Annotated in this window: 37 protein-coding genes (1 of these 37 running past the window's edge); 22 read left to right on the forward strand and 15 right to left on the reverse strand. The window is 63.4% G+C overall.

The window, feature by feature from the left end; genetic code table 11:
- The 6 genes from NKI21_RS17470 to NKI21_RS17495 all read right to left on the reverse strand — a co-directional run.
- Positions 1–301: the 5' portion of a DUF1254 domain-containing protein gene (locus tag NKI21_RS17470; protein ID WP_128302988.1), read on the reverse strand. Its footprint begins 269 nt before the window's first position; only the first 301 of its 570 coding nucleotides appear in the window; it begins with the start codon at positions 299–301; its stop codon lies beyond the left edge, outside the window.
- Entirely contained in the window at positions 294–878 is a 585-nt protein-coding gene (locus NKI21_RS17475; protein ID WP_128302989.1) for a DUF1214 domain-containing protein, read from the reverse strand. Before NKI21_RS17475 ends, NKI21_RS17470 begins: the two co-directional genes overlap by 8 nt.
- Positions 879–997: 119 nt before the next feature.
- Positions 998–3,151 carry a transglycosylase domain-containing protein gene (locus NKI21_RS17480; RefSeq protein WP_023812797.1) on the reverse strand — a complete coding sequence of 718 codons (2,154 nt, stop codon included), beginning with the start codon at positions 3,149–3,151 and terminating at the stop codon, positions 998–1,000.
- Positions 3,152–3,381: 230 nt separating this feature from the next.
- Entirely contained in the window at positions 3,382–4,821 is a 1,440-nt protein-coding gene (locus NKI21_RS17485; protein ID WP_352441303.1) for an FAD-binding oxidoreductase, read from the reverse strand.
- 238 nt (positions 4,822–5,059) lie between these two features.
- Entirely contained in the window at positions 5,060–5,992 is a 933-nt protein-coding gene (locus NKI21_RS17490; protein WP_128302992.1) for a dimethylarginine dimethylaminohydrolase family protein, read from the reverse strand.
- A 22-nt stretch (positions 5,993–6,014) separates the two neighbouring features.
- Complete coding sequence (locus NKI21_RS17495; protein ID WP_352441302.1) at positions 6,015–7,598, reverse strand: zinc-binding metallopeptidase family protein; 1,584 nt, start codon at positions 7,596–7,598, stop codon at positions 6,015–6,017.
- An 84-nt stretch (positions 7,599–7,682) separates the two neighbouring features.
- Between NKI21_RS17495 and NKI21_RS17500 the strand changes: the two genes are divergently transcribed.
- The 5 genes from NKI21_RS17500 (at position 7,683) to NKI21_RS17520 (ending at position 12,641) form a co-directional block, all read left to right on the forward strand.
- Complete coding sequence (locus NKI21_RS17500; RefSeq protein WP_023812801.1) at positions 7,683–8,579, forward strand: LysR substrate-binding domain-containing protein; 897 nt, start codon at positions 7,683–7,685, stop codon at positions 8,577–8,579.
- 119 nt (positions 8,580–8,698) lie between these two features.
- On the forward strand, positions 8,699–9,793 hold the full coding sequence (locus NKI21_RS17505; protein WP_128302994.1) for an ABC transporter ATP-binding protein: 1,095 nt from the start codon (positions 8,699–8,701) through the stop codon (positions 9,791–9,793).
- A 67-nt stretch (positions 9,794–9,860) separates the two neighbouring features.
- The gene (locus tag NKI21_RS17510; protein ID WP_128302995.1) at positions 9,861–10,976 is read left to right on the forward strand and encodes an ABC transporter substrate-binding protein; all 1,116 of its coding nucleotides are present in this window, start codon (positions 9,861–9,863) and stop codon (positions 10,974–10,976) included.
- 25 nt (positions 10,977–11,001) lie between these two features.
- The gene (locus NKI21_RS17515) at positions 11,002–11,835 is read left to right on the forward strand and encodes an ABC transporter permease (protein WP_128302996.1); all 834 of its coding nucleotides are present in this window, start codon (positions 11,002–11,004) and stop codon (positions 11,833–11,835) included.
- On the forward strand, positions 11,835–12,641 hold the full coding sequence (locus tag NKI21_RS17520; RefSeq protein ID WP_023812805.1) for an ABC transporter permease: 807 nt from the start codon (positions 11,835–11,837) through the stop codon (positions 12,639–12,641). Before NKI21_RS17515 ends, NKI21_RS17520 begins: the two co-directional genes overlap by 1 nt.
- Here the strand turns inward: NKI21_RS17520 and NKI21_RS17525 are convergent.
- Positions 12,638–13,423, reverse strand: a complete 786-nt coding sequence (locus NKI21_RS17525) for a 2-keto-4-pentenoate hydratase (RefSeq protein ID WP_128302998.1) — start codon at positions 13,421–13,423, stop codon at positions 12,638–12,640. The two genes, NKI21_RS17520 and NKI21_RS17525, sit on opposite strands and share 4 nt — an antisense overlap.
- Positions 13,424–13,713: 290 nt before the next feature.
- Here NKI21_RS17525 and NKI21_RS17530 point away from each other — a divergent pair, with 290 nt between their 5' ends.
- The 9 genes from NKI21_RS17530 (at position 13,714) to NKI21_RS17570 (ending at position 21,594) form a co-directional block, all read left to right on the forward strand.
- A complete protein-coding gene (locus tag NKI21_RS17530; protein WP_128302999.1) occupies positions 13,714–14,121 on the forward strand; it encodes a DUF3168 domain-containing protein in 408 nt (135 codons plus the stop codon).
- A 175-nt stretch (positions 14,122–14,296) separates the two neighbouring features.
- Positions 14,297–14,599 (forward strand): hypothetical protein, encoded by a 303-nt coding sequence (locus tag NKI21_RS17535; protein ID WP_127257297.1) that lies wholly within the window; start codon positions 14,297–14,299, stop codon positions 14,597–14,599.
- A 118-nt stretch (positions 14,600–14,717) separates the two neighbouring features.
- Complete coding sequence (locus tag NKI21_RS17540) at positions 14,718–15,383, forward strand: response regulator transcription factor (RefSeq protein ID WP_023812809.1); 666 nt, start codon at positions 14,718–14,720, stop codon at positions 15,381–15,383.
- On the forward strand, positions 15,367–16,800 hold the full coding sequence (locus tag NKI21_RS17545; RefSeq protein WP_352866506.1) for an ATP-binding protein: 1,434 nt from the start codon (positions 15,367–15,369) through the stop codon (positions 16,798–16,800). Before NKI21_RS17540 ends, NKI21_RS17545 begins: the two co-directional genes overlap by 17 nt.
- A 186-nt stretch (positions 16,801–16,986) precedes the next feature.
- Complete coding sequence (locus NKI21_RS17550; protein ID WP_023812810.1) at positions 16,987–17,424, forward strand: RT0821/Lpp0805 family surface protein; 438 nt, start codon at positions 16,987–16,989, stop codon at positions 17,422–17,424.
- A gap of 93 nt (positions 17,425–17,517) precedes the next feature.
- On the forward strand, positions 17,518–18,657 hold the full coding sequence (ccmI, locus tag NKI21_RS17555) for a c-type cytochrome biogenesis protein CcmI (RefSeq protein ID WP_352441300.1): 1,140 nt from the start codon (positions 17,518–17,520) through the stop codon (positions 18,655–18,657).
- An 8-nt stretch (positions 18,658–18,665) separates the two neighbouring features.
- Complete coding sequence (gene ccmE, locus NKI21_RS17560; RefSeq protein WP_023812812.1) at positions 18,666–19,109, forward strand: cytochrome c maturation protein CcmE; 444 nt, start codon at positions 18,666–18,668, stop codon at positions 19,107–19,109.
- 32 nt (positions 19,110–19,141) lie between these two features.
- The gene (locus NKI21_RS17565; protein ID WP_023812813.1) at positions 19,142–21,133 is read left to right on the forward strand and encodes a heme lyase CcmF/NrfE family subunit; all 1,992 of its coding nucleotides are present in this window, start codon (positions 19,142–19,144) and stop codon (positions 21,131–21,133) included.
- Positions 21,130–21,594, forward strand: a complete 465-nt coding sequence (locus tag NKI21_RS17570; protein WP_352441299.1) for a cytochrome c-type biogenesis protein — start codon at positions 21,130–21,132, stop codon at positions 21,592–21,594. The genes NKI21_RS17565 and NKI21_RS17570 overlap by 4 nt, the downstream gene beginning before the upstream one ends.
- Here the strand turns inward: NKI21_RS17570 and NKI21_RS17575 are convergent.
- Together NKI21_RS17575 and NKI21_RS17580 are read right to left on the reverse strand one after the other, a co-directional pair.
- The gene (locus tag NKI21_RS17575; protein ID WP_352441298.1) at positions 21,591–21,899 is read right to left on the reverse strand and encodes a type II toxin-antitoxin system RelE/ParE family toxin; all 309 of its coding nucleotides are present in this window, start codon (positions 21,897–21,899) and stop codon (positions 21,591–21,593) included. The genes NKI21_RS17570 and NKI21_RS17575 overlap by 4 nt on opposite strands.
- Complete coding sequence (locus NKI21_RS17580) at positions 21,896–22,147, reverse strand: CopG family ribbon-helix-helix protein (protein WP_352441297.1); 252 nt, start codon at positions 22,145–22,147, stop codon at positions 21,896–21,898. The genes NKI21_RS17575 and NKI21_RS17580 overlap by 4 nt, the downstream gene beginning before the upstream one ends.
- Before the next feature lie 214 nt (positions 22,148–22,361).
- Here NKI21_RS17580 and NKI21_RS17585 point away from each other — a divergent pair, with 214 nt between their 5' ends.
- The 4 genes from NKI21_RS17585 to NKI21_RS17600 all read left to right on the forward strand — a co-directional run bounded on the left by NKI21_RS17585 (position 22,362) and on the right by NKI21_RS17600 (position 29,385).
- Positions 22,362–23,915: a Do family serine endopeptidase gene (locus NKI21_RS17585; protein WP_352441296.1), complete on the forward strand. Its 1,554-nt coding sequence runs from the start codon at positions 22,362–22,364 to the stop codon at positions 23,913–23,915.
- Between the two features lie 349 nt (positions 23,916–24,264).
- The gene (locus NKI21_RS17590) at positions 24,265–24,939 is read left to right on the forward strand and encodes a response regulator transcription factor (protein ID WP_023812818.1); all 675 of its coding nucleotides are present in this window, start codon (positions 24,265–24,267) and stop codon (positions 24,937–24,939) included.
- Between the two features lie 7 nt (positions 24,940–24,946).
- Positions 24,947–26,425 (forward strand): sensor histidine kinase, encoded by a 1,479-nt coding sequence (locus tag NKI21_RS17595; RefSeq protein ID WP_023812819.1) that lies wholly within the window; start codon positions 24,947–24,949, stop codon positions 26,423–26,425.
- Positions 26,425–29,385, forward strand: a complete 2,961-nt coding sequence (locus NKI21_RS17600) for a bifunctional [glutamine synthetase] adenylyltransferase/[glutamine synthetase]-adenylyl-L-tyrosine phosphorylase (protein ID WP_352866514.1) — start codon at positions 26,425–26,427, stop codon at positions 29,383–29,385. Before NKI21_RS17595 ends, NKI21_RS17600 begins: the two co-directional genes overlap by 1 nt.
- Before the next feature lie 484 nt (positions 29,386–29,869).
- Here the strand turns inward: NKI21_RS17600 and NKI21_RS17605 are convergent, their stop codons facing one another.
- From NKI21_RS17605 to pepN, 3 genes are all read right to left on the reverse strand, one after another.
- Positions 29,870–30,130, reverse strand: coding sequence for a type II toxin-antitoxin system prevent-host-death family antitoxin (locus tag NKI21_RS17605; protein ID WP_023812822.1), 261 nt, complete (start codon positions 30,128–30,130; stop codon positions 29,870–29,872).
- A 108-nt stretch (positions 30,131–30,238) separates the two neighbouring features.
- Positions 30,239–32,560, reverse strand: a complete 2,322-nt coding sequence (locus tag NKI21_RS17610; protein ID WP_352866517.1) for a PAS domain-containing sensor histidine kinase — start codon at positions 32,558–32,560, stop codon at positions 30,239–30,241.
- A gap of 182 nt (positions 32,561–32,742) precedes the next feature.
- Positions 32,743–35,388: an aminopeptidase N gene (gene pepN, locus NKI21_RS17615; protein WP_352866520.1), complete on the reverse strand. Its 2,646-nt coding sequence runs from the start codon at positions 35,386–35,388 to the stop codon at positions 32,743–32,745.
- A gap of 156 nt (positions 35,389–35,544) precedes the next feature.
- Here pepN and NKI21_RS17620 point away from each other — a divergent pair, with 156 nt between their 5' ends.
- Positions 35,545–37,851 (forward strand): xanthine dehydrogenase family protein molybdopterin-binding subunit, encoded by a 2,307-nt coding sequence (locus tag NKI21_RS17620; protein ID WP_352866523.1) that lies wholly within the window; start codon positions 35,545–35,547, stop codon positions 37,849–37,851.
- On the forward strand, positions 37,848–38,825 hold the full coding sequence (locus NKI21_RS17625) for a DMT family transporter (RefSeq protein WP_128303009.1): 978 nt from the start codon (positions 37,848–37,850) through the stop codon (positions 38,823–38,825). Before NKI21_RS17620 ends, NKI21_RS17625 begins: the two co-directional genes overlap by 4 nt.
- Here NKI21_RS17625 and NKI21_RS17630 read toward each other — a convergent pair whose 3' ends face one another.
- From NKI21_RS17630 to NKI21_RS17640, 3 genes are all read right to left on the reverse strand, one after another.
- On the reverse strand, positions 38,826–39,638 hold the full coding sequence (locus NKI21_RS17630) for a helix-turn-helix domain-containing protein (protein ID WP_023812827.1): 813 nt from the start codon (positions 39,636–39,638) through the stop codon (positions 38,826–38,828).
- Positions 39,639–39,730: 92 nt separating this feature from the next.
- Positions 39,731–40,612 carry a uracil-DNA glycosylase gene (locus NKI21_RS17635; protein WP_352866527.1) on the reverse strand — a complete coding sequence of 294 codons (882 nt, stop codon included), beginning with the start codon at positions 40,610–40,612 and terminating at the stop codon, positions 39,731–39,733.
- A gap of 226 nt (positions 40,613–40,838) precedes the next feature.
- Positions 40,839–41,483, reverse strand: coding sequence for a hypothetical protein (locus NKI21_RS17640; RefSeq protein WP_352866530.1), 645 nt, complete (start codon positions 41,481–41,483; stop codon positions 40,839–40,841).
- Positions 41,484–41,493: 10 nt separating this feature from the next.
- Between NKI21_RS17640 and NKI21_RS17645 the strand changes: the two genes are divergently transcribed.
- Both NKI21_RS17645 and NKI21_RS17650 read left to right on the forward strand, forming a co-directional pair.
- Complete coding sequence (locus tag NKI21_RS17645) at positions 41,494–41,640, forward strand: hypothetical protein (protein ID WP_155930595.1); 147 nt, start codon at positions 41,494–41,496, stop codon at positions 41,638–41,640.
- 63 nt (positions 41,641–41,703) lie between these two features.
- A complete protein-coding gene (locus NKI21_RS17650; protein WP_023812833.1) occupies positions 41,704–43,383 on the forward strand; it encodes an electron transfer flavoprotein-ubiquinone oxidoreductase in 1,680 nt (559 codons plus the stop codon).
- The last annotated feature ends 124 nt before the right edge of the window (positions 43,384–43,507 follow it).

Below are 43,507 nucleotides of genomic sequence, written 5' to 3' on the forward strand. Positions count from 1 at the left end.
CCGACCAGAACGGGACATGTCCAGGTGCCTTGACGCGGACCATGCCTTCGCCCAGATCGAACCGGCAGGCCGTCGCGTAAAACAGCGGGTCGACGGATTTCACCACGGGCGCGCCACCGGCCTCGGCATCGAGCCGCGTCATCTTGTATAGGTCCGACGCCATGGACAGCCGCGACCAGGCATCGCGTTCGGAAAACTCGGGCACCAGCAGCAGCACGGCGATGTGCACGATGCCGGCGCCGAGCAGGCCGAGCAGGACGGCATGCAGAAGTCCGCGCATCGCAGCGTAAAAACTACGCATTGCAGCCGACCTTGACGATTTGCGGCAGCGAGACGTCCGACAGGCCGGTGCTGCTGGCGATCGGCGTGTCGTAGAAGGTCAGCACGAAATACATCCTGCCGGAGCCGTCTGTCAGCAGCCAGTTGCCCGGCATCGGGTGATGGCCGGCGGAAATGATCACCGAATTGTCGGGCTGGCGCACCACCCCATAGGATTGCAGCGCCGCCAGCCGGGGTTTGCCGGTTTCGACCACGCCGAGCGACTGGTCGGCGGCATAAAGCGTCCAGAACCGTGCCGTCGGAAAACCACCCTCGATTGTGTAGGTGCATTCGCGCTTGAGCTCGGCGCCGCCCGTGTCGCGCTCGGCGACGAAGGACAGCCCTTCGGCGCGGCCGAGCGCAAGTACGCCCTCGCGCGCCACACGGGCCTTGGAATAGGGATCGGCGGCCGGCGTGCCGATATCGGGAAAGGCCGTCCATTGGCCGATCCGGATGGCGCCGACACCATCCTGGACTTTCAGCGCATACCAGACGCTGCTGCCACCGCCGACGATGGCTATGGCAAGCGAAAGCAGCGTCAGGAAGGCATTCTTGAGCATGAGGGGCCGGGAACACGAAGAGTTGCCGCTCGGGGATATCGCGGCGCGGGGCCTCGTGGCAAGCGGGCCGATGGATTTGCCGCCCCGGACCAGTTGAAAGACCTGCCCAGTCGGAAAGATCACAGCGCCGACAGCGTCTCCGGCGGTTGCGGCGTACTGAGGACGGGGGCCGACTGGAACAGCGTGGTCATGTCCCGCAGCGTCTGGGTCGTGCGGCTGGACAGCACCGGCGGCCGCTCGGCCGCCGCATTGGCCGCCGCCTGTTCGTCGCTCTTCTTCAGCGCTTCCTCGGCCTTGGCCGCTATCTCCTCGTCGACGAAAGGTTTGTCGATGCCGGGGATCGGCTTGAGGTCGATATTCTGGTGCGCGTAGACCATCAGTCGCTGCCACACCATCGCCGGCAGCGAGCCGCCGGTCATGTTCTTGGTCGGCGTGAAGTCGTCATTGCCCATCCACACCGCCGCCGTGTAGTTGCCGGTGAAGCCGACAAACCAGGCGTCGCGGTAGGATTGCGTCGTGCCCGTCTTGCCGGCGACGACGATGTTGGGAAGTTGAGCCCGCCGCGCGGTGCCCATCACCGGCACTGCCGCCAGCATGGTGTTCATCGATTTCAGTGCCTGCTCCGACAGCACCCGGTGCGGCGGCGGCGCATCCTTGGCGAAATCATAGACCACCTCGCCGGTGCGGGTGACGAGCTGGCTGACGCCGTGCCGGGAGCCGACGAAGCCATTGTCGGCGAACACGCTGTAGCCCGTCGCCTGGTCCATCACGGTCATGCCCGAGGTGCCGAGAACCATCGTCTTGTGTGCTTCGATCGGCGATTCCACACCCATCGCCTCGGCCATGGCCTTGATCGGGCCAATGCCGAGATGATCCTTGGCCAGCCGCACCGGCACGGTGTTGATCGATTTCGCCATTGCCATGATCAGGGTGACGTTGCCCGCCGATCCGCCGTTGTAATTGTGCGGTGACCAGCTGCCCCAACTGATCGGGCCGCCGGAAATAATGGAGTTGGGAGTGAAGCCGTGTTCCATCGCCGTTGCGTAGACATAGGGCTTGAATGACGAGCCGGTCTGGCGCAGCGCCTTGGTGGCGCGGTTGAACTGGCTGGCGCCGTAGTCGCGGCCGCCGACGATGGCGCGCACGGCGCCGTTGGTCTCGATGACCACGACCGCGCCCTCGGTGACGTTATACTCCTTGCCGAACTGGCGCAGGTGGAACTCCACCGATTCTTCCGCCGCCTTCTGGATGTTGGCGTCGAAGGTGGTGTGGGCGACGAGCGAGTGCTGGCCCGGCTTGGCGATCTTCTTGACCTCGTCGAATGCCCAGTCGAGGTAATAGTCAGGGCTTTTCTGTTCGCCGCGGTCGACGACATCGGCCGGATGCAGCCTGGCCTGCAGGACCTGGCCTTCGGTCATGAAGCCGGCATCGACAAGGTTGGACAGCACCACGTTGGCGCGCGCGCGCGCCGCCGGCAGGTTGATGTGCGGCGCATATTTGGTCGGCGCCTTGAACAGGCCGGCCAGCATCGCCGCCTCGGCGAGGTTCAGGTCCTTGACGCTCTTGCCGAAATAGAAGTCGGCGGCCGCCTCGATGCCGAACGTGCCGCCGCCCATATAGGCGCGGTCGAGATAGAGCTGCAGGATCTCCTTCTTCGACAGATTGGCCTCGAGCCACAGCGACAGGAAGGCTTCCTTGATCTTGCGCTCCAGCGTGCGCTCATTGGTGAGGAACAGGTTCTTGGCCAATTGCTGGGTGATGCTCGAGCCGCCCTGGACGACGGAGTTCGCCCGCACATTCTCGAAGATGGCGCGCGAAAGGCCGAGCACATCGATGCCGTAGTGATCGAAGAAGCGACGGTCCTCGGTGGCAAGCACCGCCTTGATGACGTGATCGGGCATCTCGTCGACCGGCACGGAATCGCGCTGGATGATGCCGCGCTGGCCGATCTCGTTGCCATAGCGGTCGAGGAACGTGACGGCGAAGTCGCCCTGGGCGCGCCAGTCGCCGGCAGTGTCCTGGAAAGCCGGAATGGCCAGCGCCAGCATCACCACGATGCCGACGGCGCCGAGCGTGAAACCTTCGCTCAGCAGTTCGATGATGCCACGGCGCCAGCCGTTGACGCGGAAGCGCCGCGAGAAGATCGTCGCCGATTCCCAGAACTGGCGCGCCTTGAAGCCGATCTCGTAGAGCGAGGAATCGATCCACGCGTCGAGCGCCAGCAGCCGGGCGGCGATCGGACCTCTTCTCTTGCGCGGTTCGGGACTGGCCATTCGATATCCGGCTAGCAATTGCACGACCTGAGAACCGCAAACCGGCAATTTCAGGGCGATGCATTCCGGGAGACTATTCCTCCATTTTTCCAGCACTCACAAGGGCGGCGAAGACACAGTATTGGGTTTGTTGCTGACGGGCCGGCCCGAGAATACAGCCCGGCGCCTACAGCATGTGCCCGCGCCTCCAGCGGAGGCGTGAGCTTTTTATCACTGCAGCACGGCGCGCCTCATGCGGCTCGCAAGCTTTCTTTCGGGCGCAAATTCTGGTTCATGCGGAACAGGTTCAATGGGTCGTAGCGCTGCTTGATTTCCAGAAGCCGTCGATGGTTGCCACCATAGGCCGCTTCGACCCGGTCGACCTCGTCCTCCGGCATGAAGTTCACATAGGCGGTGCCGGCGGCATAAGGCTTGGCCGCCTCGTAGATTGAACGAGCCCAGTCGGTGCAAGCCTTGTCCATCGTCGGTTCGCGCCAGCGGGCGTGAACGTTCATGACGAAATGCGAACTGCGCTGTGGGAACGCCGTTGCGTCCGCCTTGACGCGACCTGCCGCGCCGCCGACATGGCCGATAAATATCTCGCATTCGGGTCCCGGCAGCCTGGCTATTGCCCCCCTGACGACCGCAGCCGCCTCCTCGGAAAACTCGGTGAAGTCATGGCTCTTCCAGTAGTTGCGGGCGCCGGGCGTGAGCAGTGGGTCGAATGCCTGCTGCCAGCCGGTGAACGGGCTGGGGCCCACGACATCGGCAATCGGCGTGCCGATGGCTCGAAGTTTTTGCGTCGCCTTTTCGCCTGCCTCGATGTCGCCGCAATAGCACATGGCCAGCACCAGAACCTCCTTGCCATGCCACTCCGCGGGCAGGAAGGGCAGCGGCGGCGCCTGCCGCATGACCACCCAGCAGGTCAACTCGTCAGGTGCGGTCTCGAGCGCCTTGCGATACTCCCGCAGCACCTTTTCGGCATCGGCGAAGGGATGGACGACAAGCCCCGCCAGCACTTGCGGTCCAAACTCATGGAGTTCGAACTCGAATGCCGTGACGACGCCGAAATTGCCGCCGCCGCCGCGCAGCGCCCAGAACAAGTCCGGATTTTCGGCATGGCTGGCCCGGAGCAGTTTGCCATCGGCGGTGACCACATCGACGGAGGCAAGATTGTCGATGGTCAGGCCGAATTTGCGGGTGATCCAGCCGAAGCCGCCACCCAGCGTCAGGCCGGATATGCCGGTGGTCGAGTTGATGCCGGTCGGTACCACCAGCCCGAAGGCCTGCGTTTCCTTGTCGACATCGGCAAGCGTCGCGCCAGGCCCGACCCATGCCCGCCGCGCAGCGACATCGACCCGCACCGATTTCATCAATGACAGATCAATCATCAGGCCACCATCGCAGACCGCACTTCCGGCAATGTTGTGGCCGCCGCCGCGCACCGAGACGAGAAGCCTGTTCTCCCTGGCGAAATTCACGGCACTGATGACATCGGAAGCTCCGACGCAGCACACGATCAGCCCGGGCAGCCGGTCGACCGTGGCATTCCAGACGGTCCGTGCTTCGTCATACGCGGCATCGCCTTCGCTCAGCATTTTGCCGCGCAATTGTGCCGAAAACGCTTCCAGGGCTGCGGCGTCGACTGTCGTTTTGCCGCGTTCAAGCGTGGTGAGGCTCATGGTGTTCATGGTTTCCTCCCGATTTGCAGATGAGCTGTCCTCTCCCAAAAGACGTTTTTTACTGTGCGCTTATATTAGTTATCGCGCAAGTTTCGCATCGGGCAGCGTTGCGACTCGCAAGCGGGGCACACGGTGCCGCCAGCCGGCGATCTCAGCCGTTTTGCGCGCGCGACCTTGCACCCTCGGCCGCCCGGATGCCGATCATGCTGACGAATGTGAGCGAAGCAGCGTAGCGCTATCCCACTCCTCAGGCCGGTTCGCGCTTCAGCGCCTGCGCCATGCAGTGGATGCCGCCGCCGGTCTTCGAGATCTCGCTCATGTCGACGGCCGCGACCTCGAAGCCGCGCGCCTTGAGCTGACCGATCAGCGCCTGGCTGGAGGTCGGCGCGATCACCCGGTCCCTGCCCAGCGACATGAAGTTGCAGCCGAGGGCCATCGTATCCTGGAACGGCACGTCGATGATCTCGTGGCCCTTGCCCTTCAACCAGTCGACAATGCCGGGTTCGGTGCAGGCGAGGCAGACAGCGGTCAGTTTTTCGGCGATCGGCACCACCATCAGGTCGATATGAACATAATACTCGTCGATGAAGGCGATGCGGGTTTCCCAACCTTCCCTATCGAACCAGGCCTGCACCTGGCGAGCACCTTCCTCCTGCGTACGCGCGCCGCCGCAGCCGATCAGCACGACGCCATCCTCGATGACGTTGAAGTCACCGCCCTCGAACGTGCCTGCGGTGACCATGTCGTAGATCGGGATGCCGAGCTTTTCGTAGGTGCGGATCGCGGCATAGTTCTCGCCGCGCCGCCACCAGTTGGCCATGGCGGTGATGAAGGCGCCGTAGGGCGTCATGACGCTGGAATCGCGGGAATAGACCTGCATCGGCAGCTCAGGCGTCGGCTCGTGCCAGTGGATGTTGACGCCGAAATGCTCGTAGGCGGCGACCAGGTCCTTGTGCTGCGCCTGGGCGATCTGGACGTTGCAGGGTGCCTCGCGCAGATGCTTTCGCGACAGCGAGCTGGTCGACAGATGGCGCAGGAAATTGGGCGAACCGAGCAGGACGTCGGTCAGCACGTCGGTCTCGTTGGCGAAGCCCCAGGCGGTCAGCGGCTTGGTGCCGCCGGCCGGGTTGCGGCGCTGCAGCGAAAACGGCTCGGCGACAATGCGGTCATGAACGGTCATGGGGTGCTCCTCGTGAGGGTGTCTAATTGCTCGGTATCCACCAGTCGCGTCCGCGTGGGGTGGTGACATATTCAGGCCAACGAAATCCAATCGGCGGCTCGTAGTCGCAGAGCGGCGCGATCCAGTTCGAGCCGCCTATGCCGCCGCCGGTGCGGGCGACGAATTCATTCATCGCCGCATCGCGGGCAGTTTTGTCCTCGAGCAGGCGAAGGGCGGCGAGCGCGATCGTGCGGGAGGCGCAGGCCACCATCGGGTCGATGGTGGCGGGAATACCGCCCAACGCATTCATCACCCATGACGGATAGGGATAGCCGGTCTCCGAACGCAGCGCCGGGCGGGCGACATAGAAGCGCGCCGTCGGCGCATGCCACGACATGTCGGTGTAATCGTCGGAGGTCGAGTTGACTTGCGAGGGCGGCAGGTCGCGGCGCAGGATCGCTTCCGCCGCCTGCGGCTCGATCAAGCGCTCCAACTCTTCGATGAACGGCTCGTCGCTCGCCATGCGCCCGGCATTGACCTGTATTTCGCGCGCGACTGCCTTGGCGTCCTCGTCCCAGCGCGGCGGCCCGACCGTCGACAGTGCTTCATAGGCGATTTCGGCCATTACATGATTGGTAAGTCCCGGCCGTGACTTCGACACCCAATGCCGCTCGGTGCGGCAACCACTCATCGCTGCCGCCGCCTCGGCATTGCGGTCGAGCACCGCGGTGACCTGCTCGGCCATGGCAAGCGTCGGCACGCGGATCATGTACTGGATCTCGGCCAGCCCCGCCGGCAAATTGTCGGCGGTTGCTTGTCCCGCCGTCAGGATCGCTTCGCTGATCGACCAGCCGCCCTGATGCGGCAGCATGGAATCGCGCAGAGCCTTGGAGGCCATGTACATCATCAACAATGCGTCGTTGGCGCCGGGGGCGCGCGCCGCCGAATGTGCTTGCGGAATGGGTGCAGCACCCGCAGCCAGCGCCCAGCGCTCCGGTTGGTCGCAGATGAAGCGATAGACCATCGCGTAGGCCGCGCCGCAATGTGTGTCCCAGCGCGCCGTGTTGCAGAGCGGCAGCATGTAGAACGGGTGAAAGGAGATCATGCCGGCAAGGCCGTCATAATAGCCCTTGGCGGCATGGATCGGCTTTGACCCGCGCACCTTTTCCGCCGGCTCGCCGGTGAAGCGCAGCGTGCCTGATATGCCGTGGCGCTGCATCGCCGCCTTGGTCGCCAGCAGCCCGCCGAGGCTCGAAATGCCCAGCCCGGAATGCGGGTCGGTGTGGCCGCCGGCCTGGTTGCCAAGTCCCCGGCGCGGACGCTCGACCGTAGCGGCATCCTGGCAATTGCCCGGCACCGCGTCGTATTCGGCGTACATGCCGATGGTCGGGCCGGGGCCGTTGGTCCAATGCGCGCAGAAGGCGGTCGGCATGCCGCCGGAACTTTCTTCGACGGAAAAGCCTTCGAGTTTCAGTCGCTCGACATACCAGGCGGCGGATTGATACTCCCGCCACGCGGTCTCGCCGTAATCGAAGATGGTGCGTGTCCACGCGGACAACAACGGCTGGATGCCGTCGAGACAGGCAAGGGCGGTTGCTTGCGCCGAGGTGGCCACCGGTTTCTCCATGGCATGAGAAGAAAGCAGTGAAGCGGTTCGCTAAAAAGTGATATGTTTTCCCGGTTCGTGCAAATTCGGTTCACCTGAGGCTCCTTGCGTATACCATCGACACAAGCGCTGCGCGCGCTCGACAGCTTCGCCCGCCACGGCAGCGTCTGGCGCGCCGCCGACGAGTTGCACCTGACCCGCAGCGCTGTTAGCCATCAGCTTCGCCTGCTGGAGCGCGACCTCGGCTTCGACCTGCTCGAACGCATCGGCAAGGGCGTGGCGCTGACGCCGCGCGGCCAGCGCTATGCCAGCGACGTGCGCAAGGCGCTGACCGTTCTGGGCGATGCGGTGACGCGTGATGCCGGCACCGGCGTCGGCGGCTCGTTCGCCGTCAGTTGCACGCCCGGCTTCGCCTCGCTGTTCTTGTGCACCCATATCGGCGAGTTCCGGCAGATGTATCCCGACGTGGCGCTGCGCATCCTGACGCCGCGCCGGCTCGACGATGTCAGCAACGCCGACGCCGATGCCTTCATTGCGTTCGGTGTCGGCAATTGGCCGAACCGGGCGGTCGAACCGCTCTGCGAAATCTCGTTCACGCCGCTCTGCAGCCCGACGCTGCTCAACAAGATCGGCGGCTTTTCCCGGCCGTCGGACGTGCTGCGCGCCAACCTGCTGCATCTCGATGACACCGAGGATTGGGCGCGCTGGCTGGCGTTGTCCAAGGTGGAAAACCCCGACATTGAGGGCGGCATCTTCTTTTCGGACATGAACCTCGTCTTCTCGGCGGCGATTGCCGGGCAGGGCATCGCCATGGGCGACGAACTGACCAGCCGGCGGGCGCTGAGCGAGGGCCGGCTGGTCAGGCCGTTCGACATCGCGATCAAGTCGCCGCGTTCCTATTTCCTGGTCTCCGAACACGCCAAGGCTTCGCATCCGGTGCTGGAAGCGTTCGCAGGATGGCTGCGGTCGAAACTCCAGGAGAACCGCATCCTGCCGTATTGAGTGCAGGTGGCGACATCTCGCCATAGATGAATGGAATTTGCCGATCAGGCGAAAACTATTCGGTTGCGGTGAGCCGGCACCCTGCCTACGATTTCGAAAAGCGTTAGGGAAAGGGCAGTATGCAGCAACCCGGCCGTGCCGCAGAGATCAAGGCAATCGGGATCGGCAAGAGCTTCGGCTCGTTCCGTGCGCTGGACAATCTGTCGCTCGATATCGGCCGTGGCGAGTTCCTGACCCTGCTCGGGCCGTCCGGTTCGGGCAAGACCACCTTCCTGATGATCCTTGCCGGCTTCGTGCAGCCGACCGAGGGCAAGCTGCTCAGCGACGGCGTCGACATCACCGACCGGCCGGCAGAGCAACGCGCCGCCGGCATGGTGTTCCAGGGCTACGCGCTGTTCCCGCATATGAGCGTAGAAGCCAACATCGCCTTCCCACTCAAGGTCCGCAAGAAATCGGCCGCCGACATCAAGCGCCGTGTCGGCGAGATGATCGAGCGCGTCGGCCTCAAGGGCCACGAGAAGAAACTGCCGGCGCAACTGTCGGGCGGCCAGCAGCAGCGCGTGGCGCTGGCCCGTGCGCTGGTGTTCGAACCGGGCGTGCTGTTGCTCGATGAGCCGTTTTCCGCGCTCGACAAGGGCCTGCGCGGCCAGATGCAGGCCGAAATGAAGCGGCTGCACCAGGAGACCGGCACCACCTTCGTCTTCGTCACCCACGACCAGAGCGAGGCGCTGGCGCTGTCGTCGCGCGTCGCCATCTTCAATCATGGCAAGCTGCTGCAGGTCGGAGCGCCCGACGAGGTCTACGACCGGCCGGACAACCGCTTCGTCGCCGAGTTCCTTGGCGAGATCAACATGCTGCCGCTAAAGGGGGTCAAGCCCGCCGGCAATGGCTCGACCGGCCTGTGCGAAGACCGCGCGGTCAGCATGGGCTGCAAGGCCGAACTCGTGCGCGGCGACGCCATCCTGGCGATCCGGCCCGAATACATGTCGATATCGGGCGAGGCGGCAGATGGTGAGAATGGGATCGCCGCTACCGCCACCAACTCCACCTACCTAGGTGCTGCAACGCGGCTCGACCTGACAACGCGGCAAGGCGCCAAGGTCACGGTCTCGGTGCCGAACGAGGTGGCTGCCGCGGCGTTGAGCAAGGGTAACTCCGTCTGGCTCACCTGGCCGGCGGAAAAGGGTTTCCTTCTTCCGCATGGAGGACAATGACAAGCGGTGTGGCGAGACATCGCAGACCGCTTTCCGGCACTATCAACAACAAAAAAGGGGAACTGACATGACACATGATACCAAGAAACAAGCCATCGATAGCCTGTCCGCCAGGGCAGGTCGCGGCGAGATCTCGCGCCGGCAGTTCACACAGTTGGCGGCACTCGTGCTGGCCGGCACGCCGATGCTGCTGCGCTCGACAGGTGCCTTTGCGCAGGCCAAGGAACTTGTGCTGGTCAACTGGGGTGGCGATGCCATCACCGCCTACGATGCCGCCTATGGCCAGGCCTTCACCAAGGACACCGGCATCACCGTCAAGATGGACGGTTCGGGTCCGACCGAAGGCGCCATCGCCGCACAGTTCAAGAGCGGCGCGCCGACCTGGGATCTCGTCGACGTAGACCCGTTCTCGGCCATCACGCTCGGCGCCCAAGGGGCTCTCGAGCCGATCGATTACAACATCGTCGACAAGAAGAAGATGCGGCCCGGCTTTGGTTGGGAATACGCCGCCTCGACCTATTTCTTCTCCTATGTCATCGCCTATGATTCCGAGAAGTACGGCAAGGACGCGCCGACCGGCATGGCCGATTTCTTCGATGTGAAGAAATTCCCCGGCAAGCGCTCGCTCTACAAATGGGGCGTGTCGAGCTGGGAAGCGGCGCTGCTCGCCGACGGTATCGCGCCTGCGTCGCTCTACCCGCTCGACCTCAAGCGCGCCCATGACAAGATCGCCGCCTTCAAGGAAAACGTCGTTGCCTATTGGGGCGGCGGCGCCGAAAGCCAGAGCGTGCTACTCAATGGCGAGGCCTCGATGGCGATCGTCTGGTCGACCCGTGCCTCGCTGATCGAGCAGGATTCGGGCGGCAAGATCAAGTTCATCTGGGACCAGGGCCTGATCTCGCCCGGCGCGCTGGCCGTGCTCAAGGGCAACCCCGGCGGCAAGGACGCTGCGATGAAGTTCATCGCCAGTGCCCAGGACCCTGAAAAGCAGCTGGTCATGTTCGACAAGCTCGGCCAAGGTCCTGCAAACCCGGCGGCAGACGCGCTGATCCCCGCCGACAAGAAGCGCATCAATCCGGTCGATCCCGAGAACATGAAGAAGCAGATCGCGCTCGACATGGACTGGTACGCCAAGAATTATGGGCCGGCGCTCGACGAATACACCAAGATCATCTCGGCCTGATCAGGGGCGGGGTAATCGGGTCGAAATGAGATCCTATCTCTCCGACAGGATGGGCGCGGCGCTGTTGATGGCGCCGCTGCTCCTGTTTCTTGTCCTGACCTATGCCTGGCCGTTTCTCGGCGTCGTCAAATGGAGCTTTACACTGCCGACGCCCGGCCTCGGCCAGTATGAGGCGCTGCTCACCGACGATCTCGTGCAGTCGGTGTTCATCCGCACGCTGCGCATCGCGGCGGTCGTCACTGTCGTTTCGGTGGCAGCTGCCTACGCCATCACCGTCGTCTGGGTGCGTGGAACCCCGGCACAGCGCCTGATCGCCGAGTTCTGCATTCTCGTCCCCTTCTGGATTTCCGTGCTGACCCGTGCTTTCGGCTGGGTGGCGCTGCTCTCCAATCGCGGCCTGATCAACACCTGGTTGCAGGCGATCGGCTTCATTTCCGAACCGTTGGCGTTGGTGCGCAACGAATTCGGCGTCATCGTCGGCATGACGCACTTCCTCATTCCTTTCGCCGTTTTCCCGCTGGCATCTTCCATGCGCAGCCTCGACGACCGCGTGCTTTTAGCTGCGCGTGGCCTCGGTTCCAGCCGCATGCGCACCTTCTGGACGGTGTTCGTGCCGATGACGCGCTCCGGCATCATCGGCGCGGCGATGATCGTGTTCGTCTTCTCGCTCGGCTTCTTCGTCACGCCGGCGATCCTCGGCGGCGGCCGCAGCGTCATGATCGCCGAGCTGATCTATCTCAGGATCTTCCAGAGCCCGGACTGGGGTCTGGGTGCAGCGATCAGCGTCGTGCTGGTGCTGTTCGTCGGCGCGCTGATGGCGCTTTTGTTCCGCTATGTCAGACCGAAGCAGTTGATCTGATGCCGACCTACCGCCCCGGTCCTGTCTCGCTGATCATCGCCGCCTTCGTGGCGCTGTTCCTGCTGATGCCGCTGCTCGCCGTCATCCCGGTGTCGCTGACGCCGAGCCGCATGCTGGCTATGCCGTCGGGCGAACTGTCGCTGCGCCACTACCGGGCGCTGGTCGAGGACCCGCGCTGGCTCCAATCGATCCTGCTCTCGATCCGTATCGGTGTCGTCAGCAGCGCCTTTTCAACCGTGCTCGCGCTGTGCTTCAGCCTTGGCGTCTGGATGTTCCAGCCGCGCTTTACCGCAGCCCTGGTCGGCTTCGTCCTGCTGCCGATGGTGGTGCCGCCGGTGGTCTCGGCGATCACGCTCTACTTCCTGCTGACCTCGATCTCGGGCTTCAGCGCGTTCTTCGGCTACGACACCTGGCTTGGCGTCGCCATGGCGCATTCGGTGATGACCGTGCCCTTCGCCACGGTGCTGATGCTGGTCTCGCTCAGCCAGCTCGACCGCCGCATCGACCTTGCCGCGCGGGGCTTAGGCGCCACTGTGTGGGAGCGCGCCACCCGCATCATCATGCCCAACATCAAGTTCGGCATCATTACCGCGGCGCTTCTCTCCTTCGTGCTGTCCTGGGAAGAAATCGGCGTCACCCTGTTCATCACCTCGGTCAACGCCATCACGCTGCCCAGGCTGATGTGGATGGGCCTGCGCGACAACATCGACCCGGCGATCGCCGCGCTCTCGGTGATCCTGATCATCATCACCGTTCTGGTGCTGGCGGTGCGCAGTTTCGTGGCCAGGCAGCGTGGGGGCTATTAGACAAACCGCACGGAGACGCTGCCGAACCTGCCCAAATCGCCAATGACTTCGTCGCCGGCCTCGACCCCAATCGGCGTCACGCAGGTACCTGTAATCACCACCTGTCCCGGTTGGAGCGCTATGCCCAGGCCCGACAGCTCGTTGACGATCCAGGTGAGCGCGATGCGAGGATCGCCCAACACGGCTGCTCCCGATCCGCTATGTTGCGGCCTTCCGGAAACGGAGGCGACCACGGGGTGCTTTGCAAGGTCCACGTCTCGCCAGTCGTCCGCCGCCTCGCCGATGACAAACAGATTGGCGCAGGCATTGTCCGCAATGAGTTGCGGCGCCCCGACGGCGCAAAAATCGTCATAGCGTGAGTCCGGAATTTCGATCGCCGGGTGCAAGGTCGCCACGGCTTCCATCACCTCGGCGATTTCATAGGGTGCCGGACGAGGCGGCAGCTCGCGGCCGAAGCGGAAAGCGAACTCGATCTCGGCCACGCGCATCTTGCTCGTCGCCAGGGAAACGGTCCCGCCGACCTCCACCGCTTTTTCGGCCAGGAGACGTCCGGCCATCGGGCCGTCGACGTTGATGTGCCTTTGTCCGGCCAGACTGGTGGCGGCAATCTTCCAGCCGAAAAGAGGGGCCACCGAGCGATCCATGACGTGCGACTGGATAGCGTAACCTTCGATCCGTGTTTGTGGGCGCAACGCCTCAGGTATGGCGTCGAGACGGGTGCCCTTGTCCCAGTGGCCTACCAACAGCCGCGACGCAGCCCTGGTCTTTTCTGCATCGAGCATCATCAGCTTCCGAAATGGCTTCGTGGATCAAAAACGGCAAGGAACATTGCGTCATGCGACCTTGTATGGAGCGAGAATATGTGACCAGGAATCGAGAGTCCATGTTCACAGCTCGGTGCCCGCGGACGATGGTGTTGGCAAAGTCGCCCTTTCGAGATCATCGGCATCCATCATTCCGATGACGAATCGCCATCGCCTCCGCGCGTCGAATGGCTATATCTGTCAGAACACGCAGAACGCGGGCTTCCGAAAAGCAATAGTCGGCAGCGCAGGAACCGGAGGAAAAGACGATGACCGCGCCAGGCGATTTACAGCAGGCACTGTTTCTCAGGCTGAAAAGCGATGCATCGCTATCGGCCTTGCTGGGCGGCGCCGGACTGCTCGAACGGCCAACCGAGAATGCCGCTTTTCCGTACGTGACCTGCGGCCATACCTCCGCTTTTGACTGGGATACGGGCGCCGAGAACACCGACGATCAGTTGATTACGCTGCATGTCTGGTCGAAAGCCCATGGCGACGCCGAAACGCTAGCCATCATGGCCGCCATCCAGGCGCGCCTTGCCGACGCAGCATTGGTGATCGGCCCTCGCGGCCAGACACGACTGTCGCTGGAATTTGCCGAAGCCCGCCATGACGAGGATCTGCTCGTGCATCACGGGCTGCTGCGTTTTCGCGCGATAACCCAGGAAAATGCCTGATGCGCTTTCAATATGGTCAAAACGGAGTCTAGACTGGGCTTTCGCGGGATTTCACCTGTTCGAGGCGGTGAAATTCCAGATTGACTGTCTCGCGTTGCAGGGGTGTGGCGAGGATGTTTTCAGCGGCGTTCACCGTTCATTTCACGTTCAGCACCGATGCGTTACAACGCCGGTCATGAAAACGCTTCGCTCCCACTTCCGAACCGCGACACTGGCGCTTTGTGCTGCCGGGCTGTTCGCGTCGCAGGCGATGGCGATGCCGGTCATCGCGCCGCCCGAGTTGGCCAGTCCGATCGTACTGGCGGCGTCCGATTGCTACGCCATCGGCCAACAGGTGGCCGAACAGAATGGCGGAACGCTGGCCAAGGCCTCGCAGTCGACGCGCGGCGGCCAGCCGGTCTGTGTCATCGTCGTGCTCGTTCCGGGCAAGGACGGACAACGTCCGCGCCGTTCCGAAATCGTCGTTCCGCTGAACTGATCCAATCAACCTTAGGCTACGTTTCCCAGGCCGCCGGAATCGGCCTATATCTGCCCCAGTCTTCAATCTGACAAAGCTCTTCAACAGGTAAAGCTCTTCAACAGGTATCGAACTCCGCATGCGTGTACTCGTCGTCGAAGATGACAAGGATCTCAATCGGCAGATATCGGATGCGCTGGTCGATGCCGGCTATGTCGTCGACCGCGCCTTCGACGGCGAGGAAGGCCATTTCCTTGGCGACACCGAGCCCTACGACGCCGTCGTGCTCGATATCGGCCTGCCGCAGATGGACGGCATCAGCGTGGTCGAGCGTTGGCGACGCGGCGGCCGCAAGATGCCGGTGCTGATCCTGACGGCGCGCGACCGCTGGAGCGACAAGGTCTCCGGCATCGATGCCGGCGCCGATGACTACGTCACCAAGCCGTTCCACATCGAGGAGGTGCTGGCCAGGCTGCGGGCCCTGATCCGGCGGGCTGCCGGCCATGCCTCGTCCGAACTGACCTGCGGGCCGCTGCGTCTCGACACCAAGGCCTCCAAGGCCGATGTCGACGGCGTGCCGTTGAAACTGACGTCGCACGAATTCCGCCTGCTTGCCTATCTGATGCACCATATGGGCGAGGTCGTCTCGCGGACCGAACTGGTCGAGCACCTCTACGATCAGGATTTCGACCGCGATTCCAACACCATTGAGGTGTTTGTCGGGCGGCTGCGCAAGAAGATGGGCATCGACATGATCGAAACCGTGCGCGGCATGGGCTACCGCATGCGTGAGCCGGAGGCGTAACTCGGAACCGCTCAAACCAACCGCGAGGACGCCGCTTTCGCTGCGTTTGTGGCCGCGTTCGCTGACGTTCCGCGTCATCGCCTTTTCCACGGTCTGGGCGATCGTGACGCTCGTTGTCATCTTCACCTTGATCACCACCCTATACCGCCAGGCCAGCGAGCGCGGCTTCGACAGCCTGCTTTCGGCGCATCTGTTCAACCTGATCGGTTCGATCGGCATCTCCGACAGCGGGGCGCTGACCGGCGCGCCAGACCTCGGCGACCTTCGGTTCTCGGAGCCGAATTCGGGCTGGTACTGGTCGGTCGAGCCCGCTTCGGAGGGCGTGCATGGCGATCTCCACTCGTCGTCGATGACCACGACGATCCCGTCACCGAGCGTTGCCGAGGTGCCGTTCAACACCAGCTTCCAGCGCAGCTACGCAGCCGAAGGCATCGACGGCGAGCAACTCGAAGTTTTCGAGAGCGAATTCGTTCTCGACGCCAAGAACCGGGCCGCGCGTTTCCGGGTCATGGGCAACCAGAGCGAACTCGAACAGGAAATCGCTACCTTCCAGCGCCGCCTGCTGACCTATCTCAGCCTGTTCGGCGTCGGCATGATCGCCATCAACGCGATCGCCATCCTGCTCGGCCTGCAGCCGCTGCGCCGGGTCAGGAACGCGCTAGCCATGGTGCGCGAAGGCACCGCCCAGAGGCTCGACGGCCGCTTCCCGGCCGAGATCGAACCGCTTGCCAACGAAACCAATGCCTTGATCGAAAACAACAGGCGCATCGTCGAGCGGTCGCGAACACAGGTCGGCAATCTCGCCCATTCGCTGAAGACGCCGCTGGCGGTACTGCTCAACGAGGGCCGCGCGCTCGGCGGTGCCAAGGGGCAGCTGATCGCCGAACAGGCCGCTTCCATGCAGAAGCAGGTTGAACACTATCTCCAGCGCGCCCGCGTCGCGGCACAACGCGACAGCGTCGTCTACCGCACGCCGGTGACGCCGCTGGTGCAGCGCATGGTGCGGGTTATGCAGAAGCTCAATCCGCGGACAAATCTGTCGCTGTCGCTGCCGGCGGCCGAGATCGTCTTCGCCGGCGAGCGCGAGGACCTTGAGGAGTTGCTGGGCAATCTCCTTGAAAACGCGATGAAATGGGCAAAGAGCGCGGTGCAGGTTTCGGTCGTGCCCTTGACCGGCAAGGACGACCCGGCCGGCCTTTTCGAGATCGGCATAGAGGATGACGGTCCCGGCATTCCGGAGGACAAGGCGCGCGAGGCGCTGAAGCGAGGACGGCGTCTGGACGAGACAAAGCCCGGAACAGGTCTGGGGCTGGCCATTGTCGCAGACCTTGTCAACGAGTATGGAGGCGTTCTGGCGCTCGAACGGTCCGGTATGGGCGGATTGAAGGCGGTGGTGCGATTGCGGAGCCTTCAGTGATGTTCACTAGGGCCAATCGACATAGAGGGACGGGAGATGTTATTGGGCGGCATGTCGATTGGTCCTGCAGCGGCCAGCGGCCAAATTTCCGACAAATATCAATACTATGGCCACGCCAACTTCTCCGATGACGCGGCCCCCGGCGCATCCCTGGCAGGCTCCCACTCAAGAAAATCGGTTGTTGGCATGAAGATTCGCGTCGCTCTCGTTTCCGCATTGCTGGCTGTTTCCGGCTGCACCACCTTGAGCGGCAAGGGTCCAACCGTGGCAGTGACACCGGCCTCGACACCTCCTTCCAGCGGCAAGGTGACCACGACGATCATTTCGGCGATGGGCGGCGGCCTCATCAGCGGGGCGATCGGCAACGGCCTCAGCGAGACCGAGAAGCGCAGCGCGCTCGAGGCTGAATACAAGGCGCTAGAATATACGACCAGTGGCCAGAAGGTGACGTGGAAGGGCGCTCAGGCTTCGCGCTACGGCGAGGTGGTTCCGGCCCAGCCGTACCGCGTCGGTTCGCAGGACTGCCGCCAGTACACGCAGACGGTGTTTTCCGCCGGTGCCGGGGTCACGGCGCGTGGAACCGCTTGCCGCAACGCCGATGGCAGCTGGACGCCGCTGACCTGACGACCGTCTGCCGACGATTGGCGGCTGGCGTCGTCAAAGCGTCGCAGCATGCATCTGTTGGCACGGCAGAGCTCTGCCGGTATTGGAAGAACCATGCTGTTCTGGGTCATAGCCGCCATTCTCACGCTGGGTGCAAGCCTGGCGGTGCTGCTGCCGCTGGCCGCCAGCGCCAAGGGCGCGTCGTCGAGCGGCGAACATGATCTCGAAGTCTATCGGGACCAATTGTCCGAGCTTGACCGCGACGCCGCGCGTGGCTTGATCCAGCCGGCCGAAGCCGCCGAGGCCCGCGCCGAGATCGCTCGCCGCATCCTTCGCCTTGACAATGCGGGTGCCGTCGGCGGCGCAAACCCTGGCCGAGCGCCGGTCACGGCAAGGCTGGTGGCAACCGTAGCCGTGCTGGCGGTGCCGCTGGTCAGTTGGGGGCTCTATGTCAAGCTTGGCTCTCCTGACCTGCCGTCGCAACCGCTCAGCGAGCGGTTGGCCAAGAATCCTGCCGACAGTTCGGTCGACGAGCTGGTGGCGCGGGCCGAAGCCCATCTGGCCGCCACTCCCACTGACGGCAGGGGCTGGGACGTGCTGGCACCGGTCTATCTGCGCATGCAGCGCTTTTCCGACGCGGCAGGAGCCTATCGCAACGCCATTCGGCTCGATGGCGACAGCGCCGTTCGCCAGGCCGGTCTCGGCGAGGCGATCGCCAGCGCGGCAGGCGGCATTGTCTCGGCCGATGCCCAGGATGCTTTCGAAGCAGCCCTGAAGCTCGATCCGGCCAATGCGAAGGCCAGCTTCTACCTGGCCATGGCATTGGCGCAGGAGGGTCGCGCCAAGGAAGCGACCACGGCATGGCAGGCGATGCTGGACAGATTGCCGCCGGATTCGCCATGGCGCGGTGCCGTCGAGCAGGCGCTCGCCAAATCCGGAAGCTCCGACGTCGCTTCCGGCGGCGCCACCAACGGTCCCGATGCCGGCGATGTCGACGCCGCATCCTCGATGTCGCCGCAGGACCGGGAGACCATGATCAATACGATGGTTGCCGGCCTCGACGACAAACTGCGGCAAAATCCGCGCGATCCGGAAGGATGGATGCGGCTCGTTCGTTCCTATGTCGTGCTCGGCAAGGCCGATCAGGCGCGTGAGGCGCTCGGTCGCGCCATTGCCGTCTTTGGAGCCGACAGCGACCAGGCGAAGAAATTCACTGCCTTTGCCGCTTCGCTTGGGCTTGCGGCGACGGAGTAGAACAAGACATGACGCGCAAGCAGAAACGATTGTCGGTGATCGCGGGCGGGCTGGTCTTCCTGGCTGCCGCGACCGGGCTGACTTTTTACGCGCTTGGCCAGAAGGCCTCCTATTTCTACATGCCGGCCGATCTCACCACCGCCAGTGTTCAGCCTGGCCAGCGCATCCGGTTGGGTGGATTGGTCGAAAAAGGCACGATCCAGCGCGGGCAGGGGGCCACGGTCGGCTTTTCGGTGACCGACACGCACAAATCGGTCAAGGTCACCTACACCGGCATCCTGCCCGACCTTTTCCGCGAAGAGCAGGGCGTCATCACCGAGGGTACTTTCGGCCCGGACGGGGTTTTTGTTGCCGATAGCGTGCTGGCCAAGCATGATGAGCGCTACATGCCCAAGGAGGTTGCGGACGGCCTCAAGGCCAAGGGCGTCTGGCAGGAGAACAAGAGTGAATAGCTCCGGCAGGAGAGCGACAATGGATCACGGGCATGGTTGAAACGGGACATTTCGCCCTCGTCCTGGCGTTTGCGCTTTCGCTGGTGCAGACGGTGGTGCCGCTGTTTGGCGCGCGCCTGAACAACCAGCGCCTCATGGCCGTCGGCGGTCCGGTCGCAGTGACCGGCTTTGCCTTGACGGCGCTGTCCTTCGCAGCGTTGGCGAGTGCCTATGCAAGCTCCGATTTCTCGGTGGCGAGCGTGTGGGAAAACTCGCATTCCTTGCAGCCGTTGATCTACAAGATCACCGGAACTTGGGGCAATCATGAAGGCTCGATGCTGCTTTGGGTGTTGATCCTGACCTTCTTCGGCGCGCTCGTCGCCGCTTTCGGCTCCAACCTGCCGGCGACGCTGCGCGCCAATGTGCTTGCGGTGCAAGGCGCCATCGGCGCCGCCTTCTTCCTGTTCATCCTGGCGACGTCCAATCCGTTCATCCGGCTCAATCCGGCGCCGATCGAAGGCCGCGATCTCAACCCGATCCTGCAGGATCTCGGCCTCGCCATTCACCCGCCTTTTCTCTATCTCGGCTATGTCGGCTTCTCGATCTGTTTTTCCTTCTCGGTTGCCGCTCTCATCGAAGGCCGCATCGACGCGTCCTGGGCACGCTGGGTGCGGCCGTGGACGCTGGTCGCCTGGATGTTCCTGACCGGCGGCATCGCCATGGGATCGTACTGGGCCTACTACGAGCTCGGTTGGGGCGGTTTCTGGTTCTGGGATCCGGTCGAGAACGCCTCCTTCATGCCGTGGCTGGCGGGGACCGCGCTGCTCCATTCGGCCATCGTCATGGAAAAGCGCTCGGCGCTGAAGATCTGGACGCTGCTGCTCGCCATCCTGACCTTTTCGCTGTCGCTGCTCGGCACCTTCCTCGTGCGTTCAGGCGTGCTGACCTCGGTGCACGCCTTTGCCACCGATCCGACGCGCGGCGTGTTTATCCTGTGCATACTGACGCTGTTTATCGGCGGCTCGCTGGCGCTGTTTGCGCTGCGCGCTTCCCGGCTGACGACCGGCGGCCTGTTCCAACCGATTTCCCGAGAAGGGGCGCTGGTCCTCAACAATCTGTTCCTGACGACGGCGACGGCGACCGTCCTCGTCGGCACACTCTATCCGCTCGCCGTCGAAGCCTTTTCAGCCGACAAGATCTCGGTCGGCGCGCCGTTCTTCAATCTCACCTTCGGACCGCTGATGGTGCCGCTGCTGCTCGTGGTTCCGTTCGGGCCGTTGCTGGCCTGGAAGCGCGGCGATGTCTTCGCCGTCGCGCAGCGCCTTATGGCGGCCTTTGCAGCGGCGCTGCTGGCGACGCTGGTCACCGCTTTGTTCATCGACGGCGCCTCGGTGTTCGCAGCCCTGGGCGTTGGCCTTGCCGTCTGGCTGATCCTTGGCGCGCTCACCGACCTCGCCGTCAAATCGGGGGTCGGCAATGTCGCAGCGGGGATCATGGTCAGGCGCTTGCTCGGCCTGCCGCGCTCGGTCTTCGGCACCGCCTTCGCTCACCTTGGCCTCGGTCTGACCACGCTCGGCATCGTCGGCACACTTTGCTTCGGCACCGAGAAGATTCTGTCGATGCATGCCGGTGAGACCGTCGAACTGTCCGGCCATACGCTGCGTTTCGTCGGGCTTCATCCGGCCCAGGGACCGAATTACAGCGAGGATCTCGGCCGCTTCGAACTGATCGGCGTCAGCGGCAGCCCTGTTGGCGAAATCAGCTCCGCCAAACGGTTTTATCCGGTGCGGCAGATGACGACGACGGAATCGGGCATCAGGACGATTGGTTTCTCGCAGCTCTACATCTCGCTCGGCGACGAGGGCAATGACGGTTCCGTCGTCGTCCGTCTGTGGTGGAAACCGCTGGTGACGTTGATCTGGGGCGGCGGCCTGATGATGATGGCGGGCGCGGCGATGTCACTGATGGACCGGCGCCTGCGCGTCGGCGCGCCGTCGCGGCGGCGCAAGCAGGCGAGCGCGGTGCCATCCGCGACCCTGCCATGAACGCGCGGCTTTCGCTGACCTCCATTGCCCTGCTGCTGGCGCTGTCCTTTGCCGGCACGGCCCTGGCGGTGAAGCCTGACGAGGTGCTGCCTGATCCGACGCTGGAGGCGCGGGCGCGGGCGCTCTCGGAAGGCTTGCGCTGCATGGTCTGCCAGAACCAGTCGATCGACGAATCCGATGCCGACCTTGCCCGCGACCTGCGCGTCCTTGTGCGTCAGCGCCTCGTCGCCGGCGACACCGACCAGCAGGTGATGGATTACGTCGTGTCGCGTTACGGCGAGTTCGTGCTGCTGAAGCCGCGTTTCGACCTGCGCAATGCGTTGCTTTGGGGCACGCCCGTCCTGCTGTTGCTGGTGGGAGGCGGTTTCATCGTGCTGACCGCGCGGTCGCGCCGCGTGCTGGCGACCAATGCGTTGACCACTGAGGAACAGGCGGCGCTGGACAAGATACTAGGCAATTAGCTCGGCCATTCCTCCGAGGGCCAGTCCCGCGACGTGTGAATGACGCGCAGGATAGCGACGCTCTGACGGCTAGCGATCGGGCGCAACTCATAGGCAATGATGTAGGGCAGGCGGTCGATGAGCTTCTCATATGTGCCTGTCACTTGGCCTGGGCGGCCCGTCGCCATCTCACCAAGGCCCTGGCCCATTTCACGAATACGATCCGCCAGGCGTCGGGCGGCAGCAGGATTGTCCTGAGCGATAAAGGCAACTTGCTGCTTAAAATCGTCCAGCGCTTCTCGCGACCAGGCGACGAACCGCTTCACGCCTTGCCCAAGCGCCTGGCTTCCGCCGATTCGATGACTGCGTCGATTTCCGCCATCGCATCGTCGTGAGGCACGACACGGCCAGCCGCCGCATCTTCCATGCCGCGTTTGATGCCTTCAATGATATCGAGTTCGCGATCGACGTAGGCCGAGACCGCCTCGGCGGCGAGGAACGATTTGCTACGCCGGGTGTCGGTGGCGATCCGCTCCAGCTTCAGCTTGGTTTCGGGAGAGACCCGGATGGTCATGGTGGTGCTTGCTGTCGTTTATGAAAGCCTTGTGCTGAGTTGTGTACAAGATAGCACATTGGACATCGCAGCCAAGGGGATTGTACGTCCCCTGACTCCCAAACATTACCAAAGTTTCATGTGTCGGAAATGGCGCTGTAATGTGTGCCGCTCTAATTCTCTTTTCCTGAGGATGCCGATCAAGCAGCGTCCGTTGAAAGAGGATAAGAAATCCATGAATATTGCCCCCAATTCATATTCCGTCACCCGCAAGCGTCTCATGGCTGCCGTCGCATCTGTCGCGGTGGCCGGTGCGATCGGCGTTGGCGCGCTGACCAGCGGAACCAGCCCTGTTCTGGCCGATGCCGTGCGCGTCGAGGCGCCGCAGGTGCCGGGCTTCGCCGATGTCGTCGAGCGCGTTTCTCCCGCCGTTGTCAGCGTCAAGGTCAAGGCCAAGATCAGCCCGGCCGCCGATGATGGCTCCGACCCGTCCGACGACCAGGATGGCATGAACAACCTGCCCAACAATCCACAGCTGCGCCGCTTCTTCAAGGAATTCCGTGGCTTTGGTGACCAGGACGGCCAGGGTGGCGGCAACAGGCGCTTCAGCCACCGCGACCGCAACAACGACCAGCCGCGGCCGGTTGCTCAAGGCTCCGGCTTCTTTATCTCGGATGACGGCTATCTCGTCACCAACAACCACGTCGTTTCGGAAGGCTCGGCCTTCACCGTGGTGATGCATGACGGCAAGGAGCTCGACGCCAAGCTGATCGGCACCGACCCGCGCACCGATCTCGCCGTGCTTAAGGTCGACGGCGTCGGCAAGTTTACCTATGTCGACTTCGCCGATGACTCCAAGGTTCGCGTAGGCGACTGGGTGGTGGCCGTCGGCAATCCGTTCGGTCTTGGTGGAACCGTCACCGCCGGCATCGTCTCCGCCCGCGGCCGTGACATCGGCGCTGGCCCTTATGACGACTTCATCCAGATCGACGCATCGGTCAACCGCGGCAATTCTGGCGGTCCGACCTTCAACCTCAACGGCCAGGTCGTCGGCATCAACACCGCGATCTTCTCGCCGTCAGGCGGCAGCGTCGGCATCGCCTTCGACATTCCCGCTTCGACCGCCAAGCAGGTCGTTCAGGACCTGATGAAGAGCGGTTCCGTGCAGCGCGGCTGGCTCGGTGTGGAAATCCAGCCGGTCACCTCCGACATCGCTGAGTCGCTTGGTCTGAAGTCCAACAACGGCGCACTGGTTTCCAGTGCCCAGGACGATGGTCCCGGCAAGAAGGCGGGCATCACGGCCGGTGACGTGATCACCCAGGTCGACGGCAAGGATGTCGCTTCGCCGAAGGAACTGGCCCGGCTGATCGGCGCCTATTCGCCTGGCAAGTCGGTCGACGTCACCGTGTGGCGCGACGGCAAGAGCCAGACGGTCAAGGTCGATCTCGGCAAACTGCCTTCGAGCGACAAGCAGGCCTCTGTCGATCAGCAGCAGCCCGCCGCCCCGGCCAAGCCCGACACGCTGGCCGATCTCGGCCTGACCGTTACCAAGTCTGAAAACGGCAAGGGACTGGTGGTGACCGATGTCGATCCCGACAGCGACGCCGCCGATCGCGGCATCCAGCCGGGCGACGTCATCACATCGGTCAATTCGACCGAAGTGAACGGCACCGAAGACGTCACCAAGGCGATGACCGAAGCAGTCAAATCCGGCCGCAAGGCAGTGCTGATGCAGATCACCCGCGACGACACCAATCGTTTCGTCGCGCTGCCCGTCGCCAAGGGCTGAGGTCGGTCCCGGAGCGTTCTCTCGGCCTTTCCAGGTGGGTGAGGGCGTTCCGGCGGCAGGTTGGACTTTCCAGTGCGCCGGTTCAACACCCCCGAGCCGCCGTAAGGGAAAGCATGGAGGAGCGCGCGTTAGTCAGTCATCGCGCCTTCCCCCGGCGGGAGCGGGCTTCCCATCGCCCGCTGCCGCACACTTTCAAAAGCGCTTCCGCGATCCGATGCAAACGACATCGGCGGCGAGCAGCTTTATCGCGCACGGCTTCGGGCAATCTTGATCGCGGTGCGCTTTGGCAAAGGCCACAATGCAGATGTCTGCCACTCAACCTTCCGGCGAAATCGCGTATAACAGCCCTATGAAGATTCTCGTCATAGAAGACGATCGCGAGGCTGCGGATTACTTGCAGAAAGCCTTTGCCGAGGCCGGTCACACCGCGCATGTCGCCGGTGACGGCGAAACCGGCTTTGCGCTCGCCGACGCCGGCGACTACGACGTGATGGTGATCGATCGGATGATGCCGCGTCGCGACGGCCTGTCGGTCATTGCCGGTCTCCGGTCCAGGGGCAACACAACGCCAGTGCTGATCCTGTCGGCGCTCGGCGAGGTCGATGATAGGGTCACGGGTTTGCGCGCCGGCGGCGACGACTACCTGACAAAACCCTATGCCTTCTCCGAGCTTCTCGCCCGCGTTGAGGTTCTGAACCGTCGCGCCAGCGCCAAGGAAGCCGAAACCGTCTACCGCGTCGGCGATCTCGAACTCGACAGGCTGTCGCATTCGGTCCGCCGTGCGTCACGCGAGATCACATTGCAGCCGCGTGAATTCCGCTTGCTCGAATATCTGATGCGGCATGCCGGCCAGGTGGTGACACGCACCATGCTGCTGGAAAATGTCTGGGACTACCATTTCGATCCGCAGACCAATGTCATCGACGTCCATGTCTCGCGGCTGCGCGGCAAGATCGAGAAGGGCTTCGACAAGCCCATCCTGCATACGGTTCGCGGCGCCGGCTATATGCTGAAGAGCGGCTAGCTGCGGCATGGCTCTTTCCGTGCCAGCCATCATGAAGACGACGGCAGCGCGGCTTTCGGCGCTCTACTTCCTGCTCTTCGCGCTCTGCGCGGTGGCGCTCGTCTTCTACATGACGTCGCTGTCGGCGCGAATGCTGACCGCGCAGACGCAGGAGACCATCAATGACGAAGTGCTCGGCCTTGCCCGCGCCTATCAGCGCGGTGGCCTGCCGATCCTGGTGCGCGTGGTGGAACAGCGCTCGCGCCAGCCCGGCGCCAACCTTTACCTGATCGCCGACGCCAACGGCCAAATCCTGACCGGCAATGTGCAGAGCCTGGAGCCGGGCGTTCTCGAGAACGAAGGCTGGACCAGCAGTCCGTTCTCTTATCAGCGCTTTGGCGAGGGAGAGCTCGAGCGCCTGCGCAACCTTCCCGCCGAGCAGGGTACCACCACCCAATCCGAGCAGAACGATGCGCAGGCGCAGGGCGAAAAGGGCCACAACGCCATTGCGCTGGTGCTGCGGCTGCCGAACCAGATGATCATGCTGGTCGGCCGCGACCTTGGCGAGCCGGAGCGGTTTCGTGCGGTCATCCGCCGTGCGCTGATGCTGGCGCTCGGCATGATGGGGCTGGGCGGATTGCTGATCTGGTTTTTTGTCGGCCGCGCCGCGCTGAAGCGCATCGACAGCGTGTCGGAAGCCAGCCGCCGCATTATGGGCGGCGATCTGTCGGGCAGGCTGCCGGTGACGGGGGTTGGCGATGAGTTCGACCGGCTCTCCGAAAATCTCAATGCCATGCTGGCCAGGATCGCCGCGCTGAACGAAGGCCTGAAGCAGGTTTCCGACAACATCGCGCATGATCTGAAGACGCCGCTGACCCGGCTGCGCAATCGGGCCGAAGCGACGCTTTCGGGCAAGCAAAAGCCCACCGATTACCGGCAGGCGCTGGAAGGCACCATTGCCGAGTCAGACCAGTTGATAAAAACCTTCAACGCCATCCTGATGATTTCCCGGCTGGAGGCTGGCTACTCCTCGGAGAACACCAACCGCGTCGATCTGGCGGAGGCCGTGCGCGATGTCGTCGAACTCTACGAGCCGGTGGCGGAAGAGGCAGGCGTATCACTGGAAGCAGACGCGCGCGAGGCGGTGTCCGTCAACGGCAACCGCGAACTGATCGGCCAGGCGCTGTCGAACATCGTCGACAACGCCATCAAATATTCCACAGGCGCCAATGCCCAGCCGGCGGTGCGCGTCACGCTCGAGCGAGCCGGTGCGGACGTTCGCCTGTCCGTTGCCGACAATGGACACGGCATTCCCGACGATGGCGACCGCGCCCGCGCCACGGAACGTTTCGTGCGGCTGGAGAAGAGCCGTTCGCAGCCGGGTTCCGGTCTTGGCCTCAGCCTCGCCAAGGCGGTCATGACGTTCCACAATGGCCGGCTTGAACTCTTGCCTGGCAATCCTGGACTATCCGTGGTCATGAGTTTCCCGGCTCGGGAGGATCACTGATGAGCACTGCAGCGAAGCGGGTGGAGACTGGATGGCTGCTGAAGCCGGCTGCCAAGCTTGCTCCGCTCGACAAGGACCGTGCGCGGTTGGAACTGGCCGAGATCGCTTCCGCCACGCGCGAAGAAGGACTGACGCGGCTGGCCAAGTTCCTGGCAGGCAAAGGGGAGGGCCAGGATTTCCTTGCCGCCGTCTTCGATCTGTCGCCGTTCCTGCGTGATACCGCACGTCGCCGGCCGCAAATCCTGGACGGGCTGTTCGAGCAGACGATCGAGGCTCGGCTGAAGGCGATCGGCGCCGCCATCGACCAGGTGCATCTAACCGAAGCAGTCTCGGAATCCGGCCTGATGATGGAGCTGCGCCAGTGGAAGGCGGAGGCGCATTTCCTGATCGCGCTGGCCGATCTTGCCGGCGAGGCCGAAACGGCGCTGACGGTCCGGCGATTGAGCGATCTTGCAGACGCCTGCACCCGTGCGGCCGTCGACTTCCTGCTGCGTGACGCGCATGGCCAGGGCAAACTCAAACTGCCGGATGTCGGCAATCCATCGAAACAGTCGGGCTGGATCCTGCTCGGCATGGGCAAGCTCGGCGCGCATGAGCTGAATTTTTCCTCCGACATCGATCTGGTGGTTTTCTTCGATCCGGAAGCGCCCGCCGTCGTCGATCCGCTCGACGCCACCGAGTTGTTTTCGAGGCTGACGCGCCGCCTGGTGCGCATCCTGCAGGACCGCACCGAACACGGTTATGTCTTCCGCACCGATCTGAGACTGCGCCCAGACCCCGGTTCGACACCGCTGGCGATCCCGGTCGAGGCGGCACTGCGCTACTATGAAGCACGCGGCCAGAACTGGGAGCGCGCCGCGATGATCAAGGCACGGCCGGTGGCAGGCGATCTGGCCGCGGGTGCGGCCTTCCTCAAGGAGTTGCAGCCCTATATCTGGCGCAAATACATGGACTACGCGGCGATTGCCGACGTCCATTCGATCAAGCGCCAGATCCACGCCCACAAGGGCCATGGCGAGATTGCGGTCAAAGGCCACAACGTCAAGCTTGGCCGCGGCGGCATTCGAGAGATCGAGTTCTTCGTCCAGACCCAGCAGCTCATCGCCGGCGGACGCTTCCCTGAACTGCGTGGCCGCGAGACCGTGCCGATGCTCGGCGAGCTTGCGACCCGCGGCTGGATCACCGCCGAGGCGCGCGATGCGCTCGCCCGCCAGTACTGGTTCCTGCGCCGCGTCGAACACGCCGTGCAGATGGTTGCCGACGAGCAGACGCACACGCTGCCGGAAGATGATGAAGGCCTGGAGCGCATCGCCTACATGCTCGGCTTTGCCGATGCTTCTGCCTTTTCTCAAGCGTTCCGTGCCTCGCTGCAGCAGGTCGAACGTCACTACGCGGCACTGTTCGAAACAGCACCCGAACTGTCGACCGGCATCGGCAACCTGGTCTTCACCGGCGATGTCGACGATCCCGATACGCTGCAGACCTTGCACGGGCTCGGCTTCCAGCGGCCAAGCGACATCTGCCGCGTCATCCGTGGCTGGCATTTCGGCCGCTATCGCCTCACCCAGTCGGCGGAGGCACGCGAGCGGCTGACGGAACTGACGCCGGCGCTGCTGCGCGCCTTCGGCCAGACGCGCCGGGCCGACGAAGCTCTGATGCGCTTCGACGAGTTTCTCGCCGGCCTGCCGGCTGGCATCCAGCTGTTCTCCCTGCTGCAGTCCAATCCTGCCCTGCTGAAGCTTCTGGCGACGATCATGGGGGCCGCCCCCCGGCTGGCGGCGATCATCACCCGCAGGCCGCATGTCTTCGATGGTTTGCTCGACCCGGCCTTGCTCACCGAACTACCGGACCGCGCCTATCTGTCGGCGCGACTTTCCGCCTTCGTCGAGGGCGACCGACTTTACGAGGATGTGCTCGACCGGCTGCGCATTTTTGCCTCCGAGCAGAAATTCCTGATTGGTGTCCGGCTGCTCGCCGGCTCGATCGATCCGGCGCGGGCCGGCCGCGCCTTTTCCGATCTGGCGGATCTCACCATCGAGGCTGCGTTGAAGGCGGTGACGGCCGAATTCGCGGCACGCCACGGCACCATTGCCGGCGGCGTGGTTTCGCTGCTCGGCATGGGCAAGCTCGGCAGCCGCGAGTTGACTGCCGGATCGGATGTCGACCTGATCCTGCTCTACGACCACGCGCCGGATGCCGAAGAGTCCAACGGTGACAAGCCGCTGGCGCCTTCGCATTACTACACCCGCATGACGCAAAGGCTGATCGCGGCGGTGTCGGCGCCGACGGCGGAGGGCGTGCTCTACGAACTCGACCTGCGCCTGCGGCCGTCCGGCAACAAGGGGCCGGTGGCCACCCATATCGATGCCTTCAAGAAATACCAGCGCCAGGAGGCCTGGACCTGGGAGCACATGGCGCTGGCCCGCGCCCGCGCCATTGCCGGCGACGCCAGCCTGTGCGGCGAGGTTGAAGCGGAAGTGGCGACGGTGCTTGGACAGCCGCGCGACGCCGCCAAGGTGATGGCCGAGGCTGCGGACATGCGGGCCATGATCGAGAAGGAAAAGCCGCCGCGCGATCTCTGGGACATCAAGCTTATTCCCGGAGGATTGATCGATCTGGAATTCATCGCCCAGGTGGCCGTCATCACCGGGCAGGTCGAGACCGGGCGCCGCGCCACCGGCACCGCCGAGATCCTGTCGCGCCTTGCATCGGGCTTCGCCGATGCCGGGATAAGGCAGGAGCTTGGCGATGCCTACGCGCTCTATCTTGCACTGACCCAGATGACGCGGCTGTGCCTCACCGGAGCCTTCGAGCGCGACGACGTTCCGCCGGGGCTTTCGGATCTGCTTCTGGCGGTGACCGACTTGCCGGATTTCGGTGTGCTGGAAGCACACCTCAAGGAGACGTCGCAGAAGGTCAGGAAGGACTTTGATCTTTTGTTTCGTTCGGGATCACCGTGAAGCGATCGTCCCTTGGAATTGAAGACGTTTCGTGTTTTCCAGTCTCATGCAGCTACTCTGTTCGCCGAATCTGCCGGAGCGCGCGGCGTGCGTGAGCCTGCAAAATTCTCTCCCGCAGATAGGCGTAGAAGCGCGGCGGCAGCATACCATAGTCGAATCGGGACGGTTTGCTTCCCGCGATGGGCCTGAGATCGGGACCCGGCCAGAGGAAGTCATTGGTTTCGGTCACGACGATCCATGACGGCGTGTCATCGAGGCCGAGATGGGCTTTGAGTGGCGCAGGTATTTCTACTGCATCGGCAGGATCAGCCGGTGGCGAGTGTGTGACCGGAACGACCGTTATGACTTCACGGCCCTCCACGACCCGGCGCGCGGCGACAATGGCGCATGGTCGGTTTTGCGACCTTCTTCGGCACCCTTTCGTGTTCTCTCACCCAGAGGTAAGAATAGGAAATCACCAGACCCGGGATAGGTTTGGGCAGGCTCACGGTGTCCAGTCTTTGAGCATCGCATCGAGCCCGGCATATTCGCTCGGTACGGCGCTTTCGGCGATGGCGTTCAGCGTCTCATCATCCAGTTCTTCCGCGTTACGGGCGACTCGTCCCTTGACCAACACCTCGAACATCGCCGCCGACAGGAGTACCGTGTGGGTCCGGCCATTCTTTGTGATTGCGACCGGCGCACGCTGGGCAGCGTCCTGAAAACGCCCGACATTCTGCTGGAATTCTGTTGAAGTCACTCGCATGACAAAGTCTACCTTTCTTATCTAAGGTGGATAAAATAGATAACGTTGTCAAAGCGTTTCACCTCGCGTCCATGAGGTGGGATCAGGCCTGGGATGGTGATAAAATATTCACGCTGCAACCTTGATCGCCGGCACGGCCCTCTTCACCGGAATGCGCACCGACACGATCGTGCCGACACCTTCGCTCGACCGGATCTTCAGCGCGCCGCCCTGAAGCTCGGCCAGCGAACGTGAGATGGCAAGGCCAAGGCCAGACCCGGCATGGCTCTTGGAGAACTGGTTCTGCACCTGCTCGAAGGGCCGTCCTAGCTTGCCGAGCGCCTCCTTGGGGATGCCGCAGCCATTGTCCTCTATCGTCAGCACCAACGCGCCGGATGTGTTGCGGGCCCTGACCGATATGTGGCCGCCCTGGCCGGTGAACTTCACCGCATTGGACAAAAGGTTGATGACGATCTGCTTGATCGCGCGGCGATCGGCGACCAGCGTCAGCGCATCGGCAATGCGCGTTTCCACGGTGATGGCCTTTTGCGCCGCCTGCAGCGAAACGACGCGTACGGTTTCGCTGATCAGCGGGCCGAGGTCGATTTCTTCCCGGTCCAGCGAGAATTGGCCGGCCTCGATCTTGGACATGTCGAGAATGTCGTTGATGACGCCCAGCAGATATTTTCCGCTGCTGTTGATGTCGGTGGCATATTCCTCGTAGCGCTCCGATCCGAGCGGGCCGAACAGCCCTTGTTCCATCAGTTCGGAGAAGCCGATGATCGCGTTCAGCGGCGTGCGCAACTCATGCGACATGTTGGCCAGGAATTCGGATTTGGCCCGGTTCGCAGCTTCGGCGCGTTCGGTTTCCTTCATGTATTTGCGGTTGAGGTCGACCAGTTCGCGCGAACGCTCCTCTTCGGCCCGCCGCGCGAGGCTGAGATCATGGATCGTTGCCATCAGCCGTCGCTCGCTGTCGACCAGCTTCTCCTGGTGCAGCTTGATCTGGGTGATGTCGGAGCCGACCGAGACGATGCCGCCGTCCCGGGTCTTCAGTTCGTTGACCTGCAGCCATCGGCCATCGGCCAGCTGCCGCTCGAAAGTGGCGCCGCCCTGCAGGCCGCTGGTATGGGCAAGCCGCCGTTCGGAAGCAAAGGCCAGCATGCGTTCTTCCAGCGCCGCGCGCGCGGTGCCCGGCATCACGTCGCGGTCCGAAAGCCCGTTGTCCTGCTGGTATTTGGAATTGCACATGATCAGGCGCTGCGTCGAATCCCACAGCACAAAGGATTCGTTGATGTTCTCGATCGCCGTTCTGAGGCGAAGGTCGGCAGCCTCGGAACGCAGCGCCAGATGACGCTGTTCGGTGACGTCGACGGCGATACCGATCAGCTGTATCTCCGGCGCTTCCGGATCGATGACCTGTGCCCGTGCGCGCATCCAGATCCATTGGCCGTCGGCATGGCGCATGCGGAACACCTGGTCGATATGGTCGATCTCGCGTGCGACGATTCTGTTGGCGAGTTCGAACAGGTCGCCGTCCTCGGGATGGATGATCTGATCGACCTCGCCGAAGGACAGCATCGTTTCGCACGGCTTGTAGCCGAGCATGTCGTACATCGAGCGCGACCAGTACATCTTGCCGCGCACCATGTCCCAGTCCCACAGGCCGCAGCGGCCGCGAACCAGCGCCATGTCGATGCGCTGATGCGCTTCGAGGTAGATGCGGTCGGCCGCCTGCGCACGCGCGGCCTGGCCGAAATAGGCATAGAGGATGACGATCAGCACGCCGGCCGTCAGCACGAACAGGGTGACGTTCAGCGAAACGGTCTTGCGCCAGGCATCGAAAACCGCGTCCTGTGGCACCAGGGCCGCCGATGCGCCCTTTCCGCCATCCGCCAGGCTGACCGCCGCGTACCAGTCCCGTCCGTCGATGTTGACGTCCATGACGCCGGCACGATCGCCGAACATGAACAAGGGCTGGCCGCCCTCGACGAGGCCGTCCAGCGAATGGCCCTGCCATGGCATCGAGCGCGGCGTCACCGCGACGATCTTGAAAGCGCTGTCGGTGATGACAAGCACATGGCTGCGGCCCATCGCGCCCTGACGGCTGGTGGTCTCCAGCAGATCCTGTATGGCGCCGGGCACTGTTTCCGAGGTGGTGGCGAGCGAACTGGCCAGCTGGCCCGCCGCCAGCGTCAGGATCGCCTTGGCATTGCGCTCGACATCGTCGCGCTCGTTCATCAGTGACAGCACGCGCAGCGCCGCGATGACGATCAGGAATGTGATGATGAGGGCGGGTATTGATCGGCGCAGCAGCGGCTCGGCGGCCAGAAGCCGCCGGTAGGCCGGTTCGGCGATGAGCCGCGTATTCCCGGCAAGACCGTCGCCGCGCGTCTCGCGATGCGCAAAAACCGTCCTTCCGGGCGCGCCCCACGCGTCCGCCTTCGCCATAAATGGCACTCCCCGAATTGCCTATGCTGCTTGGTGATCCGGCAAACGCCGCACATCCGAATCGTCAGTAAAGAATCAAAGGTGATTCGCCTTGTCCAGTGGTCCGGCGAAAAAAGATTAAAAATCGACTAAAATAACGCCGAAATGGTCGATCTCCCCCACGAGGGGGGAGATCGCTCTCCCTAAGCCAGCGTGCGCTCGACGATATCGCGCAGATCCGCCGACAGGTTTTCGGCGCCGGCGATCGACAGCAGCGCTTCCCTGGCCTTGGCTTGCCGCAAAGGTTCGAGCGAACGCCACGATCTGAGCGCCGTCGCCAGCCTTGCCGCCACTTGCGGGTTGCGTTTTTCGACCTCGAGCACAGTCTGAGCAAAGAACCAGTAGCCTTCGCCGTCAGCACGATGGAAGCCGGTCTGGTTGGCGCTGGAGAAGGTGCCGATCAGCGAGCGAACTCGATTTGGATTGCCCATCGAGAAGGCCGGGTGGTTGGTCAGGGCCTTCACGGTGTCGACGGTTTGCGGCCCCGGAACGCTGGCCTGGATCTGGAACCATTTGTCCATGACCAGCGGGTCGGACCCATAGGTCGTCTCGAAAGCCGCCAGCGCCTCGACCGTCTCGGGCGAACCGTGGTGACGATGCGCGAGCACGGCAAGTGCTGCCGCGCGGTCGGTCATGTTGGTCGCCGACTGGAAATGCCCGGCGGCGAGTGCTGCTCCACCCGGCTGCAGCGACAGATAATCCAGCAAGGTGTTGCGCAAGGCGCGTCGTCCGGCGCTCGCCGCGTCGGGGCTGAACGCTTCTCTGTCGGCAAGGCTGCGGTAGAGGCCCGAAAAAACGTCCCGGTTCGCAGTGCCGATCGCCAACGCCAGTGCCTCGCGAGCGGCATAGATGGCATCGGGGTCGATGTTCCTGCCGATGTCGCGGGCGATGTCGGCTTCGCCGGGCAATGCCAGCGCCAGTGCTCGATAGGCCGGCTCCAGCGTCTCGTCACCGGCGATGCTGCCGGCGAGTTCGATCAGCCGCGGTGCAAAGGCCGGCTGCTTGCCGCCGAGGACCTCGCGGAAGGCTGATATCAGTGCATCAGTCAGCAATGTGTTGAAGGCCTGCCAGCGCGAGAAGGCGTCGCTGTCATGGCGGGCGAGAAAGAACTGGTCGTCGGCTTTCTGCTCGACGGACAATGTCACCGGCGCCGAAAAGCCGCGGTTGAGCGACACGGCCGGGCGCTCGGTGACGCCTGAGAACCGCACCATGTGGCGACGCTTGCGGATATGGATGACGCCGTCCTCGACGCTGGCGCCTTCGACGCCGCTATACGGCACAGGCTTGCCGCCGGCGCCGATCAGGCCGAAAGCCAGCGGGATGTGCATCAGCCGCTTGCGGCTTTCGGACGGTGTCGGCGGCACCGACTGCTCGATTTCGAGCGTGAATTCTTGCGCGGCCGGATTGTGCGTCGAACTGATCGTCAGGTTCGGCGTGCCTGCCTGATGATACCAGAGCGCGAACTGCGACAGGTCGCGGCCGGACGCATCCTCGAACACCTTGATGAAATCCTCGATCGTCGCCGCGTCACCGTCGTGTCGCTCGAAATAGAGGTCCATGCCGGCGCGAAAGACGTCGGCACCGAGAATTGTGCGGATCATGCGCACCACTTCGGAGCCCTTCTCGTAGACCGTCGCGGTGTAGAAATTGTTGATTTCGCGGTAGCGGCGCGGCCGCACCGGATGCGCCAGCGGACCTTGGTCCTCGGGAAACTGGTGGGCGCGCAAGGTGCGCACTTCGGCGATGCGCTTGACCGCGCGCGAACGCTGGTCGGCGGAGAATTCGTGGTCGCGGAAAACCGTCAGGCCTTCCTTCAGGCAGAGCTGGAACCAGTCGCGGCAAGTGATTCTGTTGCCTGTCCAATTGTGGAAATACTCATGCGCAATGATCGCCTCGATATTGGCGAAATCGGCGTCCGTCGCGGTCTCCCGGTCGGCCAGCACATATTTGTCGTTGAAGATGTTGAGGCCCTTGTTCTCCATCGCGCCCATGTTGAAGTCGGACACGGCGACGATGTTGAAGACGTCGAGATCGTATTCGCGGCCGAACGCCTCCTCGTCCCATTTCATCGACCGCTTCAGAGCATCCATCGCGTAGCCGGCCAGGTTCTCCTTGCCGGGCTCGACATAGATGCCGAGTTCGATCGTGCGGTCCGATAGCGTGACGAAACTGTCCGCAAGCTGGCCGAGATTGCCGGCCACCAGCGCGAACAAATAGGACGGCTTGGGGAAAGGGTCGTGCCACACTGCATAGTGCCAGCCGTCGCCGAGGTCGCCCCTGTCGACCGGGTTGCCGTTGGACAGGAGCAGCGGCGCTTCGTCACGTATTGCCTCTATGCGCACCGTGTAGACGGACAGGATGTCGGGACGATCGAGGAAATAGGTGATGCGGCGAAAGCCCTCGGCTTCGCATTGCGTGCAGTAGACATGGCTCGAGCGGTAGAGGCCCATCAGGGCTTCGTTGCCGGCCGGCGCCACCTCGGTCTCTATGAGCAACTGGAAGCGACGCGCCGCCGGCGGCTTGAGGATGGTCAGTTGATCGGGCGTCGCCAGCAGATCCGCCGGCTTTACCTTGTTGCCGTCGATCTCTATGCGCTTGAGGGTCAGCCCGTCGCCGTCGAGCACCAGCGGTGCCGACACGGAGACGTCGTCACGACGCTCTATCGTGAGCACGGCGGTGACACGCGTTGCGTCTGGCGAAAGGCGGAAGGTAAGGTCGGTTTTCGGAATGAGGTAGTCGTTGGGGCGATAGTCTTCGAGTTTGAAGACCTGGCCGGTGTCCGTGCGCATTCCGTGGGTTTTCCTGTCGATTGCGTTGGCGGCGGATTGTGTCCGCTGGTCCAAGAAATTTGAAGTCCGCGCTCTTTACACGAAACCGCCCCTCGACAAAACTGAGGCAATGCCTATTTCAGGCGTTCCTTCTCCTGTCATCATCACGAGGCATCCATGACCGTCGTCACACCGAAATTCGGCATGGGCGCATCCGTGCTGCGGCGCGAGGATGCCGCCTTCATCCAGGGCCAGGGCCGCTATACCGACGACATCCAGCCGGCTGGCGTCCTGCATGGCTATGTCCTGCGCTCGCCGGTCGCCAAGGCCAGCTTCACCATCGGTTCGACCGAGGCGGCGAAGGCGGCACCTGGCGTCCATCTGGTGCTGACCGGCAAGGATCTTGCCCATCTCGGCGATCTGAAATCCGGCGTCATGCAGGAACAGCCGGACGGCACCAAGGCTCCGACGCGCGACATCCCGATCCTGTGCCGCGACCGCGTCAACTATGTCGGCGATGCCGTTGCCTTCGTCGTCGCCGACAGCCGAGCCTTGGCGCAGGATGCCGCCGAACTGATCGATGTCGACTATGACGGCGAAGACGCGGCCTCGGGGACGGCAAATGCACTTGCCGAAGGCACGCCGCTGGTCTGGCCGGAGCTTGGTTCCAACCGCGCCTTCAGCTACCACATGGGCGACAAGAAAAAGACCGAAGCGGCTTTCGCCAAGGCCGCCCATGTCACCCGCATCGAGTTCGTCAACAACCGGCTGGTGTGCAACTACATGGAGCCGCGCTCCGCGATCGGCGAATGGAACGTCGAGGAGAAGCGCTTCGTGCTGACCACCGGGTCGCAAGGCGTGCACTCCATGCAGTATATCCTGGCCAGCGTGTTCAAGATCAAGAAAGACCAGCTGCGCGTCATCACGCCTGATGTCGGCGGTGGTTTCGGGCCGAAGAGCTTCGTCTACCGCGAATATCCGCTGGTGCTGGAAGCGGCAAAGCGGCTTGGCCGCCCGGTGAAATGGGCCGGCGACCGCACGGAACACTTCCTGACCGACGCGCAAGGGCGCGACAATTTCGTCACGGCCGAAATGGCGCTGGACAAGGACGGCCGCTTTCTCGGCATGAAGGTGGACCTGCTCGCCAACATCGGCGCCTATATCTCGCAATACGGTCCGTTCATCCCCTATATCGGCGTCACCATGTCGACCGGTGTCTATGATATCCAGGCGCTCGACGTCTCGGTGACCGGCCTCTACACCAACACCTGCCCGGTCGATGCCTATCGCGGTGCCGGCCGACCGGAAGCAGCCTTCCTGCTGGAAAAGCTGGTCGATGCCTGCGCCCACGATCTCGGCCTGCCTGTCGAGGAGATCCGCCGCCGCAACTTCATCCGGCCGGAGCAATTTCCCTACCGGACGCAAACCGGCCGCCTCTACGACACCGGTGAATTCGAAGGCCATATGGAGCGCGCCATCGAGCAATCCGAATGGAAAGCGTTTCCGGAGCGGCTGGCGCAATCGAAGGCCGGCGGAAAAATCCGCGGCCTCGGCATGGCGACCTATATCGAGGCCTGTGCCTTTCCGGGCTCCGAACCGGCCTTCGTTGAACTCAATGGCGATGGCACGGTGACGCTGAAGATCGGCACCCAGACCAACGGGCAGGGACACGCCACCGCCTATGCGCAGTTCCTGTCGGAAAAGCTCAATCTCGACATCGACAAGATTCATGTCCGCCAGGGCGATACCGATGAGCTGAAGGCCGGCGGCGGCACCGGCGGCTCGCGCTCCATTCCGCTGGGAGGTGTATCGGCTTCCCGCGCGGGCGAGGATCTGGCCAACAAGATCAAGCGCATCGCAGCCGACGAACTGGAGGCTTCTGCCGGCGACATCGAATTGTCCGACGGTGTCGCCCGCATCGTCGGCACCGATCGCTCGCTCGATTTTTCCGCTATCGCCAAGGCCGCCAAGACATCAGACGATCTCAAGGGCTTTGGCGAGTTCGTGCAGGACGAATGCACCTATCCCAACGGCACCCATATCTGCGAGATCGAGATCGATCCCGACACCGGCGCGACCGAGATCGTCCGCTACACCATCGTCGACGATTTCGGCGTCACCGTGAACCCGATCCTGCTCGCCGGCCAGGTGCATGGCGGCGTCGTGCAAGGTATCGGCCAGGCACTGACCGAAGACACTATCTATGGCGAGGATGGACAGCTTTTGACGGCGAGCTTCATGGATTACGCCATGCCGCGCGCCGACAATTTCCCGTTCTTCCATTTCGAGACCCGCAACGTGCCTTCGACCACCAATGCACTCGGCATCAAAGGCGCGGGCGAGGCCGGCACCATCGGCTCGACCCCGGCGGCACTCAATGCGGTGACCGACGCGCTCTGGCGCGCTTATGGCGTCAAGCACATCGACATGCCGGCAACGCCCGCGCGTATCTGGGCGACGATCCGAGAAGCGTCGGGAGCGTGACAGCAGGCCCCGGCAGCCCCCCGGCCACAGCCAGCGATGATGCCGGCGGGCACGACACGCTTACCGGCATCATGCTCAAGATCGTGTCGGTGGCGGTCTTCGTCGGCATGCAGACCTGCATCAAAGCCGCAGGCACGGTTCCGGCCGGCCAGATTGTCTTCTTCCGCTCTTTCTTCGCCATCTTCCCGATCATCGCCTTCCTGGCTTTCAGGAAAGAACTCGGCACTGCCTTCACCACCAGGCGTCCGTTCAACCACATCGCCCGCGGCCTGGTCGGCGTCTGCGCCATGGGGCTCGGCTTTTTTGCGTTGACCCGACTGCCGCTGCCGGAAGCGATCACGCTGAACTACGCGCAGCCGCTGCTGGTGGTGGTGTTCAGCTCCATCTTCCTCGGCGAGGCCATCCGTGTCTATCGCTGGAGTGCGGTCGCGGTCGGCCTGGTCGGCGTGCTGATCATCTCCTGGCCGGAACTGACGCTGCTGAGTTCAGACGAGGCGCTCGACGACCAGGAAGTGCTCGGCGTCATGGCCGCTCTTGTCGCGGCGGCGATCTCGGCCGTCGCCATGCTCTTGGTGCGCAATCTCGTGCAAAGCGAGCGCACAGCGACCATCGTGCTGTGGTTTTCTGTGACGGCGAGCGTCATGTCGCTGCTGTCGCTGCCATTCGGCTGGCAGGCGCTGACGCCGCTCCAGGCAGCTCTCCTTGTTGCCGCCGGCTTCTGCGGCGGCCTCGGCCAGATCCTGATGACGGCGGCCTATCGCCATGCCGAGGCCTCGGTGGTGGCGCCGTTCGAATACACCTCGATGATCCTCGGCGTCGTCGTCGGCTATCTCGTCTTCGGCGACGTCGCCACGCTCCATATGCTTGTCGGCGGCCTGATCGTCGTCGCCGCCGGCATCTTCATCATCTGGCGCGAACGCCAGCTTGGCCTGGAGCGCACCCGCACGCGCAAGGCGTCTTTGCCTGAAGGGTGATTACGACAGCTCGGCTCGCTCCTTCGCCAACCGAACCAGCACTGTCCTCGTCTGTTCATCGGCGGGGAAAAACGATTCGATCGCCAGTTCCGAAAGCGTCACGTCGAGCGGCGTGCCGAAGACAGTGATGGTGCTGATGAACGACAGCACCTGATCGCCATGCGCCAGCCTGAGCGGATGCACGATGGCATTCGGCTCGACGGACACCGGCCGGCTGCCTTTCAAGCCGGACGGGTAACTGCGCAATTCGCGCTCCAATTCGACCAGCACAGGGTCACCGCTCGCGTCGTTCTGGTGTTTCAGGCGCTCGAGCAGATGCGTTCGCCATTCCTGAAGGTTGACGATGCGCGGTGCGATGCCGCCGGGATGCAGGCTGAGGCGAAGCACGTTGACCGGCGGCGTCAGCAGCGAAGCCTCGCTGACATCGTCAAGGAAGGGTGCAATGGCGGCATTGGCCGAAACCAGGTTCCAGTGGCGGTCGACGGCGAGTGCCGGGAAAGGCTCGTGGCCTTTGAGGACGATCTCGACGGCCGCCATCGCCGGCGCCAGCGTCGTGTCGGTCAGGGAGCGTTCGCCGAAGCTGGGCGCAAAACCGGCGGCGAGCAGCAATTGATTGCGTTGCCTCAGCGGTATCGACAATTGCTCGGCCAGATGCAGCACCATGTCGCGCGAGGGCGCGGCGCGGCCGCTTTCGACGAAGCTCAGATGCCGCTGCGAGATCTCGGCCTCCATGGCGAGGTCGAGCTGCGACATGCGGCGGCGGGTGCGCCATTCGCGAATGAGGCTGCCGGCGGACGTTTGGGGTGTTGTCATGAGGCATGATTAGGTCGAGAGCAGACGTATTTCAATTACCTCGGAGGTTATCGGTACGGCATCCATGTCGGAGATTGGCTACTCGCCAAGCCTCAGCCAACTTCCCGCAGCTTTGCCTTCACCTCGAGAAAATCCCGCCACGCCAGCTTCTTGTGCGCGGGCGTTCGCAAGAGATAGGCCGGGTGCAGCGTGGGCATTGCCGGAATGGCGATGCCGGATGCCGTCGTGTGAACGCGCCAATTGCCGCGCAGCCGCAATATGCCCTCCGAGGTGTTGAGCAAGGTCTTGGCTGACGGGCCGCCAAGGTTGATCAGCACCTTGGGATTGACCAGTTCGATCTGCCGCTCGATGAAGGGCCGGCAGATCTCGGTTTCGTGCGGCGTCGGCGTGCGATTGCCCGGCGGCCGCCAGGGAATGACATTGGCGATATAGACTGAAGTGCGGTCGAGTCCGATCGCCGCCAGCATGCGGTCGAGCAGCCGGCCCGATCGGCCGACGAAGGGCAGGCCCTCGATGTCCTCATCGCGGCCGGGTGCCTCGCCGACCAGCATGACGGCGGCTTCCGGGTTGCCGTCGGCGAACACCAAGCTCTTGGCGGTGGCCTTGAGATTGCAGCCGTCGAACGCCGCCATGTGCTGGCGAAGCTCGTCAAGCGTTGTTGCCGTCGTTGCCAATTGGCGGGCAAGTGCTGCCTGCGCTTCATCGGGAACCGCAGTCGTCGCAGACGGCGACCGCGCAACGGGTGGTGCATTTGCTCTGTCCCCGGCTTCGCCGCGGGACACGCTCGTCGAACGCTGCTGTGCGGCGGTGTCACCCGAAGGCGCTGCGGTCGGCGCGCGCTCCATCGGCTTTGGCGAGACCTCGGTGAACCGGTTCACCGGCTGCTCTTCGAGCGCCTCGTCGACACCAACGCTGGCATAAAAGGCCAGCAGGTCGGCGATATCAGGTCTGTTGGTTGGGGAAGCGGCAGTCATCGATTCACATTCGTCCGCGTGGCGGCAATTTGCAAGGCTGGCAGTTTCTCTACCAGGGCAACGAACCCGGGTTAACGGGTTCCTTCGGAGCCTTTCGCCGGCGCGTTGGCTGACGGAGCATCAAACGAAAAACCCGCCTGTCCGGCGGGTCAGTGGCGCAAATCAGCACCATAGGCAAAAATGTACCATAGCTGAGGTCACCGAGTCAAGAAAAAATTCCTATCGTCTACCCCGTTGGTATGCGCGGATCCTGCACCAGATAGAAGGTCCAGCGCGGCGTGTAGTCGGTCATCAGGAATTCGAACCTGGCGGTTTTCAGCGGGTCGACCTTGCCATTCCTGAACAGCAGCCGGTCATAGGGTTCGAAATCGCGATCGAAATCGGCGAAATTGCTCGACAAAATATTGTCCGGCGTCTTGTTGCGCTGGTCGAAGGAAAGCCCGTCGCCGAACACGCTCGGCCGATTCAGGATCTCCTGCAATTCGAACTGGAATTCGACCCAGGCCTGGCCGCTGTTGTTGAGCACATCGATGCGCATATACATCATGCCGTTTGCGAATTCGCCGGCCTTGCCGAATGCCTGGATCGGCTTTGTCGTGCGGATCGTCAGCGTCACCGGCGTTGACGAATTCAGCTCTTCGGTGATCACGAACGGATCGTCCTTCGTTCCGATGCCCGAGGCGCCGGTGATGTGGAAGCCGCCAAGCTCGTCGGAGAAGGAGTAGGCGCCTGCCGCCCAGACCTTCACTTCGTCGGCGGCAGCGTGATGCGGCGCCAGCATCAGAAGGGCCAAAAGGAGCGCCCGGCGGATCCGTCCGGGCGGGAAAAGAAAGCGCGTCGATGAAAAGCCGGCTGGCTCAGGAATGCGCATGGCGTGAAGTATGGCCGATAAGCAAGCCGTCGAACAATTAAAAACGCGCGCCTCGCAGGCAATGCCGGGCGAAAAGCAGTCTTCCAGCCTCGCAATGCGCGACTTTTTGGCCAAAACGGCATTGTCACGTATGCGCCGGTTTCCTGTCGTCAATTGATGCGCTATGCAGCGCGGGAGCCAGCAAGATACCCGAATGGGATAAGCCAGTGCGGAGGGGTTGATGAGCGACATCGAACGCGAAAGCATGGAATTCGACGTGGTTATCGTCGGTGCCGGACCGGCGGGCCTCGCCGCTGCCATCCGCCTCAAGCAGGTCAATCCCGAGCTTTCGGTCGTCGTCCTGGAGAAGGGCGGTGAGGTCGGCGCCCATATCCTCTCCGGCGCCGTTGTCGATCCGATCGGCATCGACCGGCTCTTGCCGGGCTGGCGCGATGAGGACGGCCATCCCTTCAAGACGCCGGTCACATCAGACCATTTCCTCGTCCTTGGTCCTGCCGGCTCGTTTCGCCTGCCCAACATGCTGATGCCGCCGCTGATGAACAATCACGGCAACTACATCGTCTCGCTCGGCAATGTCTGCCGCTGGCTGGCGACCAAGGCCGAAGCGCTCGGCGTCGAGATCTATCCGGGCTTTGCCGCTGTCGGCCTGCTCTACAATGAGCAAGGCGCCGTCACCGGCGTCGTCACCGGCGACATGGGCATCGAGAAGGACGGAACGCACGGTCCGGGTTTCGCACCCGGCATGGCGCTGATGGGCAAATATGTGCTGATCGGGGAGGGCGCTCGTGGCTCGCTCGCCAAGCAGCTGATCGCCAGATACAAGCTTTCCGATGGCCGCGAACCGGGCAAATATGGCATCGGCCTGAAGGAACTCTGGCAGGTCAAGCCGGAGAACCACCGGCCGGGCTTGGTCCAACATTCCTTCGGCTGGCCGCTTGACTTGAAGACCGGCGGCGGCTCGTTCCTCTACCACCTCGAGGACAATCAGGTGGCGGTCGGCTTCGTCCTCCACCTCAATTACAAGAACCCCTATCTCTCGCCGTTCGAGGAATTCCAGCGCTTCAAGACCCATCCGGCGATCAGCGGGACTTTCGACGGCGCCAAGCGCCTCGGCTATGGCGCGCGCGCCATCACCGAGGGCGGCTGGCAGTCGGTGCCGAAACTCTCCTTCCCCGGTGGTGCGCTGATGGGATGTGCGGCGGGCTTCGTCAACGTGCCGCGCATCAAGGGTTCGCACAATGCCGTGCTGTCCGGCATGCTGGCGGCCGAGCATGTCGCAGAGGCGATCGGTGCCGGGCGCGCCAACGACGAACTCGCTTCCTACGAGGAAGCCTGGCGCGCGACCGACATCGGCAAGGATTTGAAGAAGGTGCGCAACGTCAAGCCGCTGTGGTCGCGCTTCGGCACCATCGTCGGTGTCGGCCTCGGCGGCCTCGACATGTGGCTGAACACGCTGTTCGGTGTCTCGCCCTTCGGCACGCTGAAGCATGGCAAGGCCGACTATGCGACGCTCGAGCCTGCCGCCCAGCACAAGAAGATCGCCTATCCGAAGCCCGATGGCGTGCTGACCTTCGACAGGCTGTCCTCGGTGTTCCTGTCCAACACCAATCACGAGGAAAACGAGCCGGTCCACCTGCTTGTCGGCGACATGGAACTGCAGAAGCGGTCCGAGCACGATGTCTTTGCGGGCCCCTCGACGCGCTACTGTCCGGCCGGGGTTTACGAGTGGGTCGACAAGGATGGCAATGCCGCCGCCGATCCCACGGCCAAGGATGTGCGCTTCGTCATCAACGCGCAGAACTGCGTCCACTGCAAGACATGCGACATCAAGGACCCGAACCAGAACATCAACTGGGTGCCGCCGCAAGGCGGAGAAGGCCCGGTCTACCAGGGCATGTAGGCCCGCGCCGGCCACAGCGTGCAAAGACCCCGACGACGGTGAACTGACCCCTTAAAGTTGGACGGTTTAAGGTGCCGGCAGATTTAAGGGCTGGGTTCTGTATTGCACAGGGCTCAGCCCTTTC

Origin of the sequence: Mesorhizobium sp. M0715, assembly GCF_040320355.1 — a bacterium.
In the GTDB taxonomy this organism is placed as follows: Bacteria; Pseudomonadota; Alphaproteobacteria; order Rhizobiales; family Rhizobiaceae; genus Mesorhizobium.

Coding starts and splice junctions, on each gene's coding strand:
- NKI21_RS17475 (WP_128302989.1), bottom strand. CDS start 878: ATGCTCAAGAATGCCTTCCTGACGCTGCTTTCGCTTGCCATAGCCATC.
- NKI21_RS17480 (WP_023812797.1), bottom strand. CDS start 3,151: ATGGCCAGTCCCGAACCGCGCAAGAGAAGAGGTCCGATCGCCGCCCGG.
- NKI21_RS17485 (WP_352441303.1), bottom strand. CDS start 4,821: ATGAACACCATGAGCCTCACCACGCTTGAACGCGGCAAAACGACAGTC.
- NKI21_RS17490 (WP_128302992.1), bottom strand. CDS start 5,992: ATGACCGTTCATGACCGCATTGTCGCCGAGCCGTTTTCGCTGCAGCGC.
- NKI21_RS17495 (WP_352441302.1), bottom strand. CDS start 7,598: ATGGAGAAACCGGTGGCCACCTCGGCGCAAGCAACCGCCCTTGCCTGT.
- NKI21_RS17505 (WP_128302994.1), top strand. CDS start 8,699: ATGCAGCAACCCGGCCGTGCCGCAGAGATCAAGGCAATCGGGATCGGC.
- NKI21_RS17510 (WP_128302995.1), top strand. CDS start 9,861: ATGACACATGATACCAAGAAACAAGCCATCGATAGCCTGTCCGCCAGG.
- NKI21_RS17515 (WP_128302996.1), top strand. CDS start 11,002: ATGAGATCCTATCTCTCCGACAGGATGGGCGCGGCGCTGTTGATGGCG.
- NKI21_RS17520 (WP_023812805.1), top strand. CDS start 11,835: ATGCCGACCTACCGCCCCGGTCCTGTCTCGCTGATCATCGCCGCCTTC.
- NKI21_RS17525 (WP_128302998.1), bottom strand. CDS start 13,423: ATGCTCGATGCAGAAAAGACCAGGGCTGCGTCGCGGCTGTTGGTAGGC.
- NKI21_RS17530 (WP_128302999.1), top strand. CDS start 13,714: ATGACCGCGCCAGGCGATTTACAGCAGGCACTGTTTCTCAGGCTGAAA.
- NKI21_RS17535 (WP_127257297.1), top strand. CDS start 14,297: ATGAAAACGCTTCGCTCCCACTTCCGAACCGCGACACTGGCGCTTTGT.
- NKI21_RS17540 (WP_023812809.1), top strand. CDS start 14,718: ATGCGTGTACTCGTCGTCGAAGATGACAAGGATCTCAATCGGCAGATA.
- NKI21_RS17550 (WP_023812810.1), top strand. CDS start 16,987: ATGAAGATTCGCGTCGCTCTCGTTTCCGCATTGCTGGCTGTTTCCGGC.
- ccmI (WP_352441300.1), top strand. CDS start 17,518: ATGCTGTTCTGGGTCATAGCCGCCATTCTCACGCTGGGTGCAAGCCTG.
- ccmE (WP_023812812.1), top strand. CDS start 18,666: ATGACGCGCAAGCAGAAACGATTGTCGGTGATCGCGGGCGGGCTGGTC.
- NKI21_RS17565 (WP_023812813.1), top strand. CDS start 19,142: ATGGTTGAAACGGGACATTTCGCCCTCGTCCTGGCGTTTGCGCTTTCG.
- NKI21_RS17570 (WP_352441299.1), top strand. CDS start 21,130: ATGAACGCGCGGCTTTCGCTGACCTCCATTGCCCTGCTGCTGGCGCTG.
- NKI21_RS17580 (WP_352441297.1), bottom strand. CDS start 22,147: ATGACCATCCGGGTCTCTCCCGAAACCAAGCTGAAGCTGGAGCGGATC.
- NKI21_RS17585 (WP_352441296.1), top strand. CDS start 22,362: ATGAATATTGCCCCCAATTCATATTCCGTCACCCGCAAGCGTCTCATG.
- NKI21_RS17590 (WP_023812818.1), top strand. CDS start 24,265: ATGAAGATTCTCGTCATAGAAGACGATCGCGAGGCTGCGGATTACTTG.
- NKI21_RS17595 (WP_023812819.1), top strand. CDS start 24,947: ATGGCTCTTTCCGTGCCAGCCATCATGAAGACGACGGCAGCGCGGCTT.
- NKI21_RS17600 (WP_352866514.1), top strand. CDS start 26,425: ATGAGCACTGCAGCGAAGCGGGTGGAGACTGGATGGCTGCTGAAGCCG.
- NKI21_RS17605 (WP_023812822.1), bottom strand. CDS start 30,130: ATGCGAGTGACTTCAACAGAATTCCAGCAGAATGTCGGGCGTTTTCAG.
- NKI21_RS17610 (WP_352866517.1), bottom strand. CDS start 32,560: ATGGCGAAGGCGGACGCGTGGGGCGCGCCCGGAAGGACGGTTTTTGCG.
- pepN (WP_352866520.1), bottom strand. CDS start 35,388: ATGCGCACGGACACCGGCCAGGTCTTCAAACTCGAAGACTATCGCCCC.
- NKI21_RS17620 (WP_352866523.1), top strand. CDS start 35,545: ATGACCGTCGTCACACCGAAATTCGGCATGGGCGCATCCGTGCTGCGG.
- NKI21_RS17630 (WP_023812827.1), bottom strand. CDS start 39,638: ATGACAACACCCCAAACGTCCGCCGGCAGCCTCATTCGCGAATGGCGC.
- NKI21_RS17635 (WP_352866527.1), bottom strand. CDS start 40,612: ATGACTGCCGCTTCCCCAACCAACAGACCTGATATCGCCGACCTGCTG.
- NKI21_RS17640 (WP_352866530.1), bottom strand. CDS start 41,483: ATGCGCATTCCTGAGCCAGCCGGCTTTTCATCGACGCGCTTTCTTTTC.
- NKI21_RS17645 (WP_155930595.1), top strand. CDS start 41,494: ATGGCCGATAAGCAAGCCGTCGAACAATTAAAAACGCGCGCCTCGCAG.
- NKI21_RS17650 (WP_023812833.1), top strand. CDS start 41,704: ATGAGCGACATCGAACGCGAAAGCATGGAATTCGACGTGGTTATCGTC.